At 66.0% G+C, this 54,432-nt stretch carries 56 protein-coding genes (2 of these 56 only partly in view); 31 read left to right on the top strand and 25 right to left on the bottom strand.

The annotated features are described in order from the left end of the window. A protein-coding gene (locus tag ACH13J_RS02495; protein ID WP_397541727.1) for an ATP-binding cassette domain-containing protein crosses the window boundary here: on the top strand, positions 1 to 513 show its 3' portion. Its footprint begins 312 nt before the window's first position; the window shows 513 of its 825 coding nt (coding positions 313-825); its start codon lies off the left edge, out of view; it ends in the stop codon at positions 511 to 513. 4 nt (positions 514 to 517) lie between these two features. Here ACH13J_RS02495 and ACH13J_RS02490 read toward each other — a convergent pair whose 3' ends face one another. Then, positions 518 to 1,369: a hypothetical protein gene (locus ACH13J_RS02490; RefSeq protein ID WP_397541726.1), complete on the bottom strand. Its 852-nt coding sequence runs from the start codon at positions 1,367 to 1,369 to the stop codon at positions 518 to 520. Between the two features lie 131 nt (positions 1,370 to 1,500). Here ACH13J_RS02490 and ACH13J_RS02485 point away from each other — a divergent pair, with 131 nt between their 5' ends. Beyond that, on the top strand, positions 1,501 to 2,721 hold the full coding sequence (locus tag ACH13J_RS02485) for a phenylacetate--CoA ligase family protein (protein ID WP_397541725.1): 1,221 nt from the start codon (positions 1,501 to 1,503) through the stop codon (positions 2,719 to 2,721). A gap of 24 nt (positions 2,722 to 2,745) precedes the next feature. On the opposite strand, the gene ACH13J_RS02480 is transcribed toward ACH13J_RS02485, so the two are convergent. The 4 genes from ACH13J_RS02480 to ACH13J_RS02465 form a co-directional block, all read right to left on the bottom strand. Then, positions 2,746 to 4,569 carry an alpha/beta fold hydrolase gene (locus ACH13J_RS02480; protein ID WP_397541724.1) on the bottom strand — a complete coding sequence of 608 codons (1,824 nt, stop codon included), beginning with the start codon at positions 4,567 to 4,569 and terminating at the stop codon, positions 2,746 to 2,748. A gap of 96 nt (positions 4,570 to 4,665) precedes the next feature. Continuing rightward, positions 4,666 to 5,922 carry an FAD-dependent oxidoreductase gene (locus ACH13J_RS02475; RefSeq protein WP_397541723.1) on the bottom strand — a complete coding sequence of 419 codons (1,257 nt, stop codon included), beginning with the start codon at positions 5,920 to 5,922 and terminating at the stop codon, positions 4,666 to 4,668. 79 nt (positions 5,923 to 6,001) lie between these two features. Next, a complete protein-coding gene (gene deoD / locus ACH13J_RS02470) occupies positions 6,002 to 6,709 on the bottom strand; it encodes a purine-nucleoside phosphorylase (RefSeq protein WP_397541722.1) in 708 nt (235 codons plus the stop codon). Between the two features lie 9 nt (positions 6,710 to 6,718). Continuing rightward, positions 6,719 to 7,168, bottom strand: coding sequence for a GNAT family N-acetyltransferase (locus ACH13J_RS02465; protein ID WP_397541721.1), 450 nt, complete (start codon positions 7,166 to 7,168; stop codon positions 6,719 to 6,721). A 191-nt stretch (positions 7,169 to 7,359) separates the two neighbouring features. Here ACH13J_RS02465 and ACH13J_RS02460 point away from each other — a divergent pair, with 191 nt between their 5' ends. Continuing rightward, entirely contained in the window at positions 7,360 to 7,797 is a 438-nt protein-coding gene (locus ACH13J_RS02460; protein WP_397541720.1) for a DUF4168 domain-containing protein, read from the top strand. 21 nt (positions 7,798 to 7,818) lie between these two features. Here the strand turns inward: ACH13J_RS02460 and ACH13J_RS02455 are convergent, their stop codons facing one another. After that, entirely contained in the window at positions 7,819 to 9,798 is a 1,980-nt protein-coding gene (locus tag ACH13J_RS02455; protein ID WP_397541719.1) for a protein meaA, read from the bottom strand. A gap of 107 nt (positions 9,799 to 9,905) precedes the next feature. Beyond that, positions 9,906 to 10,562: a GNAT family N-acetyltransferase gene (locus ACH13J_RS02450; RefSeq protein WP_397541718.1), complete on the bottom strand. Its 657-nt coding sequence runs from the start codon at positions 10,560 to 10,562 to the stop codon at positions 9,906 to 9,908. Here ACH13J_RS02450 and ACH13J_RS02445 point away from each other — a divergent pair. The 4 genes from ACH13J_RS02445 to ACH13J_RS02430 all read left to right on the top strand — a co-directional run bounded on the left by ACH13J_RS02445 (position 10,556) and on the right by ACH13J_RS02430 (position 15,643). Further along, a complete protein-coding gene (locus ACH13J_RS02445) occupies positions 10,556 to 11,920 on the top strand; it encodes a 1-acyl-sn-glycerol-3-phosphate acyltransferase (RefSeq protein ID WP_397541717.1) in 1,365 nt (454 codons plus the stop codon). The two genes, ACH13J_RS02450 and ACH13J_RS02445, sit on opposite strands and share 7 nt — an antisense overlap. A gap of 143 nt (positions 11,921 to 12,063) precedes the next feature. Beyond that, positions 12,064 to 13,350 (top strand): crotonyl-CoA carboxylase/reductase, encoded by a 1,287-nt coding sequence (gene ccrA / locus ACH13J_RS02440; RefSeq protein ID WP_397541716.1) that lies wholly within the window; start codon positions 12,064 to 12,066, stop codon positions 13,348 to 13,350. 56 nt (positions 13,351 to 13,406) lie between these two features. Then, positions 13,407 to 14,933 carry an AAA family ATPase gene (locus tag ACH13J_RS02435; RefSeq protein ID WP_397541715.1) on the top strand — a complete coding sequence of 509 codons (1,527 nt, stop codon included), beginning with the start codon at positions 13,407 to 13,409 and terminating at the stop codon, positions 14,931 to 14,933. Then, positions 14,930 to 15,643 (top strand): SDR family NAD(P)-dependent oxidoreductase, encoded by a 714-nt coding sequence (locus ACH13J_RS02430; RefSeq protein ID WP_397541714.1) that lies wholly within the window; start codon positions 14,930 to 14,932, stop codon positions 15,641 to 15,643. Before ACH13J_RS02435 ends, ACH13J_RS02430 begins: the two co-directional genes overlap by 4 nt. Positions 15,644 to 15,703: 60 nt before the next feature. Here the strand turns inward: ACH13J_RS02430 and ACH13J_RS02425 are convergent, their stop codons facing one another. Next, on the bottom strand, positions 15,704 to 16,630 hold the full coding sequence (locus tag ACH13J_RS02425; protein ID WP_397541713.1) for a histone deacetylase family protein: 927 nt from the start codon (positions 16,628 to 16,630) through the stop codon (positions 15,704 to 15,706). 242 nt (positions 16,631 to 16,872) lie between these two features. Between ACH13J_RS02425 and rsfS the strand changes: the two genes are divergently transcribed. From rsfS to ACH13J_RS02395, 6 genes are all read left to right on the top strand, one after another. Then, positions 16,873 to 17,265, top strand: coding sequence for a ribosome silencing factor (gene rsfS / locus ACH13J_RS02420; RefSeq protein ID WP_397541712.1), 393 nt, complete (start codon positions 16,873 to 16,875; stop codon positions 17,263 to 17,265). Further along, positions 17,266 to 17,736: a 23S rRNA (pseudouridine(1915)-N(3))-methyltransferase RlmH gene (rlmH, locus tag ACH13J_RS02415; RefSeq protein WP_397541711.1), complete on the top strand. Its 471-nt coding sequence runs from the start codon at positions 17,266 to 17,268 to the stop codon at positions 17,734 to 17,736. It abuts the gene before it with no gap. A 161-nt stretch (positions 17,737 to 17,897) separates the two neighbouring features. Then, positions 17,898 to 19,415, top strand: a complete 1,518-nt coding sequence (gene gpmI, locus ACH13J_RS02410; protein ID WP_397541710.1) for a 2,3-bisphosphoglycerate-independent phosphoglycerate mutase — start codon at positions 17,898 to 17,900, stop codon at positions 19,413 to 19,415. After that, positions 19,412 to 20,548: a peptidoglycan DD-metalloendopeptidase family protein gene (locus tag ACH13J_RS02405; protein WP_397541709.1), complete on the top strand. Its 1,137-nt coding sequence runs from the start codon at positions 19,412 to 19,414 to the stop codon at positions 20,546 to 20,548. The genes gpmI and ACH13J_RS02405 overlap by 4 nt, the downstream gene beginning before the upstream one ends. Positions 20,549 to 20,556: 8 nt before the next feature. Beyond that, positions 20,557 to 21,897 (top strand): S41 family peptidase, encoded by a 1,341-nt coding sequence (locus ACH13J_RS02400; RefSeq protein ID WP_397541708.1) that lies wholly within the window; start codon positions 20,557 to 20,559, stop codon positions 21,895 to 21,897. A 512-nt stretch (positions 21,898 to 22,409) separates the two neighbouring features. Continuing rightward, positions 22,410 to 22,769: a pentapeptide repeat-containing protein gene (locus ACH13J_RS02395; protein ID WP_397541707.1), complete on the top strand. Its 360-nt coding sequence runs from the start codon at positions 22,410 to 22,412 to the stop codon at positions 22,767 to 22,769. Positions 22,770 to 23,176: 407 nt separating this feature from the next. Here ACH13J_RS02395 and ACH13J_RS02390 read toward each other — a convergent pair whose 3' ends face one another. Further along, entirely contained in the window at positions 23,177 to 24,532 is a 1,356-nt protein-coding gene (locus ACH13J_RS02390; RefSeq protein ID WP_397541706.1) for a lytic murein transglycosylase, read from the bottom strand. Positions 24,533 to 24,734: 202 nt separating this feature from the next. Between ACH13J_RS02390 and ACH13J_RS02385 the strand changes: the two genes are divergently transcribed. After that, positions 24,735 to 25,442 carry a Tom37 metaxin N-terminal-like domain-containing protein gene (locus ACH13J_RS02385; RefSeq protein ID WP_397541705.1) on the top strand — a complete coding sequence of 236 codons (708 nt, stop codon included), beginning with the start codon at positions 24,735 to 24,737 and terminating at the stop codon, positions 25,440 to 25,442. 68 nt (positions 25,443 to 25,510) lie between these two features. Then, entirely contained in the window at positions 25,511 to 26,473 is a 963-nt protein-coding gene (locus ACH13J_RS02380) for a calcium/sodium antiporter (protein WP_397541704.1), read from the top strand. A 6-nt stretch (positions 26,474 to 26,479) separates the two neighbouring features. Here the strand turns inward: ACH13J_RS02380 and rnr are convergent, their stop codons facing one another. The 3 genes from rnr to ACH13J_RS02365 all read right to left on the bottom strand — a co-directional run bounded on the left by rnr (position 26,480) and on the right by ACH13J_RS02365 (position 30,567). Beyond that, the gene (rnr, locus tag ACH13J_RS02375) at positions 26,480 to 28,735 is read right to left on the bottom strand and encodes a ribonuclease R (protein WP_397541778.1); all 2,256 of its coding nucleotides are present in this window, start codon (positions 28,733 to 28,735) and stop codon (positions 26,480 to 26,482) included. A gap of 149 nt (positions 28,736 to 28,884) precedes the next feature. Next, positions 28,885 to 29,643 carry a TIGR02186 family protein gene (locus ACH13J_RS02370; protein ID WP_397541777.1) on the bottom strand — a complete coding sequence of 253 codons (759 nt, stop codon included), beginning with the start codon at positions 29,641 to 29,643 and terminating at the stop codon, positions 28,885 to 28,887. A 6-nt stretch (positions 29,644 to 29,649) separates the two neighbouring features. Continuing rightward, entirely contained in the window at positions 29,650 to 30,567 is a 918-nt protein-coding gene (locus ACH13J_RS02365) for a TSUP family transporter (RefSeq protein WP_397541703.1), read from the bottom strand. 200 nt (positions 30,568 to 30,767) lie between these two features. On the opposite strand from ACH13J_RS02365, the gene ACH13J_RS02360 reads away from it, so the two are divergent. After that, positions 30,768 to 30,938, top strand: a complete 171-nt coding sequence (locus ACH13J_RS02360; RefSeq protein WP_397541702.1) for a hypothetical protein — start codon at positions 30,768 to 30,770, stop codon at positions 30,936 to 30,938. A 97-nt stretch (positions 30,939 to 31,035) separates the two neighbouring features. Here the strand turns inward: ACH13J_RS02360 and ACH13J_RS02355 are convergent, their stop codons facing one another. Beyond that, positions 31,036 to 31,908, bottom strand: a complete 873-nt coding sequence (locus tag ACH13J_RS02355) for an S-methyl-5'-thioadenosine phosphorylase (protein ID WP_397541701.1) — start codon at positions 31,906 to 31,908, stop codon at positions 31,036 to 31,038. A gap of 181 nt (positions 31,909 to 32,089) precedes the next feature. Here ACH13J_RS02355 and ACH13J_RS02350 point away from each other — a divergent pair, with 181 nt between their 5' ends. After that, a complete protein-coding gene (locus ACH13J_RS02350) occupies positions 32,090 to 32,584 on the top strand; it encodes a YHS domain-containing (seleno)protein (RefSeq protein WP_397541700.1) in 495 nt (164 codons plus the stop codon). A gap of 40 nt (positions 32,585 to 32,624) precedes the next feature. Here ACH13J_RS02350 and ACH13J_RS02345 read toward each other — a convergent pair whose 3' ends face one another. The 5 genes from ACH13J_RS02345 to ACH13J_RS02325 form a co-directional block, all read right to left on the bottom strand. Continuing rightward, positions 32,625 to 32,816, bottom strand: coding sequence for a hypothetical protein (locus ACH13J_RS02345; RefSeq protein WP_397541699.1), 192 nt, complete (start codon positions 32,814 to 32,816; stop codon positions 32,625 to 32,627). Positions 32,817 to 32,935: 119 nt separating this feature from the next. Next, entirely contained in the window at positions 32,936 to 33,646 is a 711-nt protein-coding gene (locus tag ACH13J_RS02340; RefSeq protein ID WP_397541698.1) for a gamma-glutamyl-gamma-aminobutyrate hydrolase family protein, read from the bottom strand. Beyond that, positions 33,643 to 34,635: an amidoligase family protein gene (locus ACH13J_RS02335; protein WP_397541697.1), complete on the bottom strand. Its 993-nt coding sequence runs from the start codon at positions 34,633 to 34,635 to the stop codon at positions 33,643 to 33,645. Before ACH13J_RS02335 ends, ACH13J_RS02340 begins: the two co-directional genes overlap by 4 nt. Further along, the gene (gene rlmN / locus ACH13J_RS02330) at positions 34,632 to 35,810 is read right to left on the bottom strand and encodes a 23S rRNA (adenine(2503)-C(2))-methyltransferase RlmN (RefSeq protein ID WP_397541696.1); all 1,179 of its coding nucleotides are present in this window, start codon (positions 35,808 to 35,810) and stop codon (positions 34,632 to 34,634) included. Before rlmN ends, ACH13J_RS02335 begins: the two co-directional genes overlap by 4 nt. 134 nt (positions 35,811 to 35,944) lie before the next feature. After that, a complete protein-coding gene (locus ACH13J_RS02325; protein WP_397541695.1) occupies positions 35,945 to 36,514 on the bottom strand; it encodes a DNA-3-methyladenine glycosylase I in 570 nt (189 codons plus the stop codon). A gap of 112 nt (positions 36,515 to 36,626) precedes the next feature. Between ACH13J_RS02325 and ACH13J_RS02320 the strand changes: the two genes are divergently transcribed. From ACH13J_RS02320 to phbB, 3 genes are all read left to right on the top strand, one after another. After that, positions 36,627 to 37,466 (top strand): EAL domain-containing protein, encoded by an 840-nt coding sequence (locus ACH13J_RS02320; protein WP_397541694.1) that lies wholly within the window; start codon positions 36,627 to 36,629, stop codon positions 37,464 to 37,466. A gap of 129 nt (positions 37,467 to 37,595) precedes the next feature. Further along, complete coding sequence (locus tag ACH13J_RS02315) at positions 37,596 to 38,771, top strand: acetyl-CoA C-acyltransferase (RefSeq protein WP_397541693.1); 1,176 nt, start codon at positions 37,596 to 37,598, stop codon at positions 38,769 to 38,771. 170 nt (positions 38,772 to 38,941) lie between these two features. Next, positions 38,942 to 39,664, top strand: coding sequence for an acetoacetyl-CoA reductase (gene phbB / locus ACH13J_RS02310; RefSeq protein WP_397541692.1), 723 nt, complete (start codon positions 38,942 to 38,944; stop codon positions 39,662 to 39,664). A 213-nt stretch (positions 39,665 to 39,877) separates the two neighbouring features. Here the strand turns inward: phbB and ACH13J_RS02305 are convergent, their stop codons facing one another. The 3 genes from ACH13J_RS02305 to ACH13J_RS02295 form a co-directional block, all read right to left on the bottom strand. After that, positions 39,878 to 40,048, bottom strand: coding sequence for a YdcH family protein (locus ACH13J_RS02305; RefSeq protein WP_397541691.1), 171 nt, complete (start codon positions 40,046 to 40,048; stop codon positions 39,878 to 39,880). A 122-nt stretch (positions 40,049 to 40,170) separates the two neighbouring features. Further along, positions 40,171 to 40,944 (bottom strand): methyltransferase, encoded by a 774-nt coding sequence (locus ACH13J_RS02300; RefSeq protein WP_397541690.1) that lies wholly within the window; start codon positions 40,942 to 40,944, stop codon positions 40,171 to 40,173. Beyond that, positions 40,931 to 41,152 carry a putative signal transducing protein gene (locus tag ACH13J_RS02295; RefSeq protein ID WP_397541689.1) on the bottom strand — a complete coding sequence of 74 codons (222 nt, stop codon included), beginning with the start codon at positions 41,150 to 41,152 and terminating at the stop codon, positions 40,931 to 40,933. Before ACH13J_RS02295 ends, ACH13J_RS02300 begins: the two co-directional genes overlap by 14 nt. Before the next feature lie 55 nt (positions 41,153 to 41,207). On the opposite strand from ACH13J_RS02295, the gene ACH13J_RS02290 reads away from it, so the two are divergent. Next, positions 41,208 to 42,209 (top strand): polyprenyl synthetase family protein, encoded by a 1,002-nt coding sequence (locus ACH13J_RS02290; protein ID WP_397541688.1) that lies wholly within the window; start codon positions 41,208 to 41,210, stop codon positions 42,207 to 42,209. Here the strand turns inward: ACH13J_RS02290 and ACH13J_RS02285 are convergent. The 3 genes from ACH13J_RS02285 to ACH13J_RS02275 all read right to left on the bottom strand — a co-directional run bounded on the left by ACH13J_RS02285 (position 42,202) and on the right by ACH13J_RS02275 (position 46,513). Further along, positions 42,202 to 43,059, bottom strand: a complete 858-nt coding sequence (locus ACH13J_RS02285; protein WP_397541687.1) for a 4-(cytidine 5'-diphospho)-2-C-methyl-D-erythritol kinase — start codon at positions 43,057 to 43,059, stop codon at positions 42,202 to 42,204. The two genes, ACH13J_RS02290 and ACH13J_RS02285, sit on opposite strands and share 8 nt — an antisense overlap. Then, positions 43,046 to 44,761, bottom strand: a complete 1,716-nt coding sequence (locus ACH13J_RS02280; protein WP_397541686.1) for a tetratricopeptide repeat protein — start codon at positions 44,759 to 44,761, stop codon at positions 43,046 to 43,048. The genes ACH13J_RS02285 and ACH13J_RS02280 overlap by 14 nt, the downstream gene beginning before the upstream one ends. Before the next feature lie 105 nt (positions 44,762 to 44,866). Continuing rightward, positions 44,867 to 46,513: an electron transfer flavoprotein-ubiquinone oxidoreductase gene (locus ACH13J_RS02275; RefSeq protein ID WP_397541685.1), complete on the bottom strand. Its 1,647-nt coding sequence runs from the start codon at positions 46,511 to 46,513 to the stop codon at positions 44,867 to 44,869. Between the two features lie 280 nt (positions 46,514 to 46,793). On the opposite strand from ACH13J_RS02275, the gene greA reads away from it, so the two are divergent. From greA to ACH13J_RS02240, 7 genes are all read left to right on the top strand, one after another. Then, on the top strand, positions 46,794 to 47,264 hold the full coding sequence (gene greA, locus ACH13J_RS02270; RefSeq protein ID WP_397541684.1) for a transcription elongation factor GreA: 471 nt from the start codon (positions 46,794 to 46,796) through the stop codon (positions 47,262 to 47,264). A gap of 17 nt (positions 47,265 to 47,281) precedes the next feature. Then, on the top strand, positions 47,282 to 48,298 hold the full coding sequence (locus ACH13J_RS02265) for a hypothetical protein (RefSeq protein WP_397541683.1): 1,017 nt from the start codon (positions 47,282 to 47,284) through the stop codon (positions 48,296 to 48,298). 87 nt (positions 48,299 to 48,385) lie between these two features. Continuing rightward, positions 48,386 to 48,841: a universal stress protein gene (locus ACH13J_RS02260; protein ID WP_397541682.1), complete on the top strand. Its 456-nt coding sequence runs from the start codon at positions 48,386 to 48,388 to the stop codon at positions 48,839 to 48,841. Between the two features lie 55 nt (positions 48,842 to 48,896). Continuing rightward, on the top strand, positions 48,897 to 49,241 hold the full coding sequence (locus tag ACH13J_RS02255; RefSeq protein ID WP_397541681.1) for a DUF2794 domain-containing protein: 345 nt from the start codon (positions 48,897 to 48,899) through the stop codon (positions 49,239 to 49,241). A 99-nt stretch (positions 49,242 to 49,340) separates the two neighbouring features. Then, a complete protein-coding gene (locus tag ACH13J_RS02250; RefSeq protein ID WP_397541680.1) occupies positions 49,341 to 49,904 on the top strand; it encodes a NifU N-terminal domain-containing protein in 564 nt (187 codons plus the stop codon). Further along, positions 49,894 to 50,490, top strand: coding sequence for a tRNA (adenosine(37)-N6)-threonylcarbamoyltransferase complex dimerization subunit type 1 TsaB (tsaB, locus tag ACH13J_RS02245; protein WP_397541679.1), 597 nt, complete (start codon positions 49,894 to 49,896; stop codon positions 50,488 to 50,490). Before ACH13J_RS02250 ends, tsaB begins: the two co-directional genes overlap by 11 nt. Then, entirely contained in the window at positions 50,480 to 50,893 is a 414-nt protein-coding gene (locus ACH13J_RS02240) for a GNAT family N-acetyltransferase (protein ID WP_397541678.1), read from the top strand. Before tsaB ends, ACH13J_RS02240 begins: the two co-directional genes overlap by 11 nt. A 66-nt stretch (positions 50,894 to 50,959) precedes the next feature. Here the strand turns inward: ACH13J_RS02240 and ACH13J_RS02235 are convergent, their stop codons facing one another. After that, entirely contained in the window at positions 50,960 to 51,451 is a 492-nt protein-coding gene (locus tag ACH13J_RS02235; protein ID WP_397541677.1) for a fasciclin domain-containing protein, read from the bottom strand. Between the two features lie 322 nt (positions 51,452 to 51,773). On the opposite strand from ACH13J_RS02235, the gene ACH13J_RS02230 reads away from it, so the two are divergent. The 3 genes from ACH13J_RS02230 to ACH13J_RS02220 all read left to right on the top strand — a co-directional run. Beyond that, positions 51,774 to 53,255 carry a glutamate synthase-related protein gene (locus ACH13J_RS02230; RefSeq protein WP_397541776.1) on the top strand — a complete coding sequence of 494 codons (1,482 nt, stop codon included), beginning with the start codon at positions 51,774 to 51,776 and terminating at the stop codon, positions 53,253 to 53,255. Between the two features lie 75 nt (positions 53,256 to 53,330). After that, complete coding sequence (gene msrP / locus ACH13J_RS02225; protein WP_397541676.1) at positions 53,331 to 54,233, top strand: protein-methionine-sulfoxide reductase catalytic subunit MsrP; 903 nt, start codon at positions 53,331 to 53,333, stop codon at positions 54,231 to 54,233. After that, positions 54,233 to 54,432, top strand: the 5' portion of a protein-coding gene (locus ACH13J_RS02220; RefSeq protein ID WP_397541675.1) for a GDCCVxC domain-containing (seleno)protein. The gene runs 28 nt beyond the window's last position; 200 of the gene's 228 nt are visible here — the first part of the coding sequence; its start codon is at positions 54,233 to 54,235; the stop codon falls past the right edge of the window. Before msrP ends, ACH13J_RS02220 begins: the two co-directional genes overlap by 1 nt.

The raw sequence follows: 54,432 nt of genomic DNA, 5'->3' as shown, positions 1-54,432 counted from the left end.
GAACATCTCACGGTCGAGGAGAACCTGTTGACGGGCGCATACACGCGCGGCGCCTCCAAGGCGGACATCGATGCCGATCTCGACCTCGTCTATTCCTATTTTCCGCGCCTCAAGGAGCGGCGGCGCTCGCAGGCGGGTTACACCTCGGGCGGTGAGCAGCAGATGATCGCCATCGGCCGCGCGCTGATGAGCCGGCCCGAGACCATCCTGCTCGACGAGCCGTCCATGGGTCTCGCGCCGCAACTCGTCGAGGAAATCTTCAACATCGTGAAATCCCTCAACGAGAACGAGGGCGCCACGATCCTGCTGGCCGAGCAGAACACCAACGTGGCGCTGCGCTTCGCCCATTACGGCTATATTCTCGAAAACGGCCGCGTCGTCATGGACGGCCCCGCAAAGGAGCTGCGCGAGAACCCCGACGTCAAGGAATTCTACCTCGGCATGTCCGAGGAAGGGCGCAAGAGCTTTCGCGACGTGCGCAGCTATCGCCGCCGCAAGCGCTGGCTGAGCTGAAGGGTCAGGTGTCTTGCAGCAGCCTTGCGCGCATTTCCTCGATCAGCTCGAGCGCCTCTTCGCGGGTGTTGCGGATGTTGGGGCGAAAGCCCTGGCTTTCCGCGCGCAGGCGGATGTCCCGGGCGGTTTCGGAGCCGGCCGCGTACCGCGCGGAACCAAGCGATCCCGCGGCGTTGAGCCGTTTGCCCCGGTGCGCGTAACGCACCCACGCCGCCGGCAGGATCTGGCAGCCGTTGAGGTTGACCAGGAAGAACCAGCGCCTGTCGCTTTCGCGGATGCGCTCTTCGAGGTGGTCGTAGAAGTCGTCGACATCCCGGCTGTGATGAAAGGTGAAGTGGGAAAAATCGACGTCCATGATGACGCGTTCCTCGTCGAAGCTGACGCGGCGGACGAAATCGGACAGAACGTAGTTGGGGTCATGGGTGACCCTTGCGCGCCGTTTGCTGGGCAGGCCGGCCAGCCGCGCGACGGCGCTGTCGCGATCGGAAAAGAGATTGGGGTCGAACGCCTCGGTGTTGGCCGCACGCCGGATCTGGCGCTCCGTCTCCTCGGAGGCGTCGAACCTGACGCTGCCCATGGAATGGGTGAGGTTGAGCGCCCGGCCGCGCCTCGAATACGCGGTCCAGGCCTCGGGGTCGATCCGGGTGCCGTTGAGATTGACGAGAAAGAACCACAAATCCTCGCCCGTCTGCGCGATGCGCTCTTCGAGGCGGTCGTAGAACTGGTTCACCACCTTGCTGCTGTCGAAATGAAAGTCCGAGAAATCGACCTCCATGATCTGGTCGGCATGATGGAAGGTGATCCGGCGGTCCAGTTCTCCGGGGCGATCGGACCGGGACGTATCGGGTTCGGTCATGGGGCTGGTCTCTTGAAAGGAGGTTCGAAATGACTGCAGTATACTATTGTATGCAAATTTTCTGCGATGCAGCATGAATTGTCAAGCCCCTGAACGATTGCGCCCCCACGGGGGAAGCTGAGGATGCCGAAATGACCCGTTACTACGATGATCTTGAAACCCGGTCCGCCGACGCCCGCGCCGCCGCGCTGGCGCAGGACCTGCCCGCGCAGATTGCCCGGGCCGGGGCGCTGCCGGGATATGCCGGAACTCTTGCCCATGTGGACCCGCATGCCATCACGGAGGTGGCTGCGCTCGCGGCGCTGCCGGTGCTGCGCAAGTCCGATCTGGGGCAGGCACAATCGGACGCGCCCCCCCTGGGCGGCTTGGCACCACACGCGGCGAGCGGCTTTTCCCATATCTTCCAGTCGCCGGGGCCGATTTACGAGCCCGGCGGGACAAGCCACGACTGGTGGCGGATGGGCCGTTTCCTGCATGCTTGCGGCGTGGGGCGCGGCGATATCGTGCAGAATTGCTTTGGCTATCACCTGACCCCCGCGGGAATGATCTTCGAGAACGGCGCGCGGGCCGTCGGGGCGGCGGTTCTGCCGGCGGGGACGGGCCAGACCGAGTTGCAGGCGCGTGCCGCGAGCGACATCGGCGTGACCGCCTACGCCGGCACGCCCGACTATCTCAAGGTGATCCTCGACAAGGCGGACGAGATGGGACTCAGCCTGAACATCGCCAAGGCCGCGGTCGGGGGCGGGGCGTTATTTCCCTCGTTGCGGCAGGAATACGCGGATCGCGGCATCACCTGTCGCCAGTGCTATGCGACCGCCGACCTCGGCAACATCGCCTACGAGAGCGAGGCGGCAGAGGGTCTGATCATCGACGAGGGCGTGATCGTCGAGATCGTCCGCCCCGGCACCGGCGATCCCGTGGCGCCCGGCGAGGTGGGCGAGGTCGTGGTCACGACGCTGAACCCGGACTATCCCCTCATCCGCTTTGCCACCGGCGACCTGAGCGCCGTCATGGAGGGCACGAGCCCTTGCGGGCGCACCAACACGCGCATCAAGGGCTGGATGGGCCGTGCCGACCAGACCACCAAGATCAAGGGCATGTTCGTACGCCCCGAGCAGGTCGCGACGCTCGTGGCCAGACATGCCGAGATCGCCCGGGCGCGCGTCATCGCCAGCCGCGAGGGCGAGGCCGACGTGATGACCGTCCGGATCGAGGCCGATGGCGGCGCGCCGGAGACGTACGAGGCGTCCGTGGTGGAGGCGCTCAAGCTCAAGGGCCGTGTCGAAATCGTGGCCAAGGGCAGCCTGCCGAATGACGGCAAGGTGATCGAGGACCAGCGCAGCTACGAATGACGCGGGGCTGTCATGCCCCGACGCTCATTTCTGCAGCACGTAGGTGCCCGGCGCGGCGCAGAGAGGTGGGTAGCCCCGATCCGCCGCCCCAATGCCCGGCGGGGCGACGCGCCCGCCGGAATGGCGGGCAAGCCATTTGCCCCAGACGGGCCACCAAGAGCCCTCCTGCGGTGCGTGTTCGGCCAACCATGTGTCGGGGTCCATGTAGAGCGCGCCGGCACGGCGGTGCCCGACGCGGTAATGACGCCGTGGATGGCCCGGCTCCGACACGATCCCGCCGTTGTGGCCGCTGCTGGTCAGCAGGAAATCCAGTTCACAATCGGTGAAAAGCTTGGTCTTGTAGACAGACCGCCACGGCGCGATGTGATCGGTTTCGGTGCCCACCACGAACAGCGGCGCGTCGATGTCCTTCAGCGCGATGACCCGCCCCTCGACGGCGAAACGCCCCGCGGTCAGACGGTTTTCCAGGAACAGGCCGCGCAGGTACTCGCTGTGCATCCGCGCGGGCATGCGGGTGGAATCCGCGTTCCAGACGCCCATGTCCGTCTGTTTTTCCTCCAGCCCCAGCAGATAGCGGCGCACGGCACGGGTCCAGATCAGGTCCTCTGCCCGAAGGGCGCGGAAGGCGTTGGCCATCTGGTCGCGGTCGAGATAGCCCTGATCCCACATCATGTCCTCGAGAAACGCCACCTGGCTTTCGTCGAGGAACAGCAGCAGCTCGCCAGCCTCGACGAAGTCGGTCTGCGCGGCCAGCAGCGTGATGGACGCCAGCCGATCGTCCCCGTCCCGCGCCATCGTGGCCGCCGCGATAGACAGGATCGTGCCGCCGAGGCAGTAGCCGCAGGCATGGATCTTGCGGTCGGGCACGATGGCGCCGACCGCGTCGAGTGCCGCCATCACGCCTTTCAGCCGGTAATCCTCAAGCGACAGGTTGGCCTGTTCGGACGTGGGGTTGCGCCAGGACATCGCGAAAACGGTGTGACCTTGCCCGACCAGCCAGTTGATGAGCGAATTGTGGGGGCTGAGATCGAGGATATAGTATTTCATGATCCACGCCGGCACGATCAGTACCGGCTCGGGGTGCACCGTCTCGGTTTGCGGGGTGTACTGGATCAGCTCGAATATCTCGTTGCGATAGACGACCTCGCCGGGCGTGCAGGCAATGTTCTCTCCCACGACGAAGCCGTTTTGCGGCGCGGGCGGCATGTCCCGGGCATGTTCCAGCAGGTCGCGGGCAAAGAACTCGGCCCCGCGCAAAAGGTTGGCACCGCCGCACTCGCGCGTGGCTTCGACCACCTCGGGGTTCGTCAGGGGAAAATTGGACGGTGACACCGTGTCGAGCATCTGCCGCAGCATGAACCGGGCGCGTTCCGCGTTCTTGGGGTCCACGCCGCGCAGGTCCGTCGCGGCGAACTCCCACCACTGCTCGGCCGCAAGAAATCCCTGCTGAAACATGTTGAAGGGTGGCCGAGCCCAGCCGGGATGGGTGAAACGGTGGTCATTGGGCCCCGGCCGGAAGGGCGGCTCTGGTGCCTCGTCGCTCTGCCGGGCGGACGCAAGCGCGTAGCTCGCAAGCTTGTTCATCGTCTCGGTGCCGAGTTCCATCAGTTCGAGTTGCCGCCCCGGCGCGCGGGCAAGGTGTAGCGCCCAGTCGGCCCACGCATTGGCCACCGCAAAGGGCGATGCGCCGCTCGTGGCGCGCGCCAGGGTGGCACGCGTCACCCGGTCGACATTGTTATAGGGGTGCTCGGCGGGGGTGCCGGTGCCGGGGGAGGTATCCGTTTCCCGTCGCGCCTGCGTGTCCTCGCGCGTTTGCCGCGGATGCAGTGGAATGGGCTGGGCTGGCAATTTTCCGTCCTCCGTCTGCTTCGCCGGCGTCGTCTTCGCCATGCGTAACCGGATCACCGGCGTGTGACCGGCTTATGACATATGTGCCGGGTGGCGTCAGGAAAACCGGCCCGGCGCATAGGGCGAGAGGTCGAGGTTGGGCCGGTTCCCGCCGATCAGCTCGGCGACGATGCGCCCGGTCTTGGGGCCGGCGGTCAACCCGACATGCTGGTGACCGAACGCGGCATGCACCCCGGTCTCGCCGATCTCCCCGATCAGGGGCAGGCTGTCGGGGGTCGACGGGCGGAAACCCAGCCATTCCTCGGCACCCGCATGTTCCAGCCCCGGGAAAATCCGTTTCACGTGCCGCGAGATGAGCGCGAGCGGCGCGCGCGACGGTCCCTTGCGCGTATCGCCCAGCTCGACCGTCCCTGCGCAGCGCAGACCCGTCCGCATGGGGTTCACCGCGAACTTGCCGTCCGAGATCATCATCGGCGTCTTCGGCATCTGCGAGGGGGCGTTGAAATGCAGGTGATAGCCGCGCTCCGCCACAAGCGGCACCCTGAGCCCCAGACGGCGCATCAGCGGCCCGGACCAGATACCGGCCGCCATCACGGCGCGATCGCAGGCAAGCCGCCCCTGGTCGGTATCGACCGCCCGGACCCGGCCGCCCTCGATCACGAAATCGCGCGCCTCCGCGCGGATATGGCGGCCGCCCTCATCCTCGAGCACGCGGGCGAGATCGGCCATGTAGGCGCCGGGATCGAGAACATGACCGTGATCCTTGAGCACGGCGAGGCACCCGACGGCATCCGAAAGCATCGGTTCCGCCTCCTGCACCGCCGCGCCCTCTATGATTTCCGGAACGAACCCGGCCCGGCGCTTGATTTCCCAACCCGGCGCGTCCGCCTCGAGCGCCGCGCGGGAAGGATAGGCAAAGGCGACGGGGCTGTCGGCGATCCATCCCTCGGCACGGGTGCCCTGCGTCAGCGCGCGGTGCTGGTCAACACTGTCGGTGACGATGTGCGTAAGCGCCGTGACCGCGTGCTCGACCTTGGCGGGGCGCGCATTTGCCATGAACTGCCAGAGCCACGGCGCAAGGCGCGGCAGCGCCCCCCATTGCAGGAAGAGCGGGGAACGCGGGTTGGCGAGGTATTTCAGCGCGGTCTTGGGCAAGTCGGGCGTGTTGACGGGGGCGACAGCCCATTGGGCCAGAAGCCCCGCATTGCCGAACGACGCGCCGGCGCCGGGATGGTCGCGGTCGATCAGCGTCACCGCGTGTCCCGCGCGGCGCAACCAGATCGCCGCGCTCAACCCGCAGATGCCGGCGCCGACGACGATGACGTTCAAGTGCTGGGGCAAGCTGTCCTCCATTTCGGCCGGGCGCTACGTAAGCCCAAGCCCGCGCGCGGGGCAAGCCCCGTTGCGGTGCCGCGGTCCCGCGGCCGGCCGCTCAGTCCGGAAAGGCCGCCGCGAGCGCGATCTCGACCATCTCCGGAAACCCGCTTTCGCGATGCGCCGGTGGCAGGGCCTTTCCGCTCTCCAGATGGTCCGAGACGGTCAGCACGGCCAGCGCGCGGGCGCCGTGGCGCGCCGCGACGGTGTAGAGCTCGGCCGCTTCCATTTCCACCGCCAGCGTGCCGTGGCGCGTCAACTGCCCGGTCAGGTCCTCGCGTTCGTCATAGAAGGTGTCAGAAGAATAGATACCGCCCACATGATGGCGCACGCCCCGCCGTTCGGCCGCGCGGGCCGCCGCGCGCAGCAATCCGAAATCCGCGCAGGGGGCGAAACGGACCTCCCGCATCAGCGTTGCCGATGGGGTGGTCGTGCTGCTCGCCGTCATGGCCAGGATGATGTCCTGCAGCGCCACGTGCGGCTGCATCGCCCCGCACGAGCCGATGCGGATGAGCGTTGTCGCGCCGTGTTCGCGGATCAGTTCATTTGCGTAGATCGACAGGCTGGGCATGCCCATGCCCGATCCCTGCATTGTCACACGATGGCCACGCCACGTGCCGGTCAGGCCCAGCATCCCACGCGTTTGGTTCACGACCCGCGCGTTTTCCAGAAACGCCTCTGCCGCCCACTTCGCGCGCAGCGGGTCGCCCGGCATCAGGACAGTTTCGGCCACCTCGCCCGGTGCCGCGCCGATATGCAGGCTCATGCGGGCAACTCAGGGCCGCGCGTACTTGATGAACGGGGTGAGCACGCCGATCCGGTCATAGAGCTTGCGCGCCTCCGCGTTGAAATCCTGCGTCAGCCAGTAGACCGAGGGACAGCCATCGGCGTCCGCCGCGGCATAGACGGCCTCGATCAGCTTGCGGCCCACCCCGTGGCCCCGCATCGACGGATCGACATAGAGATCCTGAAGGTAACAGACCTTTTCCAGCCGCCAGTTGTGGGGGTGGTATATGTAATGCACCAGCCCGACGGGTTTGCCGCCGGACACGGCCAGCAGCCCGTTCTGGTCGGGATGATCCGGTGCGCACAGCCTTGAAAATGTCGCATCGTAGACCGCGTCGCGCACGCTGGTCTCGTAGAATTCAAGGTACGACGTCCACAATGCCGCCCATTCCGGGCGGTCGGCTGGGGTTACCGGGCGTATCGTCACGGGGGCGGTCATGATCCCTTTCGCGCATGGTCCTGTCAGACCTCTTTTAGAGAACCCGCGCGCGCGGTGGTAGCCCCGGACTTGCGCATTTTTTTGCCGACAGGGTTTGCAGGCCTTAAACGAACCTCCATGTCGGGGCGTACCGGCGTGGCGGGACGGCACGCGCGGGTGACAGTTTGCATGCTCAAGATGAGGTCCACACAATGATACCGAAGAAGTCCATCGCCGCCGTGCTGACCGCGGCTAGCCTCTCGTTCGCGCCGGTCGCCATGGCGCAGGAATCGCAGGAGATACCCCAGATCGCCGCCGAGGACGTCAGCAAGGGCCAGGTCGTGAGCTTCGTCAACGCCATGATCGCAATCGATGGCGTCCGCCGCGAGTACCTGCCCCAGATCGAGGCCGCGGAAACGCAGGAGGACCGCCAGGAACTGGCCGAGCAGGCCGACGTGGCCGCCCGGTCCGCCGTCGAGGACGTCGCCGGGATCTCGCCGGCGGAATACCTCGCCATCGGCCGCGCTGCGCAGGGCAGTGAGGATCTGGCGAAGCGGATCAACACCCGCATCACCGCGATGAAACAGAAACAGCAGAACGGTGGGAACCTGCAACAGCCTGCCCAAGACGGGACCGCGGCACAGGAATGAACCACTTGGCGGGCGGCGGGGCTACTCCGCCGCCACCGCCTGCGGATCCGCGAGCGTCACGATGTCCATCATGATCGTGTTCAGCTCGAAATCCTTGGGCGTGTAGACGCGGGCGACGCCCATCTCCTGCAGCCGGCATGCGTCCTCCTCCGGAATAATGCCGCCGACGATCACCGGCACATGGCCCAGCCCGGCTGCCTTCATGCGCTCGACCAGCTCTTCGACCAGCGGGATGTGTGACCCGGACAGGATCGACAGCCCCACCACGTGCGACTGCTGTTCGAGAGCGGCATCCACGATCTGCTCCGGCGTGAGGCGAATACCCGAATAGGAGATGTCCATCCCGCAGTCGCGGGCGCGGAACGCGATCTGTTCCGCGCCGTTGGAATGGCCGTCGAGCCCGGGCTTGCCGACCAGCAAGCTCAGCCGCCGCCCCAGCCTGTCGGAAACGGCGTTCACGGCATCCCGCAGATCGTCCAGCCCCTCGGTCTTGTTCGACGGGCTGCCGGACACGCCGGTGGGTCCGCGATACTCGCCATGGACGGTGCGCATCTGCGCGGCCCATTCCCCCGTCGTCACGCCCGCCCTTGCCGCCGCGATCGAGGCGGGCATGATGTTGTCGCCCCGCTCGGCCGCGGCGCGGAGTTCGGCCAGCGCCGCCTTTACCGCGGCGTCGTCCCGCTCGGCGCGCCATGCGTTCAGCCGCTCGATCTGGTCGGCCTCCACGCTCTCGTCGACGACGAGAATGCCGCCATCCTCGGACTGCAGCGGCGATGGCTCGGCCTCGGTCCACTTGTTGACGCCGACCACGACGGTCTCGTTGCGCTCGATGCGGTTGATCCGCTCGGCGTTGCTGTCAACGAGGCGGGCTTTCATGTACTCGATCGCACCGATCGCGCCGCCCATGCTGTCGATGTTGGCCAGCTCGTGGCGGGCCCCGTCCTTGAGGTCCGCGACCTTGGCATCGACCGCCGGGTTGCCGTCGAAAAGATCGTCGAATTCCAGCAGGTCCGTCTCGTATGCGAGAATCTGCTGCATCCGCATGGACCACTGCTGGTCCCAAGGGCGCGGCAGGCCGAGCGCCTCGTTCCAGGCGGGCAACTGAACGGCGCGGGCGCGGGCCTTCTTGGACAGGGTCACGGCCAGCATTTCCAGCAGGATACGGTAGACGTTGTTTTCCGGCTGCTGTTCGGTGAGGCCCAGCGAATTGACCTGAACACCGTAGCGGAACCGCCGGTACTTGGGGTTTTCCACGCCGTAGCGGTCAAGCAGGATCTCGTCCCACAGGTCGACGAAGGCACGCATCTTGCACATCTCGGTGACAAAGCGGATGCCGGCATTGACGAAAAAGGAGATACGGCCCGCCAGAACCGGGAAATCCTCTTGTGGAACGCGCGGCTTCAGTTCGTCCAGCACTGCCGTGGCGGTGGCCAGCGCAAAGGCCAGTTCTTGCTGTGGTGTCGCCCCGGCCTCCTGCAGGTGGTAGGAACACACGTTCATGGGGTTCCATTTCGGCACCGCCTTGTAACAGTACTCGGCCACGTCGCCGATCATCTTCAGGCTGGGCCTGGGCGGGCAGATATAGGTGCCGCGCGACAGGTATTCCTTGATCAGGTCATTCTGGACCGTCCCGGTGAGCTTCGAGACATCCGCGCCCTGTTCCTCGGCCACCGCGATGTAGAGCGCCAACAGCCACGGCGCGGTGGCGTTGATCGTCATCGAGGTGTTCATCTGCTCCAGCGGGATCTCGTCGAAAAGCGTGCGCATGTCGCCCAGATGGCTGATTGGCACGCCGACCTTGCCCACCTCGCCGCGGGCCAGCACGTGATCGCTGTCATAGCCCGTCTGGGTGGGCAGATCGAACGCCACGGACAGGCCGGTTTGCCCTTTCGCAAGGTTCGAGCGATAGAGCGCGTTGGACGCCTTTGCCGTGGAATGGCCGGCATAGGTGCGGATCAGCCAGGGGCGATCACGCTGCGGGTCTTGCTGCGTCTGCGACATGGGCGGGCCTCGTGAATCTTTGGGCGCAATTTTCTTACGTTGCGCGATTGATAGCTGGAATAATGTGACCATGTCAATTCGCTGCATCGCGGCGATGCACTGGGCGGTCACAGGTCGCAGAGCATCTCGATGCTGCGGCGGTACCCGATCAGGCACCGCGCCGGCCCTGCGCGGGTGGTCTTGAGCGCAACGAAACCGTGGCGTTCGTACAGCGCCCGTGCACGCGTGTTGCGCTCGGCCACCTCCAGCCGCACGGCTTTGCGGCCATCCTGCCGCGCCCTGTGCTTGATCTCTTCCACCAGGGCGCTGCCCACTCCCTGGCCGCGGGCCCTTTCGTCAACGAAGATGCCGTCTACCAGCGCCGTTCCGGGGGCGATCCGACGCTCCAGCAGCGACAACAAGGTGCCGCGCCACAACGCGCCGACCCACCCGTACACCTTCGCCAGATCATTCACGCCGCCGCCGACCAGCCCGCCGGCCCCCATCTTGTAGCCCGCTATTCCCAGCAACCTGCCATCGGCGGCCCGGGCCGAGATGGCATGCCGCGGGCAAAGCGCGCCGGCCAGAAACGCCACGGCCTTGTCTTCCGGGGCGAGCAAGGGGCCCAGCTTGGCCCCGAAGGCCTGCCAGAACAGGGCGGCCGCGCGGCCGCGCTCCTCGGGCGCGAAGCCCGTCGCCACGATCACGGGGTCGGTGTCTGGCCCGTCCGGCATGGTGCTGATATTGCTCGTCGGTGAGTAATGCGCAAGGATCCTGAATGACATCCACCGTAGAGCTGCCCCTCTGGCTGTTTGTCCTGATCCTGCTGTTTGCCGCGGTCACCTTCGCGTCGCATTTCCTGTTCCCGTCGGTGCGCTGGTTCTTCAGACGGCGCATGGAGCGGGCCGTGGCACGGCTGAACGAACGGCTGGCGCGGCCCATCGAGCCGTTCAAGCTGGCCCGTCGCCACGACATGATCCAGCGGCTGATCTATGATCCGCAGGTCAGCCAGGCCATCGCCGACCACGCCAGCCAGGAGGGCATCCCCGAGAGCGTCGCATTCGAGCAGGCGAAACGCTACGCCCGCGAGATCGTGCCGGGATTTTCCACAGGGATCTATTTCGGGGTCGCCATCCGCGCAGCCAAATGGCTGAGCAAGGCATTGTACCACGTCCGTCTGGGGCGTTTCGACGAGGACGCGTTCCGCGGCGTGGACCGCGATGCAACGGTGGTCTTTGTGATGAACCACCGGTCGAACATGGACTACGTACTCGTCACGTGGCTGGCCGCGGAACGCTCGGCACTGTCCTACGCGGTCGGAGAGTGGGCACGGGTCTGGCCCCTCTCGCGGCTGATCCGGGCCATGGGCGCCTATTTCATCCGCCGCCGGTCTCGCAACGAACTCTACCGCCGCGTGCTGGCGCGGTATGTGGGCATGGCCACCGACGGCGGCGTGACGCAGGCGGTTTTTCTAGAGGGCGGGCTTTCGCTGGACGGCGGTCTGACACCGCCACGGCTCGGGCTGCTGAAATACATCGTCGAGGGCCGTTCGGAGCCGGGCCGCGACGTGGTGTTCGTGCCCGTGGCGCTGAATTACGACCGGGTGTTCGAGGACCGTATCCTCGTCGCCGCCGCTGAGTCGGGCCGGCGGCGTTTCCGCGCGCGTATCAGCGTGGTTGCCCGCTTCATGCTCAAGCAATTGTGGCTTTGGCTGACGCGGCGCTATTACCGTCACGGATACGCCGCCGCCAGCTTCGGTGCCCCGGTGTCGCTCAAGGCGTTCAGGGCCGACCATCCGGGTTCGACGGTCGAGGATCTGGGCGGATGCCTGATGCAGAGGATCGGGGCCGAGGTGCCCGTCCTGCCGGTTCCCGTCGTGGCACATGTCCTGCTGGACGCAAGCGGCCCCGTCCCGCGCGCCGCGCTTGAGCGCGACGTTCAGACACTGCTCGCCCGCCTGCCGGCCGGCCACGTTCGATTGCCCCGCGACGGCGGGGTCGACAGCGTGCAATCCGGCCTCGCCAATCTGCTCGGGCGGGGCATAGTGATCGAAACGGGCAAGGGCATCGCGCCGGTCGAGCGGGAGCGGCCGGTGCTGGCCTATTATGCGCGATCGATCGCGCATCTGTTCGCAGGTCAATAGGCGCGCGAGGTTTCTGCGAGTGCGAAGTTATATAATTACAAAATGCACGTGGTAGGCATTGCATTGTTGCGCAATGGATTATATCCAACCGTCAAAGCCGCGATTCTGCATCGCGGCGTGTGCTTGACCCAAGGAGGCTGACAATGGCTCTGGACACCGAAACCGGCATCGCACCTTACGACGCGCCCGAAAAGGATCTCTACGAAGTGGGCGAAATGCCGCCTTTGGGATACGTGCCGAAGCAGATGTATGCATGGGCCATCCGCCGCGACCGCCACGGCGAACCCGAACAGTCCTTCAAGGTCGAGGTCGTCGACACCTGGGAGGTGGACAGCCACGAGGTGCTGGTGCTCGTGATGGCCGCGGGTGTCAATTACAACGGCGTATGGGCCGGCCTGGGAGAGCCGATCAGCCCGTTTGACGGTCACGGCGCCGATTACCACATCGCCGGATCCGACGCGGCGGGAATCGTCTGGAAGGTCGGATCGGCCGTGAAGAACTGGAAGGTCGGCGACGAGGTCGTGGTGCACTGCAACCAGGATGACGGCGACGACGAGGAATGCAACGGCGGCGACCCGATGCTGTCGCCCACGCAGCGTATCTGGGGATACGAGACACCCGACGGGGCATTCTCGCAGTTCACCAAGGTCCAGGCGCAGCAGCTCATGCCGCGGCCCAAGCACCTGACATGGGAGGAATCGGCCTGCTACACGCTGACGCTGGCCACAGCTTACCGGATGCTCTTCGGTCATCACCCGCATGAGCTCAAGCCCGGCCAGAACGTGCTGGTATGGGGCGCGTCGGGCGGTCTTGGCTCCTACGCGATCCAGCTGGCCAATACCGCCGGCGCCAACGCGATCGGCGTCATCTCCGGCGAGGACAAGCGCGATTTCGTGATGTCCATGGGCGCCAAGGGCGTCATAAACCGCAAGGACTTCGATTGCTGGGGCCAGCTGCCCAAGGTGAACAGCCCCGAATACGGCGCGTGGCTCAAAGAGGCGCGCAAGTTCGGCAAGGCGATCTGGGACATCACCGGAAAGGGCGTCAACGTCGACATGGTTTTCGAGCACCCGGGCGAGGCGACGTTCCCGGTCTCGACGCTGGTGTGCAAGAAAGGCGGCATGGTGGTGATCTGCGCCGGCACGACCGGGTTCAATTGCACTTTCGACGTGCGCTACATGTGGATGCACCAGAAGCGCCTTCAGGGCAGCCACTTCGCGCATCTCAAGCAGGCCGCCGCAGCGAACCGCCTGATGATCGAGCGGCGGCTCGATCCCTGCATGTCCGAGGTGTTCCCGTGGGACGAGATCCCGCAGGCGCATACCAAGATGCTGCGCAACGAGCACAAGCCGGGCAACATGGCCGTGCTGGTGCAGGCGCCCCGCACCGGGTTGCGCACCGTCGAGGACGTGCTGGAGGCGGGCCGCTAGACCCGCTGAAAACGCTTTCGCTGGTCCCTGCCGCGGCGGGCCTGTAGGGTCGCGCCATGACCGGGACCACGTTGACATATTCCGAGGATCAGGCCGAGGCGCATGACCGCATCGCGGCAATGATGCGCGAGGCGGGCGTCGATCTCGAAGAGGGGGTGCTGGCCCCGCCGCGGGCCGGCGGCCAGAGCGTCATGGCCGTCGTCGGCAAGGCCGGTTCGGGCAAGACGCTGTTGCTGGCCGCGCTGTTCCGCGCCCTCGAGGAGGCGGGGGTCGAAACCGTTTCGGGCGACTACGAGGGGCGCCGGCGGCGCGACAGGCGTACGCTGGCGATCCTCGCTCCCACCAACAAGGCGGCCAGCGTGCTGCGGATGCGCGGCGTTCCCGCGACGACCATACATCGCATCCTCTACACCCCGGTCTATGACCCCGAATACGAAAAGATCGCCGAATGGCTGGCCGGCAATGGCGAGCGCCCCGAGATAGAGGGGCTGTCCGAGCAGGCGCTGGACCGCGCCCTGGCATTTTACCAGTCCAACAAGTCGATCCCCGGGGCACTGGCCGCGGCCGGTTTGCGCGGGTCGGATTTCATCACCGGGTGGAAGCGGCGCGAGGAGCCGCTCGATATCGGGCTCATCGACGAGGCCTCGATGCTGGATGCCAAGCAGTTCGAGGATCTCAAGGAAATATTTCCAACGCTTTTGCTCTTCGGCGACCCCGCGCAGCTGCCGCCGGTCAAGGGGGAGGGCGGCATGGTGTTCGAGGCGCTGCCCGCTCCCTCGCGGCTTGAACTGCACCGCATTCACCGGCAGGACGCCGACAACCCGATCCTCGACCTCGCCCACGCCCTCGGCGATCCGGAGCTCGGCTTCGAGGATTTCGAGCGGATGGTGGAGGAGACCGCGCGCCGCGACGACCGGGTGACCTGGGCGCAGCGGGTCGAGGTGGACCTCATGGCGCGCAGCCCCGTCCTTGTCTGGCGCAACGCCACGCGCATCCGGCTGATCAACGCCTTCCGCGGGGTCCACGGCGCCCCGGAGACCGAGTTGTTGCCGGGCGAGCCGCTCATATGCGACGGGATCGAGCTGCCGCTCAAGCACCGCAAGAAGCGGCTGGACCTCGAGGCGCGTGGCCTGATCAAGGGCGCCCAGGTGATATATCTCGGCCCCGGCAAGAAGCCGGGCTTTTCCCGGCTGCACGTGATCGGGGCGGAAGACCCGCGCGTGAGCGCGGCCTCGATCGTCAAGATCGAGAAGCCCGACGAGGAAGAGCCGTTCATCCCTTATGCCGCCAACATGGGCGCGACCTTCCTGCACGGGGCCGCGGTCACGATCCACAAGGCGCAAGGCTCGCAATGGCGGGATGTGCAGGTCTTTGCCCCCGATATCTACGCCGCTGCGCGCATGGGGCGGACCGAGGCCGGTCAGCCGCTGTGGAAGCGGCTGGCCTATGTCGCGGTGACACGGGCCGAGGAACGGCTGCACTGGGTGGTGCGCAACCGCCTGTCGAAACCTACGGGTCCTTTGCGCGTGGACGATTTGCGCGCGGCGCCCGTGCCGCTGACGCTGGAGGCAGAAGAGACATGAAATCCATCTTGGTCACCGGCGCGAGCTCGGGAATTGGCAGGGCCACGGCCGAGGAATTCCTGCGCGCGGGGTGGCGGGTGGGGCTGTTCGCCCGGCGGGCCGACAGGCTGGCCCGGTTGGCGCAGGAGAACGCGAACGCCGTTGCGCTGCCTGCCGACGTGACCGACGCGGTGGCAATGGAGGCGGCGTTCGACCGGTTCATGGAAAGGACCGGGCGTCTTGACGTGCTGTTCAACAACGCGGGCATCTTCGGGCCGTCCGGCCCCGTCGACGAGATCCAGCCAGAGGCATTCGACGAGGTTCTGGCCGTGAACGTTCGCGGCATGTTCATTGCCGCCCGCCTGGCTTTCAGCCAGATGCGGCGGCAGACGCCGCAGGGCGGGCGGATCATCAACAACGGCTCGCTCTCGGCGCACAGCCCCAGGCCCTGTTCGGTGTGCTACACCACCTCGAAACACGCCATCACCGGCCTGACCCGCAGCCTGTCGCTGGACGGCCGGCCCTTCGGCATCGCCTGCGGGCAGATCGATATCGGCAACGCCGAAAGCGAACTCGTCCGGGAACTGAAGAAGTCCCAGCCCGATATGCCGACCATGGCGGTCGACGATGCGGCCCGCTCCGTCCTGCACATGGCGGACATGCCCAAAGAGGCGAACGTGCAGTTCATGACCGTCATGGCGACGAAGATGCCCTATGTCGGGCGGGGATGAGGGCGCCGCATCTCGCGATCGGGGGGCAGATCATGTCGCGATGAGCGCCCTCCGGTTCCGTCAACCCCCGGCGCGGATGAGTTCGTCGACATGCGCCGCCCCGCTGGAGGCCAGCGCGCCAAGGTCGTAGCCCCCCTCGAGGCAGGAAACGACGCGCCCGTCGCAGTGCCGCGCCGCCATGGTGCAGAGTTCCCGCGTCACCCATGAAAAATCGGCGTCCACCAGTTCCAGGTTGGCCAGCGGATCATCCCTGTGCGCGTCGAAGCCGGCAGAGATCAGCAGGAGTTCCGGCGCGAAGGCGTCCAGCGCGGGCATGACCTGCCGCTCATACGCCGCCCGGAACGCGGCGCCGTCGGTCCCGGGCGAAAGCGGGATGTTGAGCACGTTGTCATGCGCACCGGTTTCGTCGGGGGCGCCCGTGCCAGGCCAGAGCGGCATCTGGTGCGACGAGACGAATAGCGATCTTTGCTCGGACCAGAGAAGGTCCTGCGTGCCGTTGCCGTGATGCACGTCGAAATCGACAACCGCGACGCGCGTCAGCCCGTGCCGTTCCATCGCGTGCCTGGCCGCTATGGCCACCGTGCCGAACAGGCAGAACCCCATCGGCCGCGCGGTCTCGGCGTGGTGTCCCGGCGGGCGCGTGGCGACGAAGGCGTTGCGGGCCTCCCCAGCCATGACCATGTCAACGGCGTGGATTGCCCCGCCGACCCCGCGCCCTGCCGCCCGGAACGAGCCGGGCGACATGAACGTGTCGGCGTCGAGCTGCTTTATCCCCTCGTCGGGTTCCTCCGCCCGTATGTGGTCGATGTAGCTTTGCGGGTGGCCAAGACGTAGCGCCGTGTCCGTGGCCTCGGGCGCGGCGACACGCGTCAGCGCCTTGCCGTCAAGCGCCGGCAGCAGGTGTTCGAGACGCGCAACGCGTTCCGGATGCCCCGGCGGCGTCAAATGCAGCAGGCAATCGTCATGGGTGATCAGGGCAGTCGTCATCGCACTCTCCGCTTTGCGCGGCGAGCCTAAGCGACTGGCCGGCCGTGTCCAGAGGGGAGTTGCGGCGGCATGACTGCCGCGATGCCGCCCCGGTGGCGCAAAAGCGCCATCGCCTGGTTTGTGTTCCCCCCTTCATTGAAATGTCACCGGGGGCTTGCTACCTTCTGGCCATGCCCGCGATCCGGGCGGAGTGAAGTGCAATCAAGGAGGACAATGTCCTGTCTTTCACGGCTGACGCGGCAATGGCCGCCGAACAGGGGGCGCGCGACATGGCGCCCGTGATCGACGCGAACAGCGAGGCACAGCTCGCGCGCGTTCTTTCCTCACTCGAAGAAGACAAGGCCGAGGATGTCGTGCAGATCGACCTGCGCGGCAAGACCGCAATCGGGGATTACATGGTGATCTGCTCGGGGCGGTCGAACCGGCAGGTTTCTGCGATCTCGGAAAAACTGGTGGAGCGGTTGAAGTCCGAGATGGGCATCTTGCCCAAGATCGAGGGCAAGGAGGCAGGTGACTGGGTGCTCGTCGATACGGGCGATGTCATCGTGCATGTCTTTCGTCCCGAGGTGCGCGAATTCTACCAGCTGGAAAAGATGTGGCTGCCCAGCCAGCAGGCCGCCTCGATCCAAAGCTGAATGCGCGTTCATGTCTGTGCCGTGGGCCGGCTCCGTCCCGGCCCCGAGCGCGACCTTGTCGACGACTACGTTTCACGTTTCGGGCGGGTGGGCCGCCAGCTCGGGCTGGGCCCAGCCCAGATCAAGGAAATAGATGACCGGAAGGGTGGTGGAATTTCCGCCGAGGCGGCGTTGATAGACCGCGCCATACCGGACGGCGCCGCCACCGTGGCGCTCGACGAGCGCGGCAAGGTGATGACGTCGCCGGACTTCGCCGCAATGCTGGCGCGATGGCGCGACGAGGGGGTGGCCGACGCGGCCCTCGTGATCGGCGGGGCCGACGGGCTGGACCCGGAGCTGCGGCAGCGTGCGGATGTCAGGCTATCGCTTGGTCCGATGGTGTGGCCGCACATGCTGGTGCGGGTCATGCTGGCCGAACAGCTCTACCGCGCTGCAAGCATCCTCGCCAGCAGCCCCTATCACCGGGCATGACCGCGCCCGGTGAACGGCGGGCGTGACGTGACCGGCCCGCACCACCGCGGTATCCCGCCCGCGACGAAACGGGACCCGCGGAACTGCGCAACGGCGCGCGCAAAACGGTTCCATGCCGAAGGTCGAGGCGTTAGAACCGCGGCATCAATGCAGGAGAGATCATGCGCGCACCCAAACCCGTAGTTCTGTGTATCCTCGACGGCTGGGGGCTGTCGGACCTGACCGAGGCGAATGCCCCGATCCTCGCCGACACGCCGAATTTCGACCGGCTCATGGCCGAATGCCCGCACGCCACCCTGGTCACGCATGGCACGGATGTGGGCTTGCCCGACGGGCAGATGGGCAACTCCGAGGTCGGGCACATGAACATCGGTGCCGGCCGCGTGGTCGAGATGGACCTGCGCCGCATCGACAAGGCCATCGAAACCGGCGCCTTTGCAACCCTGCCGGGGGTGCTGCGGTTCGTCGAAAAGCTGAAGCAGACGGGCGGCACCGCGCATCTTCTCGGAGTGCTCTCGGATGGCGGGGTGCATTCGCATATCGCGCACATGATCGCCGCGGCCGAGGCGCTGACGGGGCACGGCATTCCCGTCGCGATCCATGCCTTTACCGATGGGCGCGACGTTGCGCCCGTATCGGCGCGATCCTACCTGGAGGCGCTGCGCCGCGCGCTGCCCGAGGGGGCCTTCATCGCCACGGTTTCGGGACGTTACTACGCGATGGACCGCGACAACCGTTGGGAACGTGTGGAGCTGGCCTACAGGGCGCTGGCCCTTGGCGAGGGGTATGCCGCCGAAAACGCCGCGCAGGCCATTTCCGACGCCTACGGCAAGGGCCGCACGGACGAGTTCATCAAGCCGCGCGTGCTGGGGGAATATACCGGCATGCAGGACGGCGACGGTATTCTGTGCCTGAATTTCCGGGCAGACCGCGCCCGCGAAATCCTCGCGGCCTTCGCCGATCCAGATTTCGACAAGTTCGACGCCGGGCGGCGGCCCCGCTTTGCCATCGTGAGCGGGTTCACCGAGTACTCGCGCCGCCACGCGACCTACATGGACTGCATCTTTCCCGATGAACGCCCCGTCAACACGCTGAGCGAATGGGTGGCCCGGCAGGGGCGAACCCAGTTCCATAGCGCCGAGACCGAGAAGTATCCGCATGTCACCTTTTTCCTGAACGGCGGCAAGGAGGCCCCCGAGGACGGCGAGGAGCGGTACATGGCCGCCTCGCCCGACGTGGCGACCTACGACCTCAAGCCCGAGATGTCTGCCGACGAGGTGACGGACCATTTCGTGCAGGCCATCCAGCATGGCTACGACCTGATCGTGGTGAACTACGCCAACCCCGACATGGTGGGTCACACCGGTGATCTGGCCGCCGCCATCGCCGCCTGCGAGGCGGTGGACCGCGGGTTGGGCCGCGTCGTGGCGGCGCTCGAGGCGGCCGGCGGCGCGATGATCGTCACGGCGGACCACGGCAATTGCGAAACCATGATCGACCCCGGCACGGGCAAGCCCCACACCGCGCACACCACGAACCCCGTGCCGGTGATCCTCTACGGCGGGCCGGAAAACGCGGCCTTGCGGTCCGGCCGGCTGGCCGATCTGGCGCCGACCGTGCTGGCGCTCATGGGGCTGCCCAAGCCGGACGAGATGACAGGGAGCAGCCTTCTGGCATGAGGCGCCTGGCGGCGGTCATATCGCTGTTGCTGGCCGTCGGTGCCGCGCCGGCGCAGGAGGCGCCCGATCCCGGCGAGGCCGCGCGCGCTGCGGCACAGCGTTTGTCCAAGGCCGGCGCCCTGCTCGAGGCCGCCGAGGATGCGCGCAACCGCGTGCGCGCGCTGACAGAGGCGATCCGGGCCTACGAGGACGGGCTGGAGGCCATGCGAGAGGGGCTGCGCCGCGCCGCCATACGCGAAGAGGTGCTCACGCGCGAACTGGCCTCCCGCGAGGAAGAGATATCCCGGCTGCTTGGCGTTCTTCAGGGCATCGGCACCGCGCCCGCGCCGGTGCGGCTGCTGCATCCCGGCGGCCCGCTGGGCACGGCGCGTTCCGGGATGGTGCTGGCCGAGGTCGCGCCCGCGCTCGATGCCCGCGCCGAGGAATTGCGCGGGCAGCTCGAGGAGGTCAGCGTCGTGCGCGCCCTTCAGGACAGCGCGGCGGGCAAGCTGCGCGAGGGGCTGGAAAAGACCCAGCAGGCCCGTGCAGCGCTCAGCCAGGCGATCGCGGACCGTGAGGACTTGCCGCGGCGCTTCATCGAGGACCCGGTGCAGACCGCTCTGCTCGTGGCGTCCACCGACACGCTAGAGGGATTCGCCAGCGGGCTGACCGACATTGCGGTCGACGAGGCACCGGGAAGCCTGCCCGGGATCAGCGAGCGCAAGGGCGAGCTGCCCATGCCCGTGAAGGGCACGATCCTGCGCCGCGCGGGAGAGGCCGACGCGGCCGGCATTTCGCGGCCCGGTATCGTGGTGGCCACCCGGCCGCACGCACTCGTCACCACGCCAGCCCCCGCGACGGTGCGCTACCGCGGCCCCTTGCTCGACTACGGAAACGTGATCATTCTGGAGCCTCAGGCGGGCATTCTGCTTGTGATGGCGGGGCTTGATGTGGTCTATGGTCAGACAGGAGAGGTGCTGCCGGGCGGCAGTCCGGTCGGGCTTATGGGCGGCCCCGAGACCGGGGAGGACGGCCTTTTGACCACGACGGGCAGCGGCGCGGGTGCCCGGCAGACGGAAACGCTCTATATCGAACTGCGGCAGGACAACACCCCGGTTGATCCAGAAGCGTGGTTCAAGACAGACGAAGGATGATTATGCGCATGAAGAGATTTCTGATGGCCGCAGCCGCCGGTGTCCTGGCCGGTGCGGTGGTGACGACGCAGATCGCCGCGCCCCTGCTTGCCCAGGAAGCCGAAAAGACGACGAACGTCTATGAACAGCTCGACCTGTTCGGCGACATCTTCGAGCGGATCCGCTCGCAATACGTCGAGGAGGTGGACGAAGCCGAGCTGATCGAGGCTGCCATCAACGGCATGCTGACATCGCTCGATCCGCATTCCAGCTATCTTTCGCCCGATGACGCCGCCGACATGCGCGTGCAGACGCGCGGAGAGTTCGGCGGTCTGGGTATCGAGGTCACGCAGGAAGAGGGGTTCGTCAAGGTCGTCTCGCCCATCGATGGCACGCCGGCGGACAACGCCGGGGTCGAGGCCGGTGATTTCATAACCCATGTCGACGGCGAAAGCGTTCTGGGCCTGACGCTTGATGAGGCGGTGGATCTGATGCGCGGGCCGGTCGGCTCGGAGATCGTGATCACCGTGGTGCGCGAGAGCGAGCCCGAGCCCTTCGACGTGTCGATCATCCGCGACACCATCCAGATCAAGGCCGTGCGCGCCCGCACGGAGCGCGAGGCGGTGGTCCTTCGGGTCACGACCTTCAACGACCAGACTTACAAGAACCTCGAGGAGGGGCTGAAGGAGCAGGTCGAGGCAGCCGGCGGCGCCGACAAGGTGTCGGGCATCGTTCTGGATCTTCGCAACAACCCCGGCGGGCTTCTCACGCAGGCGATCAAGGTTTCCGACGCCTTCCTGAACCAGGGCGAAATCGTCAGCACCCGCGGCCGCAACCCCGAGGATGGCGAGAGGTTCAACGCCACCGAGGGCGACCTGACCGACGGTATGCCGATGGTCGTGCTGATCAACGGAGGTTCGGCCAGCGCCTCGGAAATCGTCGCGGGCGCGCTGCAGGACCACCGCCGTGCCATCGTGGTGGGCACCAAGAGCTTCGGCAAGGGGTCGGTGCAGACGGTCATGCCGCTGCGCGGCGACGGTGCCATGCGCCTGACGACGTCGCGCTATTACACGCCGTCCGGCCGGTCCATCCAGGCGCTCGGGATCTCGCCGGACATCGTCGTGCCGCAGCCGCGCCGCACCGCCGCCGACGAAGAGGCAGAGGACGAGACGACCCGCCCGCGCGCGCGGTCCGAGGCCGACCTGCGGGGACGGTTGGACAACGACAGCCTGACCGAGGACGAGATCCGCCAGATCGAGGAGGACCGCAAGCGCGCCGAGGAGGCCGCCAAGCTGCGCGAAGACGATTACCAGCTGGCCTATGCCATCGACGTGCTCAAGGGGCTGGCGGCGCTCGGCGCGGCGCGCTAGCCAAGGGCGCAGCGACAATGAAAAGGGCCGCGGGCACAATCCCCGCGGCCCTTTGCTTGTGCGGTGCGCCGGGGATACGATGCGTGTTCCGGGGTGCGCCCATGCGGTTCCACCGGCTGAAAGCGCGGGAGAGCGGGCGTTTGCTGCACATCATACCAATTGCAGCTCCGCGAAAGTCAGGCGAATTTGCAAGCCTCTTCCTAGTGTCTTGACAGCGCGCGCCAGAGCGGCGTGCGCCTAGCGGCACGCCTTCCCGGCGACCGCTGGAGAAGGATCGGGCAAAGGTCTTGTGGCGAACGGGTGCGTCTGCGTCTACCTTTCAAGGGACGCCCCCCCGCCCCCCCACACAAACCCTATGGGTTCGCCTGATTTCATGCTATCGTGGGGTCTCACACTAGAGGAAATTTTTAAGAAAAACATTTTTTGAGAACTAGAAAAGTACCATGACAATCCGACCCACCTTGGCCTATATCCCGCGGCTTGCCGCTGTTTCCCTAGCCCTCCTGATGACCATGGCACCAGACGCTATGGCCGCCTGCTCGGACCAAGCAGCCCCGAACATTGACTGGAGCGACTGTGACAAGTCTGGCGAGGGTCTGAGAGGCGCGGATCTGACCAACGCGGACCTGAGCGGGGCGGTCCTGCTCTATGCGAGGATTAGCGATGCGGACCTGTCGGGCGCGGACCTGACCAACGCGGATCTGAGAGGCGCGCAGGTGAGAGGCTCGAACCTGACCGGAGCGAAACTGTCGGGCGCAGACCTAACCAGTGCAGACATGACCAACGTGGACCTGATCGATGCGGACCTGAGCGGAGCGACTTGGACCGACGGCAGGACATGCGCCGACGGATCCCGCGGCTCCTGCGATTAATTCCAGCCGGGACCTGACTCGTGGTTGCGGCGTCGGCATTAGTCTTGCCATGCGTCGCCCAGACGACTCTTGGCGAATATCGGGCAGAGGTCGTGCTGAGTGGGACGGTGGAGTATCGGTTCAAGGCACGAGCCACGAGGCGATTGAGGGCGACAGTCCAGAACATCGGTCACCTGACTGGCTTTCCTCCAATGTACGCTTTGACCAACCAGTCTGTTTCGTACCGCGCTCGTTTTGGGCTGGGAGCGGTCGCTGGGAGTTAACTGAAAGAACGGCTGCTCCGGGCTGGGCACGTGGAGCCGTGGCCTTCGGCGCCAAAGCCGATGCAGGGGCAAGGGGTTGCTCCGGGATGCCGTCGGAGCGAGGCCGGGCATCGTCCGCGCGCCGCCGGGAGCGGACCCGCCCGGTCAGCCGCCGCGCAGGCGCGCCAGGACGGCCTTCGAGGGGTAGCCGTCGGCCTCCAGCCCCTCTGACCGCTGAAAGGACCGGATCGCCGCCACTGTGTTGGGGCCGATCAGCCCGTCGATCTTCTTCAGGTCGTATCCCTTGCGCCGCAGCCGCCGCTGCATTTCCTTCTTCTCGTCGAAGGTCAGCGGCTCGTACCCGCGCGGCCACGCCGTGCGGATCGGCGGCCCGCCCTTGATGCGGTCGGACAGGTGCCCCACCCCGATCACGTAGGCGTCCGCGTTGTTGTAGCGTTCCAGCACGGCAAAGTTGTCGAAGATCATGAAGGCCGCGCCGTCCCGCCCCGCGGGCAGCAGGATCGAGGCACGCCCGTGATCCGGCACCGGCCGCCCGTCCATGTCCGTCACGCCCATCCGCGCCCACTGCGACGGCATCCGCTTGATGCCCCGGCTTGCCTGGTTCGTGCTGAACCCGCGCGGCAAGCGCACCTCCACGCCCCATGGCTGGCCCTTGCGCCAGCCGAAACGGTCCAGATAGGCCGCGGTCGATGCCAGCGCGTCCGAGGGATCGTCAGACCAGATGTCGCGCTTGCCGTCACCGGTGAAATCCACCGCATAGGCAAGGTAGGAGGTCGGGATGAACTGGGTATGGCCCATGGCCCCCGCCCACGATCCCTTGAAGTCGCGCACCGACACGTCGCCCGATTGCAGGATCTTCAGCGCCGCGACGAGTTGCTTCTCGAAGAAACGGCCGCGCCGCCCGTCATGCGCCAGCGTGGCCAGCGCATCGATCATGCCGTGTTCGCCCATGCGGGTGCCATAGCGGCTCTCCAATCCCCAGACGGCGACCACCACCTCCTTGTCCACGCCGTAGGTCCGTTCGATCCGGTCGAGCGTGCGCCGGTACTTGCGCAGGACGCGCTTGCCCTCGGCCACCCGAGGCGGCGAGGCGGCGTTGTCGAGATAATCCCAGATCGCGCTCTTGAATTCCGCCTGGTTCCGGTCGCGCGAGATTGCCTCGCGGTCGTAGCGGACGTCGCGAAAGGCCGCATCGAAGACCTGCGCGCTGATGCCCCGGGAGAGTGCGCGATTGCGGAACCCCTGGATCCACCGGCGAAAGGCCGGCGGCGCGGCCGATGCGACCGCCGTGGCCTGCGTGTCCAGATCGCCCGGTCGCGCGATCGGGCGCAGGCTGCGGAAAACGGCATTGCGGGTCGTCACGTCGGCCGCGGCCGTCTTTGCCGCATCCATCGCTCCCGGCCGCACCTTCGGCCGGAGGGAGGTGTCAACGGGGGACGCCGTTGCCGGGCCTGCCACCGCGATCGATACAATCGCCGCCACGAAGAATGTCCTGCTCATCGCCTGTGTCCCATCTTTGCGGGGTTTGCGCCATCCTATCGCCAAAGCACGCCCCGTGGAAGCGTATCCTGCCCACCCAGCCATGGTCGGCCCCAACCCGCCGGGCAGGGAAAGGGGGGTGTCCGGCTTGACGCGGCGGCTTGGTGGCGCATTTACCTCCCGGGTCGGGGCGCGTTTGCCCGCCGGCCCGTGGAGACGCGTCATGCTGACACTGTTGACCTTCCCCGGCCACGGCCGGTTTCCCAGTCTCAGCCCCTTCTGCCTCAAGGCGATGTGCCTGCTGGAGATGTCCGGGCAGGTCTGGGTGCCCTCCTACGTCTCGGATCCTTCGAAGATGCCGTGTGGCAGGCTGCCGGTTCTTCGGACGAGCGAGGCCCTGATTCCCGATAGCGACGCGATCCAGGCCTGGCTGCAGACCCGCGGCGCCGGGTTCGACGCCGGACTCGATCGCGCCGAGACGGCGCACGCCCATGCCCTTGTCACGATGGCGGAGGAAGGCTTGCGCCATGGGCTCGCGCATGACCGCTGGTTGCGGGCGGATTGCTGGCCCGCGACACGCAAGGCGTTCTTCGGCGCGTTGCCGGCGCCGGTCCGCGGGCCGGTCGCGGCGCATGCGCGCAGGCAAATCCGCCGCATGCTGGAGCTGCAGGGCACTGCCTTGTTCAGCGAGTCCGCCAGGCTCGGACGGATGGGCCGAGACCTCGATGCCGTGCGCGCGACGCTGGGGGAAAAGCCGTATCTTTTCGGCGACGGGCCGGGCACCGCGGATGCGGCGATCGTGCCGGTCCTCGACATGATCCGCGATCTGCCATGCGAGACGGGCCTGCGCGAGATGGTGCGCGGCGATGCCAATTTGGTGGCGTGGATCGACCGCACGGCCGCGGCCGTCTACCCGTCTTTCCCGTCTTGATCGGTGGGTGCGGGCGACACATTTACCGGGCGTGACGAGACGCTGTGCAAACCCGCGGGGCCGGGAACATGTATCTGGATTATCTCTTCGTTGTGGCCGGACTGGCCGGGCTGATCGCCGGGGGCGAGATGCTGGTGCGCGGCGCGGTGGCGCTGGCGCGGGGGATGGGCGTGTCGCCGGTCGTCATCGGGCTGACACTGGTGGGCTTCGGCACCTCGTCGCCCGAACTGCTGACCAGCGTGCAGGCCGCCTTCGCCGGGTCTGCGGGTATCGCGCTGGGCAACGTCGTGGGCAGCAACATCGGCAATATCCTCCTGATCGTCGGGGCCGCCGCGTTACTGACGCCGGTCGCGGTTGCGCCCGGCATGCTGCGCCGCGACGGGGTCGTGATGGCGGGGGCGACGCTGGCCTGTCTTGTCGCCGTGCTTGGCGGCGGGATCGAGCGGCCGGTCGGTGCGGCGCTCTTGGCGGCCCTCGCGGTTTACCTGGCCGCGACGATCGCGGCGGAGCGGCGCCGGGGAACGCCGGCCGCCGAGATGTATACGCACGGGGCCGAGACGGTTGCGGTGCGGGCCGCTCCCGCCGGGCGGTCGGCCTTCGTTCTCCTCGCCGGGCTCGGCCTGATCCTACTGGGGGCGCGGTTCCTCGTGAACGGCGCCATCTCGATGGCCGGACACCTTGGGCTCAGCGAATCCGTCATCGGGCTGACCATCGTCGCCATTGGCACCTCGATGCCCGAGCTGGCCACCTCGGTGATCGCTGCGCGAAGGGGACATGGCGACGTGGCCTTCGGCAACGTGGTGGGCAGCAACATATTCAACATACTCGGGATCCTCGGCGTGACCGCCCTGCTGCATCCGCTGGAGGTGCCCGCGCGGATCGCCGGGGCAGACATCTGGGTCATGCTGGCGGCGACGGCGGTGCTGCTGCTCTTCGCGTGGACGGGCCGGCGCATCGGCCGGCGCGAGGGGGCCGCGCTGCTGGTTGTCTATGCCGGCTATCTCGCATGGCTGCTGTTGGCCGCCGCATGAGGTGGGTCAGCGGCGGCTGCGCTTGACCTTGCGCGCCTTGGCGTCGGCCTTTTTCCGCCCGCGGGATTCCTTGCGCCGCGGGGGTTTCCCACGGGCCTTGGCCGGCCCCTTGGGCGGGTTCTTGCCCTCGATGCTGACCAGTTCGAGCGCGAGCCCCCCCGTCACCGGCGCGGCCTCGGCCAGCCGCACTGTGACACGCTGGCCCAGCCCGATGGTCAGCCCCGTGTCGGCGCCCATCAGTGTCCCGTTCTCCCGGTCGAAGTGGAAGAACTCGCGCCCCAGGGCGCGCACGGGGATCAGCCCGTCGGCGCCCGTCTCGTCCAGCCGCACGAAGACACCGAAACGCGCCACGCCACTGACCCGACCTGTGAATTCCTCGCCGACCCGTTCCGACAGGTAGGCGGCAAGGTAACGGTCGTTCGTATCCCGCTCGGCCACCATCGAGCGGCGCTCGGTCTCGCTGATGTGCTCGGCAGTGCCTTGCAGCCGGTCGATGTCGCCCTGGCTTAGCCCGTCCCCGTCCCAGCCATGGGCGGAGATCAGCGCGCGGTGCACCACGAGGTCCGCGTAACGCCGGATGGGCGACGTGAAATGCGCATAGGCCTGCAGTGCCAGCCCGAAATGCCCGTAATTCGACGGCGCGTAATAGGCCTGCGTCATCGCCCTGAGCGTCGACATGTTGATGATGTCGGCGTGGTCGGTCTGCTCTGCGGCCTTGAGAAGCTGGTTGAGATGCGACGTTTTCAGCACCTGCCCCTTGGCCAGCACCAGCCCCGCGGCCTCGGCCACGTCGCGGAGGGTATCCAGCTTCTCGGGCGGAGGCTCCTCGTGCACGCGGAAGAGCAGGGGCGATTTCTTCGCCGTCAGCGTCTCCGCGGCTGCCACGTTGGCGAGGATCATGAACTCTTCGATCAGCTTGTGCGCCTCCAGCCTGTCGGCGAAGTTGACAGACAGCACCTTGCCCTCTTCCGACAGCTCCACCTTGCGCTCCGGCAGGTCGAGGTCGAGCGGCTGGCGCCGCTCTCGTGCCGCCTGGAGCGCCCCGTGCGCGGCATAGAGCGGCCGGATGACGTCCTCCATCAGCGGGCCGCAGGTCTCGTTGGGCGCGCCGTCCATCGCCGCCTGAACCTCGCGGTAGGTCAGCGAGGCGGCCGAGCGCATCAGCCCGCGGGTAAAGCGGTGGCCGATCTTCTGCCCGTGCGCATCGATCTGCATGCGCACGGCGATGCAGGCCCGCGGCACGCCCTCGTGCAGGCTGCACAGGTCGCCTGACAGGCGGTCGGGCAGCATCGGCACGACGCGGTCGGGGAAATAGCTGGAATTGCCGCGCCTGCGCGCCTCGCCGTCCAGCGCCGAGCCGGGGGTGACGTAATGCGCGACATCCGCGATCGCGACCCACAGCACGTGCCCGCCCTCGTTGCGGGAGTCGTCGTCGGCGTGCGCCCATACAGCGTCGTCATGGTCGCGCGCATCGGCCGGGTCGATGGTCACCAGCGGCAGGTCGCGCAGATCCTCGCGCCCGCTCAGGCCCGCCGGCTTCATCCGGTCGGCCTCCTCGATCACATCGTCGGGAAAATCATCCGGAATTCCATGCTGATGTATCGCGATGAGCGAGACGGCCTTTGGCGCACTCGGGTCGCCCAGCCGGTCCACCACCCGGGCGCGCGGCAGGCCCATCCGGCCCTTGGGGCCTGACTGCTCGGCCTCGACGAGTTCGCCGTCGCGGGCGCCGCCCGTGGCGTCGTCGGGGACGCTCCACTCCTTGCCGTCACCCTTGTCGATGGGCACGATGCGCCCGCCTTCCGCGCGCTTGCGGTAAATGCCGAGGATCTTGCGGGGATTGGCGCCGATCCGGCGGATCAGGCGGGCCTCGTAATGGTGATCCTCGCCCTTGACCTCCTGCAGTCGTGCAAGGATGCGGTCGCCTTCGCCGAGCGCGGGGTCCGAGGCACGTTCATTTACCAGCACGACGGGTTCCACGCCCTCACCGTGCCATTCCAGCGGTCGTGCCAGCAGGTCGCCGTCGCGCGTCTGGCCGGAGACCTGCAAGACCGTCACCGGCGGGAGCTTGTCGGGATCGCGATAGGTTTTCTTGCGCTTCTCAAGGTGTCCCTCCTCCTCCAGCTCCTTGAGGATGCGCTTGAGATCGATCCGCGCCGCGCCCTTTATGCCGAAGGCCTTGGCGATGTCGCGCTTGGAAGTGAGGGTCGGGTTGTCCGAGATCCATTTGAGGATCTCGTCCTTCGAGGGCATGTGGCTCATGGGGGTCAGGTAGCACGTCTTGTTCGGGGCGTCATCCGGGAAAGGCGGCACGCCTGGCGCCTGCCGCGCGGAAAGGCCGGTGCACGGATATGCGTGACGAGGTGGGGACAGCCCAGGCGAAAATCAAGCCACCGCCCCGGCCGGTCCCCTCACGCCTGCCGCAGCGCCCGAAAGGCAGCCGAGGCGCCCCAGCCCGCGGCGATGGCGATGGCCAGAGACATCAGACCGTAAAGCAGTGGCTGTTCACGCGACAGTGTATAGAGCCAGCGCTCCAGCCCAACCTTGCGAACGTCGATACTGGTCTCGTAGACCGAGATCACCTGCCCGGCGCGCGTCAGGAATATCCGCGTCGAGTACTCGCCCTCGGTCAGGTTGGCCGGCATGTCGATGGCCGTGCGGAAAAGAGTCTGTTCGTCCACCGCGACCGCATTTTCCAGCGTCTTGTAAAGACCCGATCGCTCGCGGATGCGCACGACCGCGTCCGCGAAATCCTGCGCCCCGCCGATATCCATCGCCGCACCGACCGACCGGATCGCCCGCTCGATCGATACCCGGTGGCGGAGATCCTCGACATTTGTCAGCACCTCGCCGAACGGGCCGCTCGTCGCCACGGCGTAGAAGCTCGGCGCCGCGTCCACCATCACGCTGTCGGTGTTCACCCAGATTCCGAACACCTGTTCCTTGCGGCGCACGGTGACGGGTTTGGACGGGCCGGATACCGCGACAACCACCTCCAGGGGCGGGCCCTCAGGTATCGGTTTGTCGCGTTTGACGGCGCCGAAGATGAGTATGTGCGAGCCGTCGAAGGTCGCGGTGATCGCCACCTCGTCCTGGCTGAGACCCAGCACCACTTCCTCCGCCCGGGCGGGCAGGGCGATGAGCAACAGGGCCAGGCACAACCGCAGCATCATCGCCTAGTGCCCCCCCGCCGGCCCGAGGGAATAGAGCTCGGCCGGTTTCAGCAGCAGGTCGAGCGCCAGCTTGCCGCAGACGACCAGGACCATCATCGCCAGCAGGATACGCAGCTGTTCGGCCTTCATCCGCGTGCCGATGGTGGTGCCGATCTGCGCGCCGATCACGCCGCCCACCAGCAGCAGGACCGCCAGTGCCACGTCGACGGTGTAGTTCGTCGTCGCATGCAGCAGCGTGGTGAAAGCGGTGACGAAGATGATCTGGAAAAGAGATGTACCCACGACGACCTTGGTCGGCATGCCGAGGATATAGATCATCGCCGGAACCATGATGAAACCGCCGCCCACCCCCATGATCGCGGCCAGAACGCCGACCGCCACGCCCACGAGCAGGGGGGGAATCACGCTGATGTAGAGGCCGGAGGTCCGAAAGCGCATCTTCATCGGCAGCTTCTGCACCCATGTGTGCCGCTTGCGCACGGGCGCGCCGCCGCCGCTGCGCGACTTTCGGATGGCGCGCAGGCTCTCGAAGAACATCATCCCGCCGATCACGCCGAGGAACACGACGTAGCAGAGCCGCACCAGCAGATCGACCTGGCCGAGCGATTTCAGGTAGTTGAACAACAGCACGCCGAGGGCGGCGCCGACCAGCCCGCCCACCAACAGGACTGTGCCCATTCGGAGATCCACGGTCTTTCGCCGCAGATGGGCCAGAACCCCGGAAAAGGATGATGCGACGATCTGGTTGGCCTCGGTCGCCACGGCCACGGCGGGGGGAATGCCGATGAAGAACAGAAGCGGCGTCATGAGGAAGCCACCGCCAACCCCGAACATTCCCGAAAGGATGCCCACCAACCCGCCTAGCCCCAGCAGAAGGAAGGCGTTGACCGACACCTCGGCGATAGGAAGGTAGATCTGCATGCCGATCCTTATGCGCATGTGACCTTTCAATGCAAGATGAATGCCTTTGATCCGCCTTGCAATCCGCCGGAGCGGCCGGCTGCGCGTTGCATGGCCGCCGCGGTATGCCGTGGCGGATCGGTTGACCCGGGCAATGCATGGAATGTATATACATCCAGCATCGAGACGGGGTGCAATCAGGACCGGCGGCCGGGGGTGAAGTGGCAAAGAAGGACGACAAGAAGAAGCCCGGCAAGAAGGACAGCCAGCTCATCCTGCGGCTCGACAAGGGCGAGCGGGATGAATTCATCTCCCTTTGCAAGGAGATGGACACCACGGCGGCGCGCGAAATCCGCCGTTTCATCCGGGACTTCGTCAAGACGCACGGCTGAGGGCGTGTGCACCGCGAAGACGCGGCAGCAATGGCATTGTCGCCGGGGCGCCGGCGGATACGCCATGGCCCGCGCAGCCCGTGGCACGGGCGAATCGCTAGAGAACCCGGCCCGCCACCGTGCGCAGCTTTTCCACCAGCTCCGGATCGCGGGCCTCCGGCGCGGTGAGCAGGGCGAACTCCAGCGCCCGGTCACAGCCGTGCGGACAGGGCGCGCGCCGTTGCTCCAGCCGCGACGCGAGGCCCTGCACCGTCGCGCGGCCTTTGTCCGCGTTTCCCTTCAGCGTGGCGACGATCTGGGCGATGTCGACCTCGCCGTGATGGGGGTGCCAGCTGTCGTAGTCCGTGACCATCGCGACGGATGCATAGCACAGCTCCGCCTCGCGGGCGAGCTTGGCCTCTGGCATGTTGGTCATGCCGATCACGTCGGCGCCCCAGGACTCGCGGTACAGTCGCGACTCCGCCAGCGTCGAGAATTGCGGCCCCTCCATGGCAAGGTAGGTACCGCCGCGATGCACCGTGATTCCCGCCGCGCGTGCCGCCGTGCCGCAGGCATCGCCGAGCCGGGGGCAGACCGGATGCGCGAGGCTGACATGCCCCACGCAGCCCTGGCCGAAAAAGCTCTTGTCGCGGGCGAAGGTGCGGTCGATGAACTGGTCAACGATCACGAAGTCGCCGGGGCGGAGCTCCTCCCGGAACGATCCGCAGGCCGAGAGTGAAACCACGTCCGTCACTCCCAGCTGTTTCAGGGCATCGATGTTGGCGCGATAGGGGATGGAGGATGGTGAATGGGCATGCCCCCGCCCGTGCCGCGGCAGGAACGCCATGGCCACATCGCCGAAGCTGCCGGTCAGAACCGAGTCCGAGGGCGCGCCCCACGGCGTGTCCACCACCGTCCAGCGCGCATCCTCCAGACCGTCGATATCGTAAACCCCCGATCCCCCGATCACGCCGATCATCGTGCTGGTCATTCCCGCCTCCTGTTGCCTGACGTCAATCTGTAGGGGCCCGCCACGGAATATCAAACGGGTTTCGCGGCCCCGTCACGCGGCGGTCAGGCCGTCGTGATGCGGGGCGAGCCGTTGTGATTTGCGAAACGTGCCGCCCGGCGCGACGCTTTCCGCAGTCTCAAAGCAGAAAAGGATGCGACCCATGACAGAGTTCACCAGACGTGGCGCACTGACGCTTGCCGCCGCCGGCCTGCTGGCCGCGGCCCCGCTGCCGACGCTGGCGGAGTCGGACAAGGTGCGGCTGAACACCGACGCCGACGGCGTGATGCTGCACGGCTATGACCCGGTGGCCTACTTCACGCAGGATACGGCCATCGAGGGCGACAGGACGATCACCACCGTGCATGACGGCGCGACGTACCGGTTCAACTCGGCAGAGCACCGCGAGATGTTCGAGTCCAACCCGTCGCAATACGTGCCGGCCTATGGCGGCCACTGCGCCATGGGCACGGCGATGGGGCTGAAGCTCGACGTGAACCCGGAATTGTTCCGGGTGGTCGATGGCACGCTCTATCTCAACATCCACGAAGACGCGCAGGGCCGCTGGCTGAGCGACGTGTCCGGCCATATCGATATGGCGGATTCGAAGTGGAAGAAAATCCGCGACGTGCCCGCCGCTCAGCTGGAGGCGAACTGACCCGCGCCGCGCGCTGCGCTGCCCCGACGGGCGGCGCGGGTCATGCGGCCGAGCTGCCGAGCGTGCAGATGTCGCCGCCCCTGACGAGGGAGGTCACGACACGGCCTTCGCTGGTGTCGCGGATTGTATAGCCGTAGCCCCGCAGCCGGTGCTTCCATTCCCGGTCGGAGACGGCCATTGCGCGTTCGCGCATCACGAGATCACGGACTTGGCTGATATTGGTGTGTTGCATCGTTTCCTGCCTCAATACAGTTATCCAATAAGATCGTGCATACCCCGCAGTTGTGGCGACAATCGTGCCGGAATCGGGCAGGGTGGGGGAAACATCGCGTCACGGCATCGCGCGCGGCGCTACATCGCGTCGTCCACGTGGGAAAGTTGTGGCGCATGCTCGTGCCCGGCGGTCGCGGCCACCACGAGGGCCGCGAACAGCCGCCGCTGGCGGCGGGCGTAGAACAGGTGCTCGGGGTGCCACTGCACGCCGATGGCAAAGGGGTCGCGGACCCGCTCGATCGCCTGGATCATGCCGCCCGGATCGTATGCCGCCACCCGCAGCCCGCGCCCCAGAGTATCGACCGACTGGGAATGCAGCGCGTTGACGCGCATGGGGTCCTCTCCGGTGATGGCCGCCAACCGGGTGCCCGGTTGCACCCGCACGTCCTTGCGCGGCAGGATCGTGCGGTGGCGGCGGCTTTCGCGATATACTTCGTAGGCGTCCTGATGCAGCGTGCCGCCGAGCGCGACGTTCAGCATCTGGCTGCCCCGGCATATGCCCAGAACGGGCTTGCCCGCCTCGAAGGCCGCCTCGACGATGTGGCGTTCCATCGCGTCACGCTCCGGGTCAAGCCGGGCGGAGGCGACGATATGGCCACCGTAAAGGTCGGGCGAGATGTCATCGCCGCCCCCGATGATGACACCGTCGACCGCGCCGATGTCGACATCCCGACCCCAGGTCCAGCGCACGGCCCGCCCGCCCGCAAGGCAAACGTTGAATGCCACGAGGGGGAAAATCCGCCAGCCCGAACGCCGCGAGACCGTGACCGCGATGACGGGCCGGGTCATGCCGGGCCGTCCCCCGCGTCCCAAAGGCCACGCCGCCGCAGCAGTGCCCCGCACTGCTCGGCCCAGAACGCGCGCGACAGCGTCAGGCCCGCATGCGCACCTTCCCAGCCCTGCGCCAGCGCGGTCAGCGTGTCGGGGTCCGCGGCCACGCGCTCGACCGTCCGCCATCGCCGCCATTCATGGTCCAGCGACCAGCCCGGATCCTCGATGCGGCAGTCCGGCAGCCGGAAGTGGAAGGCGGGGCGTGGTGACGTGCTCTCGGTGATCGCGGGGCCGATGCGCTCGGGCTCGAGATGCGCAAAGACCGGCAGCATGTCGAGGCCGAAATTGCGTGATGGCGCTTCCTCCAGATAGGCGTCCATCACGTGGCGCAGGTCCGCCGTGACGCCCAGCCCGATGAGCCGATGCACCAGGCGGGTCGGGTAGGGCGCGGTAAACGGCAGAACCCGCCGCGTTTGGTCGATCGGGTTGGCGTCGCGCAGCCAGTCCTCGGTCAGGGCATACGCCAGCAGTGGCGGCACGACGCCGGCCGCGTCCTCTGACGCCACCTGTATGTTGAGATGCACGCCGAAGCCGAAGAACAGCCCCCCGCCGCTGCCGACCGCCCCCGCTTCGCGCAATTCCGCGCGCAGACGGTCCAGCCGCAGCAGCCCCTCGCGGTCCAGCGGTTCCGTCACGATCTCGACGGGAATGACCTCGCGTCCCAGCGTGAGGGCGGCATCGCGCAGCGCCGATTTTTCCGCATGGCGCAGCGCGGTGTCCAGGTACACTTTCAGCGTGCCCAGAGGCGTATCATCCACCTGCCAATTCGCGTCGTCCACCTGCCGGGCCGTGCCGCCCAGATGCTGCGCGCACAGCCGGGCGCAAGCTGCCTCGTCCAGTCCGCCCAGTTCGATTTCCACGCCGGTGCGCCGCGGCTTGCCGTCCGCCGCGAGCGGCAGGGGCAGCGGCGCGAAGGCATCCTCAGGCGCCGCGGCGCCGCCGGTCACGTCCGGGCCTCGGCCTCGATCTCTCGCCGCGACTTGCGGCCGCGCTCCGTCTCGGACTTCAGCTGCCCGCAGGCGGCCATGATGTCCTCGCCGCGCGGCGTGCGGATGGGGCTGGCATAGCCCGCCTTGTGGACGATGTCGGCAAACCGCTCGATCCGTTCCCAGTCGGACCGCTGGTGCGGGGCGCCGGGCCATTCGTTGAACGGGATGAGATTGATCTTGGCCGGAATGCCCTTGATCAGCTGGATCAGCCGTTTGGCATCCTCGTCGCTGTCGTTCACGTCCTTGAGCATCACGTATTCGAAGGTGATGCGCTCGGAGTTGCTCAGGCGCGGATACTCGCGCAGGGCGTCCAGCAACGTGGCGATGTTCCACTTCCTGTTGATCGGCACCAGCTTGTCGCGCACCTCGTCGGTGGTGGCGTGAAAGCTGACGGCCAGCATGCAACCGATTTCCTCGGCGGTCTTGGCGATCTCGGGCACCACGCCACTGGTCGACAGCGTGATCCGGCGGCGCGACAGCGAAATTCCCTCACCGTCCATGGCGATCTTCATCGCGTCGCGGACATTGTCGAAATTGTAGAGCGGCTCTCCCATGCCCATCAGCACGATGTTGGACAGAAGCCGTGGCCGCTCGCCCGTGCCCTCGCCGCGTCGCGGCCATTCGTCCAGGTCGTCGCGCGCCATCATCACCTGGCCGATGATCTCGCCGGCGGTCAGGTTGCGCACCAGCTTCTGCGTGCCGGTATGGCAGAACGAACAGGTCAGCGTGCAGCCCACCTGGCTCGAGATGCACAGTGTTCCCCGGTCGGCCTCGGGGATGTAGACCACTTCGACCTCGTGCCCCCCGGCGATGCGCGCGAGGTACTTGCGCGTGCCGTCGGCGCTGACCTGCCGGCTGACCATTTGGGGGATCTCGATGACGAAATTCTCTGCCAGCATGGCGCGATAGGCCTTGGACAGGTTCGTCATCGCGGCGAAGTCGCGCACGCCCCACCAGTAGACCCATTGCCAGATCTGGCTGACGCGCATCTTGGCCTGCTTCTCGGGGGTGCCGGCCGCGACCAGCGCCGCGCGCAGCCCCTCGCGCGTCAGCCCCACGATGTTGACGGGCCCCTCCGGCCGTTTCCGGGGTATCGTCCTCACGTCATGGGTGATCGGGGCGGTGTCGGTCATGGTTCGCACGGTCCTGTTGTCGGATGCGCCTCCATATAGGACATGCCGGCCGATTCCAAAACGTTTCGTTGGCGGCGCCGCGCCCTGCGCGCGATGCCCGGGGTGGGCCATGTCGCGCGTAAGGGGCGCGGGTCTTAGCCCAGACGGCGGACGGCCTCGTGGCAAGGGCAGGTGACAAGGTGGTCGTTGACCATCCCCACGGCCTGCATGAAGGCATAGACGATTGTCGGGCCGCAGAATTTGAAGCCTCTTTTCTTCAAATCCTTTGAAATTGTGCGGGAAATTTCCGTCTCCGTGGGCACCTCTGCCAGGTTCTTCCAGCGGTTCTGGATCGGTCGGCCGCCGACATACCCCCACAGGTACCTGTCGAACCCCTGCTCCGCCTCGATCGCCTGCCACGCCCGCGCGTTGCCGATCGTCGCCTCGATCTTGCCGCGATGCCGGATGATGCCGGGATCGGCCATCAGGCGCTCGATTTCGCAGGTGCCCCACGAGGCGATTGCGTCCGGGTCGAACCCTTGGAACGCGGACCGGAAGTTCTCGCGCTTTTTCAGTATGGTAAGCCAGCTCAGCCCGGCCTGGAAGCCATCGAGGACCAGCTTTTCCCACAGCGCGCGGCTGTCATGTTCCGGCACGCCCCATTCCGTGTCATGATAGGCCTGATAAATCGGATCGGTCCCGACCCAGCCGCATCTTTCGCCCATCCGTCCCCCGGGGTTCGCAGCGCCGCGCAAGGTTTTCGTCGAATTTTATCCTTAAACCTTCATTAGCGGCTTCGCCCCAGCCTGTGAACCGGTCTGGACATGGAGAATGCAGATGGGGCGCGACCTCAGGAAATGGGCCGATGTGCCGCCGGGGCATGACAGCCCGCTGAATTTCGCCGTCCATCAGCGCGACAAGGCGGCGCTGCAGATGGTGGACGAGGCCGTGCGCCAGCACCGGGTGCTGCTCGCCTATCAGGCGGTCGTGCCAGCCGGAAACCCGGGGCGCCCCGCCTTTTACGAGGGGCTGGTCAGGGTGATGGACGACACGCGGCGCGTGATCCCGGCACGGGATTTCATCCACCAGATCGAAGCCACCGAGACCGGACGGATGATCGATTGCATAGCGCTTCAACAAGGGCTGAAAGCGATGCGCGACTATCCCGATCTGCGGCTTGCCCTGAACATGTCGGCCCGCTCGATCGGATATTCCAAATGGAACCGCATACTGCACCGCGGCCTGCAGCAGGACCCCACGTTGGCCGAACGGCTGATTCTCGAGATAACGGAGGGCTCGGCGATACTGGTGCCCGAACTCGTGACCGACTTCATGGGGGCGCTCCAGAAACAGGGGATCAGCTTCGCCCTCGATGATTTCGGATCCGGCTACACCTCGTTCCGGTACCTCAAGCAGTTCTATTTCGATATCCTCAAGATCGACGGGCAGTTCATCCGCGGGGTGGCCCGCGATCCCGACAACCAGGTTCTGACGAACGCGATGATCTCCATCGCCGAGCAGTTCGACATGGTCTGCGTGGCCGAGAATGTCGAAACGGCCGAGGACGCCCGTTTTCTTCAGCAGGTCGGCGTGGATTGCCTCCAGGGGTATTTCTTCGGAGCGCCGACCGTTTACCCGCCATGGGACGCCGATGCGTGCAGCCGTGCAAGTGCCTGAACGACACGCCGACCGTTGCCGCAGCGCGGCAACTGCGGTAAGACGGCGGCAACGGCGGGGGAACCTGGGGCCCGCATCTGGTGTGACAACCGGGCGCTCCTCGGCCATGGTAACCTGGTGGAGGAACAAATGACCAATGTTGTAATCGCATCCGCAGCGCGGACGCCCGTAGGCGCGTTCAACGGCGCGTTCGCCAATACGCCGGCCCACGACCTCGGCAAGACTGTGCTTGAGGCAGTGGTCGAGCGGGCGGGAATCGACAAGGCGGAAGTGTCCGAAACGATCCTGGGACAGGTGCTGACGGCGGCGCAGGGCCAGAACCCGGCGCGTCAGGCGCACGTGAACGCCGGCCTCCCGATCGAGAGCGCCGCCTGGGGCATCAATCAGGTGTGCGGCTCGGGGCTGCGCGCGGTCGCGCTCGGGGCCCAGCACATCCAGCTTGGCGATGCGGAGATCGTGGCGGCCGGCGGGCAGGAAAACATGTCCCTCGCGCCGCACGCCGCGCATTTGCGCGCGGGCCACAAGATGGGCGACATGAAGTACATCGACACGATGATCCGTGACGGTCTTTGGGATGCCTTCAACGGCTACCACATGGGTCAGACTGCGGAAAACGTCGCGCAGAAGTGGCAGATCAGCCGCGATCAGCAGGACGAGTTCGCCGTGGCCAGCCAGAACAAGGCCGAGGCCGCGCAGAAGGCCGGAAAGTTCGACGACGAGGTGGTGCCGTTCACCGTCAAGACGCGCAAGGGGGATATCGTTGTCGACAAGGACGAATACATTCGCCACGGCGCCACCATAGAGGGCATGCAGAAACTGCGTCCGGCCTTTACCCAGGATGGCTCTGTGACCGCGGCGAACGCGTCGGGAATCAATGACGGGGCGGCCGGCGTGCTGTTGATGAGCGCGGACGAAGCCGAGAAGCGGGGGATCGAGCCCATGGCGCGGATCGCCTCTTATGCCACGGCCGGGCTGGACCCGTCGATCATGGGCGTCGGGCCGATCAACGCCAGCCGCAAGGCGCTTCAAAAGGCAGGCTGGAGCGTCGAGGATCTCGACCTCGTCGAGGCGAACGAAGCGTTCGCCGCGCAGGCCTGCGCGGTGAACAAGGACATGGGCTGGAACCCCGATATCGTGAACGTCAACGGGGGCGCCATCGCCATCGGCCATCCGATCGGGGCCTCCGGCGCACGGGTGCTCAATACCCTTTTGTTCGAGATGAAGCGGCGCGGCGCCAAGAAGGGGCTCGCCACGCTTTGCATCGGGGGCGGCATGGGCGTGGCCATGTGCGTCGAGCGCGGCTGACCGCGCCACGGATGGAAAGGGCGCCGGCCGGCGCCCTTTTTCTTTGCCCGTATTCCACGGTCTCAGAAACCCCTTGTGCCCGGACGAAAGGTTTGGGCAAGAATATTGCGCGCGCCGCGCCAAATATATAACAGAGTTATCAGCTAATTCGATCAAACTGGAGGAAGATCATGGCACGAACAGCACTTGTCACCGGCGGCACACGCGGCATTGGTGAAGCGATTTCCAAGGCGCTGAAAGCCGAAGGTTACAACGTTGCCGCAACCTATGCCGGAAACGACGAGAAAGCCGCGAAATTCACCGAGGAAACCGGTATCAAGACCTACAAGTGGAACGTTGGCGATTACGACGAGTCCAAGGCAGGTATCGAGCGGGTCGAGGAAGAGCTCGGGCCGATCGACGTGGTCGTTGCCAATGCGGGCATCACGCGCGATGCGCCATTCCACAAGATGACGCCCGACCAGTGGAACGAAGTGATCGAAACCAACCTGACCGGTGTTTTCAACACCATTCACCCGGTCTGGCCGGGCATGCGCGAACGGGGGTTCGGACGGGTCATCGTGATCTCGTCGATCAATGGACAAAAGGGGCAGTTCGCTCAGGTGAACTATGCCGCAACCAAGGCGGGCGATCTCGGCATCATCAAGAGCCTCGCGCAGGAAGGTGCATCGAAGGGAATCACCGCGAACGCGGTTTGCCCGGGTTACATCGCCACCGAAATGGTGATGGCCGTGCCCGAAAAGGTGCGCGAGGCAATCATCAGCATGATCCCGGCGGGCCGTCTGGGGGAACCAGAGGAAATCGCCCGCTGCGTGACCTTCCTCGCCTCGGATGATTCCCAATTTATAAATGGCTCGACGATCTCGGCCAATGGCGGTCAATTCTTCGTTTGATCACGGGCACGGCCCGGGAGCGCGCCTGCAACGGCGCGTTCCCGCTACGCCGCCGCGACAATCGACGCCCGGCTACATCCTTTCGGCGGTGCCACGCCATTTCCCGGTCGCGGCAAGGGCATGACGCCCCGTCTCTTGGCGGGGCCAGTCGCAAGGGCGCCCTGGCCCCCTCTCATCGGGCTGCCCTGTGCCGGGTCAGCCCGTCAAAGGCATTCAGCCATTGACCGACAGCCGCTCGATCTCTTCCTTGATGCGCAGTTTCTGCTTTTTGAGGTCAGCAATCTCGAAATCCGAGGCGCCAGGTGAGCGCTGTGCCTCCTCAACTCGATCAGAGAGGGTCTGATGTTTCTTTTTCAGTTCCTCGAGATGCGCGCTCAAGCTCATGGGCCGTCTCCTCTCTATCGCTGTTTGCTCAATCCCACCTATGAAGTGCACCACAGTTTTACAATTCTGTCACGCCGCGAACGCGGCATGCGCGGAATAATGCATTTAAAATTCATCACCTCTCAGCCGGGAAACGGCAGGGCACCACCGTGACGCAGGATGCAAGCCGTTGACGGCGTGTAGGATTCCCGGTCGCCATCATGCGCCTGGCCCGCGTGGAGTATCCAGCCGGGATGCAGGCGAAAGGCGGCGCGCCCCCCCTTGCGTGCGCGCAGGATCACCATGCGCGCCGCGCGGCCCGCCCTGGGAATCAACGGCAGCACTTCAAGGCTGCCGAGATGCAGGTTCGCCGCCGACAAGAGCTCCGGCAGTCGTTCAGAGCGCTGGATCATCGTGACAAAGCCGCCCGGGCGGCAGCGCCGCGCCGCTTGCTCAACCCACAGCGAGAGCGGCGTCGCCTCTCCCATGGCGGTCTCGCGGCCTGGGTCGGCGGCACGGCTGCCCGCGTTGCGGTCGAAGTAGGGCGGGTTCGCGATGACATGGTCGAACCGACGCGCGCGCAGCGATGCGGGCATTTGCGCGAGGTCACCGGTCACCACCTCAAGCGCGATTTCGTTCTCGGCCGCGTTTCGCCGCGCGAGGTCAGCATAGATCGGTTGGAGTTCCAGCCCAGTGAGCGACACGCCGGCGACCCGGCACCCAAGGCACAGCGCCGCCACCCCGACCCCGCATCCCAGCTCCAGCACCGTCTGGCCGGGTTTCGCCGGCACGCCTGCCGCCAGCAATACCGGGTCCATCCCCGCGCGGTACCCCCGTTCGGGTTGAAGGATCTGCAAGCGCCCGCCGAGAAACGCGTTCCGCGTCAGGCCCGTACCTTGCGCATCACGAGGAGTCATACACCTCGATCCCGTTGTCGGTCAGCGTTCTCACCGCCCTGTCGTAGTCATGGTCGGCCACCATGATACGGCGCGGCAGAATGCCGATGGAGCCTTCGAGGACGCTCATATTTACGTCCATTTCAAAGCAGTCTATACCCTCGCCCTGAAGCAGCGCCTTGGCAAAGGCGATCGAGGCCGGGTCGTTGGTGCGCATCAGCTGTTTCATGGTCTAGACTTGGATGACGGGGCGCGATTTGTCGAGGCCGCCCGTTGGGGGTGTGATGGGATTGGATCAGGCAGCGACCAAGCCGCACGAGGAACTCGCCCGGATACTGTCCGGGCGGATGGAGGCGGTCAACGCTCTGATCCGCGATCGCATGGCATCGCGCCACGCGCCCCGCATTCCCGAGGTCACAGCGCATCTGGTCGAGGCGGGCGGCAAGCGCGTTCGCCCGATGCTCACGCTCGCGACGGCGGAACTTTGCGGGTACGATGGCGGCTATGACGTGCATCTCGCGGCGACGGTCGAATTCATCCACACCGCCACGCTGCTGCATGATGACGTGGTCGATGAAAGCCGGCAGCGGCGCGGGCGGCCCACCGCGAACCTGCTGTGGGACAACAAGTCCAGCGTTCTGGTTGGCGATTACCTGTTCGCCCGGGCCTTCCAGCTCATGGTCGAGACGGGGTCGCTGCGCGTGCTGGACATCCTTTCGAACGCCGCGGCGACCATCGCCGAGGGAGAGGTGCTGCAACTCAGCGCCGCCCGGGACCTGCGCACGGATGAAAGTGTCTATCTGCAGGTCGTTCGTGGAAAGACGGCGGCGCTTTTTTCCGCGGCGACGGAGGTGGGCGGCGTTCTGGCCGGTGTGGACGAAGCGCGGGTTCAGGCCCTGCACGATTACGGCGATGCGCTTGGAATAGCCTTCCAGATCGCGGATGATCTGCTGGATTACCAGGGCGCGGCCGAGGCGACCGGAAAGAATACCGGGGACGATTTCCGAGAGCGCAAGCTGACCCTGCCGGTCATCAAGGCCGTGGCGGATGCCGACGTGGACGAACGCGCATTCTGGGTGCGCACCATCGAAAAGGGCGACCAGCGCGAGGGTGACCTGGAGCGGGCGCTGGAACTTCTGGACCGGCACGATGCCCTCAAGCGCACGCGCGAGGACGCGATCGCGTGGAGTGCGCGGGCGAAAGACGCCATGGCCACATTGCCCGAGCACGACCTGCGGCGGGTCCTGATCGAGCTGGCCGATTACGTCGTCGCCCGGCTCAACTGAGCTTGGCCCCGAAACGCGCGGGCGGATTAAGCAGCGTGCTCTTCACCCACCAGCCGGGGAATCCCTCGCTCAGGCGTCCCGCCGCGGCGCCCGCGGTCTCGGCGTCCTTGTAGAGACCAAAGCAGGTACCACCCGATCCGGACATCCGTGCCAGCAGGCAGCCCGGCGTCTTTTCCAGTGTCTCGAAAACCTGCCGGATCACGGGTTCGGCGGCAATGGCCGCCTCTTGCAGGTCGTTGCGCATGGCGCGAAGCCATTCAACCAGTTCCGATGAATCCGCGAACGGGGGAATCTTGTCGGGCATCGGGCGGTTGGTCTTGTGTTCCAGCCGCTTGAACACCTCCGCCGTCATGACCGGCAGTTTCGGGTTGACCAGAACCGCGTTAAGCGACGGCAGGCCCGGCAGCGGCGTTACCTTGTCCCCGATACCGGTCACGCGGGCCGCCTCGGATTGCAGGCAGAGCGGCACGTCGGCCCCCAACTCGATCCCGTCTCCGGGGGCCGGCTTGCCCGAATAGCCGGAAAGAACGCGCAACGTTGCCGCCGCGTCGCCCGATCCGCCGCCGAGACCGGCGGCCACCGGCAGATGTTTTTCCAACCGGATATCGGCCCTGATCCGCATCATCCGGGCGGCGCGCAGGACGAGATTCGTGTCATCCTGCGGCACACCTTCGGCCATCGGGCCATCGATGCTGAGCTTGTAGCTGCCGGGCAGGGATATGGTCATGCGGTCGCCGATATCGGCAAAGACCGCGAGCGAATCGATGGTGTGATAGCCGTCGTCCCGCTGGCCGGTGACATGCAGCGTCAGGTTCACCTTGGCGGGAACGAAAGCCTCAATCACCGTCATCGACAACCTCCAGCGGCGGTGCGCCTTCCTCCTTGAGAACCTCGTTCAACCCGACCTCCAGCTTGCGGCGAATGCGATCGGGATCGATATCGGGCGAGGGATTGTCCTTGTCCACGAAGGACAGGGCGCGTTTCCACTGGAATTCCGCCTCGTTGCGCCGCCCGACGGCCCACAACACGTCGCCCAGGTGATCGTTCACGACCGGGTCCACCGGCAGCAGTTCCGTTGCGCGCTCCATGTGCTCGACGGCCTCTTCGTAGCGGCCAAGGCGGTAGAGCGCCCAACCGAGGCTATCGACGATATAGCCGCTGTCAGGCCGGGCGGCGACGGCGCGCTCGATCATGTCGAGCGCCTCGTCCAGCTTGGTCTGTTTCTCGACGAGCGAATAGCCAAGATAGTTCAGGACTTGTGGCTGGTCGGGATTGAGTTCCAGCGCCCTGCGGAAGTCTGCCTCGGCCTGCTCCCAGTCGCCGATCCGCTCGTGGCTTATGCCTCGCGCGTAGTGGACGAACCACTGGTCGCTTTCACGCTCGGCATAAAGGTCTAGCGCCTTGTCATAGGCTGCCGCCGCATCCTCGAAGCGTTCGAGCTGGCGGTAGAGGTCGCCTGCCGACACGTGGATGATCGGCAGGTCGGGATGCGTGCGCGCGAGCTGATCCAGAACCTCTATCGCCGCGTCGGTCTTGTCCGCGCGGCGCAGCGCCTCGGCCCGGCCGAGCTCTGCCGTGGTGTGACTGGGATGCCCGCGCGGGACGGTCTTGTAGGCGGCGATCGCAAGCTCATAACGATCCATCGATTCCAGAAGTTCGGCCGACATCATCGCGGCATCGACATGATTCCGTCCCACGTATTCGGCCAGGCGCGAATACAGCAGCGTGTAGTCGGTGCTGGTGTCGGACATGAGAGCCCGGCCGAGGGAGTAGAACACTTCGGCCACGCCGTCCGCAGCCCCCGAGACGAGGCTGAAGGGCAGCCGCTCTCCGGCCTCCAGCCGGGCACGCAGCTGCTCGGTCTCGGGGTCGAGGTCGGCGCCGAAGGCATCATCGATCAGCGCGACGGCCTCTTCGTTGCGCTCCAGCTGACTGAGGATTTCCGCCCACGCGATCGTGCCGCGCCGCGTGCGCTGCATGGGGCCGTCGGACTTGCCGGCAAAGATCTCCTCGGCGGCTTCGAAATCGCCGACAGAGGCAAGGGCGAGTGCCTTGTGATAGATCGCGAAGCCGCGCAAGCCGCGCTCCGCGGCGACGTCGTCGAACGCCTTGAGCGCCGCGCTCATGTCCCCCTTGCCGAGATGGACCCAGGCCGAGATCAGCCCGTCGGCGAGCGAGCCTATCCCGCGACCCGCCTCGAACCGTTCAAGAACGGCGTCGTAGGCCCCGCGTTTCGCCTCTTCGGCGGTCAGGGTCATGAACGCGATCTGGCTTTTCAACCCGTCGCTTTCGATTTTCCGTGCGATCGGGATCGCCTTGTCTATACGGCCGAGCGATACATGCGCGACCACCGCGCTTTCCAGGATCGCGGGATTCGACGGATCCTCGGCCAACGCTTGCGTGAAGTAGCTGGCCGCCGCTTCGTAATTCTTGTCCATGCTCGCTTGGCGCGCAGCAAGGTAGGCGCCGACGGCTTCATCCGCCGCGACGGGCGCCGAAACCCCCTGCAGCAGGCCGGCAAGAACGAGAACGGTAAGGGAATTGCGTGACACGGGTTGCCTTTCGTTGCTGCGCCCCGCGCAAGGTAGACCGGCCTTGCCGTCAAGGCAATCCGGGGCGGTCGCGCAACCGCCCCGGCGCCCCTTGTCCCGCGTGGTTCACATGTTCGGGTAGTTCGGGCCGTCGCCGCCCTGCGGCGTGACCCAGTTGATGTTCTGGCTGGGGTCCTTGATGTCGCAGGTCTTGCAGTGGACGCAGTTCTGGAAATTGATGACGAATTCCGGCCCGTTGTCCTTGTCCACCACCTCGTACACGCCGGCGGGGCAGTATCTTTGCGCCGGTTCCGCGTATTTCGGCAGGTTCACCCCGATGGGCACGCTTTCGTCCTTGAGCGTCAGGTGGCAGGGCTGGTTTTCCTCGTGGTTGGTCATCGAGTAGCTGACATTGGTCAGCCGGTCGAAACTGATCCTGCCGTCGGGTTTGGGGTATTCGATCGGCGTGTGCTTGTCTGCCGGTTCCGTCGCCGCGGCGTCCGACTTGCCGTGTCCCAGCGTCCCGAAGAGCGAAAAGCCCATCGTATTCGTCCACATGTCGAGCCCGCCAAGGGTCAGCGATGGCATGAGCCCCCATTTCGACCACATCGGCTTGACGTTGCGCACCTTGTAAAGGTCGCGTCCGATCGCGCCCTCGCGCACCTCGGCCTCGTACTCCGACAGCTCGTCGCTCGCCCGGCCGGCCTCGATCGCGGCATGGGCGGCCTCGGCGGCGGCTTTGCCCGAGAGCATGGCGTTGTGGTTGCCCTTGATGCGGGGCACGTTGACCATCCCCACCGAGCAGCCAAGAAGCGCCACGCCCGGCGCCACCATCTTGGGCATCGACTGGTAGCCGCCCTCGGAGATGGCACGCGCGCCGTAGGCAACGCGCTTGCCGCCGTCCAGCAGCTCCTTGACCATGGGGTGATGCTTGAATCGCTGGAATTCCATGTATGGATAGAGGTGGGGGTTGCGATAGTTCAGGTGCACCACGAAGCCCACATAGACCTGGTTGTTTTCCAGGTGGTAGATGAACGAGCCCCCGCCGGCGGTCTTGCCCAGTGGCCAGCCCATCGTGTGCGTGACAGAGCCTTCGCGGTGTTTATCGGGATCGATTTCCCAGATCTCCTTCATCCCGAGGCCGTATTTCTGGGGTTCCTTGCCCGCGTCGAGGGAGAATTTGGATATCACTTCCTTGGACAGGCTGCCGCGCACCCCCTCGCCGAGGAAGACGTATTTCCCGTGAAGCTCCATGCCCGGCTCGTAGGACGGGCCCGGCGTGCCATCGGGGTTGCGGCCGAATTCCCCGGCGACCACGCCCTTGACCTCTCCGTTCTCGCCATAGACCACCTCCGAACAGGCCATGCCGGGAAAGACCTCCACGCCCAGCTCCTCCGCCTGCTCGGCCATCCAGCGGCAGACATTGCCCATCGAGACGATGTAGTTGCCGTGGTTGTTCATCAGCGGGGGCATCGGCCAGTTGGGCACCCGCAGCTTGCCGCCCTCGCCCAGCATGTAGAAATTGTCGTCACGGACCGGCGTGTTGAGCGGTGCGCCCTTTTCCTTCCAGTCGGGGATGAGCGCGTCCAGCCCGCACGGATCCAGAACAGCCCCTGACAGGATGTGCGCACCGACCTCGCTGCCCTTTTCCAGCACGACCACCTCCCGGCTCGGGTCGAGCTGTTTCAGGCGGATCGCGGCAGACAGGCCGGCAGGCCCGGCCCCCACGATCACGACGTCATATTCCATGGCTTCGCGTTCTATCTCGGACATGCCCTGTTCCCTTTGCAACGGCGCGGTGGCGGCCGTTGTAACGGCCGCAGAACTGCATTCCGACCGTGGTTATCGCGCGGGTAACTGCCCCGTCAATTGGAACGCGACGAGATATCCGCCCAAAAGCGGCAAGACGCCGCGATTCAGGTCGCGATGTGTTCTGCTTTCCGCATCGCCTATTGCAAACGCCGCGGGCATCGGGGCAATCTGGCCGGACGTCAGACTGAACAGAAGGCCGGGGCCGTCATCTGCGGCCCCGCTATCATGAAAGGGCATCCGGATGGAAAAGATCCCGATGACACGCAAGGGATACGCCAATGTCGAGGCGGAGCTGAAGCAGCTCAAGTCGGAAGAGCGCCCTGCGATCATCAAGGCGATTTCCGAAGCGCGCGAACATGGCGACCTGTCGGAGAACGCGGAATATCATTCGGCCAAGGAAAAGCAGTCCTTCATCGAGGGACGCATCAAGGAGCTGGAAGGCGTGATCAGCCTGGCGGAAGTGATCGATCCGGCCAAGCTTTCGGGGCCGATCAAGTTCGGCGCGACCGTGACCCTCGTCGACGAGGACACGGACGAGGAGAAGACGTGGCAGATCGTCGGCGAATACGAGGCCGACATCGACAAGGGGCTTCTGAACATCAAGTCGCCGATCGCGAAGGCGCTCATCGGCAAGGAAGAGGGTGACAGCGTCGAGGTGCGCACGCCCGGTGGCGAGAAATCCTACGAAGTGCTAAAGATCGCCTACGTCTAGCGTAGCGGGTCCGGGACATGGCTGATCGTCAGGACACTCCGCCCACGCCCTTGGGCATCTACGACAAGTCGAAGGGTGAACGGGTCACCTCCATCGAGATCGTGGCACTCGTCCTGGCGCTTCTGTGGCTGACGGTCTCGGGGGCTGTGTTCCTGACACTGGAGCCATCCGAAATCGCCGGTGACGGCGGTCCGTTATGGTTCATCATCGTGATGCTGGCCGTTTTCCTGCCCGTGGGGATGATCTGGGTCGCGGCCATCGCCGCGCGCGCATCGCGCGTGATGCGCGAAGAGAGCCAGCGCCTGCAGGTGGCGATAGACGCGATTCGCAATGCCTACGTGACCCAGAACCAGAACCGAAACGCCGCCAGCGAGCCGTCCGTGACCCGCAAGCTGGACGAGATTGCAGCCGCACAGCGCAAGACCGAGACGGCGCTGGCCACCTTTTACTCCACGCGCAGCGCCCCGGCGCCGGCCCCCGCGCCGAAACCGGCCGAGCCACCGGCCGAGGGCGGCGATCAGGTGGCGCTGCCGCTCGGGACGCCGGCAGAGGAGATGGCGCCGCCGCTTGAGAACGCCGATTTCATCCGCGCGTTGAATTTCCCCGAGACGGCGGAGGACAAGGACGGCTTCGCGGCCCTGCGCCGCGCGCTCAAGGACCGGCCGACAGCGCAGCTGATACAGGCGTCGCAGGACGTGCTGACCCTCATGTCGCATGACGGCATCTACATGGACGACCTGCGCCCCGACCTTGCCCGGCCGGAGATCTGGCGCCGCTTTGCCGAGGGCGAGCGGGGGCGGGCCGTCGCGATGCTGGGCGGGATACGGGACCGCTCGACGCTGGCGCTGACGGCATCGCGGATGAAGAACGATCCGATCTTCCGCGACGCGGCGCACCATTTCCTGCGGCTGTTTGACCGAATGATCTCGGACTTCGCCCACAATGCCAGCGACGCTGACCTGACCGAACTTTCGAACACCCGCACCTCTCGCGCGTTCATGATACTGGGGCGGGTGACGGGCACCTTCGACTGACGCCGGCGTTCCGACCGGCGCCAACCACGCATTGCCAGCCTGCCATGTTCGGGGCATGATGCCGGACGGCGAGGCGAGGAGAGAGCCATGCGCAAGTTTCTGGTGGTGCTCGACGACAGCAAGGAGTGCCTGAACGCCATGCGGTTCGCCGCCATGCGCGCCGCGCACACCAATGCGGGGGTCGAGGTGCTGGCCGTGATCCCGCCCGAGGAATTCAATCACTGGATCGGGGTGGGCGACATCATGCGCGAGGAGGCGCGCGAGCGCATCCATGCCCACTTCGAGGTGTTCGCCAAGTGGATGCGCGACAAGCAGGGGGTGGACCCCGAGTTGGTGATACGCGAGGGCGAACCGGTCAACGAGATCATGGCACAGGTGCAGGATGATCCCGAAATCGGGGTTCTCGTGCTTGGCGCGGGCACCGACAAGAAGGGGCCGGGGCCGCTCGTGACGCAGCTCTCCAAGAACTCGGGGACGCTGACCATTCCCGTCACCATCGTTCCGGGCAATCTTTCCAAGGAGCGGCTGGAGGAGATCACGTGAGCGCGTCTTGCGCATTTTCCTTGATTTTTGGCCCACTTGGGTCAAAGTTGAGCCCATGAATTTTCAGCCGCCCAACCCGGACCCGTCGCAGCAAGGCGCGCCGCAGGTGGTGTTCCACAGAACCGAGCTCAACGTCATCCTGTCTCTTTACGGCCGCATGGTCGCGGCCGGGGAATGGCGCGACTACGGAATATCGCACCTGCGGGACGTGGCGGTTTTCTCGGTTTTCCGGCGCACTGCGGAAAGCCCGCTCTACCGGATAGAAAAACGCCCCAGGCTGCGTTCCCGGCAGGGGCAGTATGCGGTTATCGGCATGGACGGGCGCGTTCTGAAGCGGGGGGGCGACCTTCGGACAGTGCTACGGGTGCTTGAACGAAAGCTCATACGCGCGGTCGACTAGGTTCCGCACGGAGATGGCGCCAATCTTGGAATCGTTCCAAACCTTGACAGGGGCGGAGGCGGCGCGCATATCCCGAATGACCCACGAAAGGCGTATTCCATGTTCATCCAGACAGAATCCACACCCAACCCTGCGACTCTGAAATTCCTGCCCGGCCAGACGGTGCTGGAGGCCGGAACAGCCGATTTCCCGTCGGCCGAGGTGGCGGGAAAGTCGCCCCTTGCCGAGCGGCTCTTCGGGATCGGGGGCGTGACGGGCGTTTTCTTTGGCAATGATTTCGTGACCGTCACGAAAGACGAGGAAACCGAGTGGGATCACGTCAAACCCGCGATCCTCGGCGCGATCATGGAGCATTTCCAGTCCGGCCAGCCTGTGATGCTCGGCGAGGCGGAGGCGATCTCGGGCCATGCCGAGCATGACGGCGAGGATGGCGAGATCGTCGGCCAGATCAAGGAGCTGCTGGACACGCGCGTGCGGCCGGCCGTGGCGCAGGACGGTGGCGATATCACTTTTCACGGGTTCGAGCGCGGTGTCGTCTACCTTCACATGCAGGGCGCCTGCGCGGGCTGCCCGTCCTCGACCATCACCCTGAAGATGGGCATCGAGAACCTGCTGCGGCACTACATCCCGGAAGTGACCGAGGTGCGGCCCGTTGGGATCTGACGGCCCCGTTCTCGGGTTCGACACGTCGGCCGCGCATTGCGCGGCCGCCTTGCTTTCGGATGGCCAGATTCTGGCAGCCCGATCCGAAGAAATGCGCCGCGGGCAGGCCGAACGCCTGATACCCCTGCTGGAGGAAGTTCTTGCCGAGGGCGGCGCCGGATGGCGTGATCTCCGGCGGATCGGCGTTGGTGTGGGCCCCGGCAATTTCACCGGGATCCGCATCGCTGTATCGGCGGCACGGGGTCTTGCGCTCGCCCTTGGTGTGCCGGGGGTGGGCGTTTCCACCTTTGCGGCGACAAGCCACGGACGCGCGGACCCCCACCTGCCGGTCGTGCCGGGGCCGCGAGGCCAGCTCTACGTCTGCGCAGCGGACGCGGAGCCGAGCCTGATGTCCGAAGACCGGGCGCGGTCACTTGGTCTCGTGCTGGCCTTTCCGCCCCCTCCGCGCGAGATCGCGATCAGGATAGCGCGGCATGCCTCGGATGGGGAGGCTGGCACGGATGCACCGGCGCCCGTCTACGTCCGCGCCGCGGATGCCGCGCCGCCACGCGAAGCGCCGCCGGTGATTCTCGAAGATGACAACTGAGGAAATGGCGGATCTGCACGCCCGCGCCTTCGCCGGCTTGGGGCGGGGCTGGACGGCTGGCGAATTCCGCACGTTTCTCGACAACCCGTTGGTGATTGCCGTCACCAAGCCGCAGGGCATCGCCCTTGCGCGGGTCGTGGCGGAAGAAGCGGAGCTGCTGACCATTGCATGCGATCCGCTGCACCGCCGGCGGGGCATCGGGGCGGCCATGTTGCGCGAAGTCGAGGGGAAAGCACGCGCACGCGGCGCCACGCGCATGTTCCTGGAGGTGGCACAAACCAATGGCGCGGCGCGCTGCCTGTACGCCCGGGTAGGCTACGGCGAAACTGCATTCCGCGCCGGCTATTACGCGCTGCCCGGTGGCGGGTACGTGGACGCGGTGATCATGGAAAAACCGCTTTGATATCCGTTCCGGAAAATCACGGGGCGACCTGGGGCCGCCCCGTGCCAGGGGTATTCAGGCCCCGTCTTACATGTCAGGCATGATCACGCCGTCGATGACGTGGATCACGCCGTTCGAGGCCTCGATATCGGCCTGGACCACGTTGGCGCCGTCAACGCTCACGCCGCCCTCGGTCATGATGGTCACCTCGCCGCCCTGAACGGTTTCTGCCATCATGTTGTTGGACAGATCGGATGACATCACCTTGCCCGGCACCACGTGGTAGGTGAGGATCGCGGTCAGCTTGTCCTTGTTCTCGGGCATCAGCAGGCTTTCCAGCGTGCCATCGGGAAGCTCGGCAAAAGCCTCGTCGGTCGGGGCAAAGACGGTGAACGGCCCGTCGCCCTTGAGCGTGTCCACCAGGTCGGCCGCCTTCACCGCGGCAACCAGCGTGTCGAAGTTGTCGGCGTTGATCGCGGTATCGACAATGTCCATCGAGTGGTCATCCGCCAGCGCGGGGCCGGTGGCAGCTGTCAGGATCGTCGCGGCCGTCATTGCCAGGTATGTTCTGCGAAGCATCGTGATTTCCTCCTTTGCAAGCATCACGGTCGTGAATGCTGGATGCGCATTCACCGTCCATTACGCGAGGTTGCGACAACCGGTTCACCGGGGAAAACCGCCGATGCCGCTGGACATCGAGGGATCGGCGCCTAAGCTGCGCCGTTCCGCATTTTCAATTCAACATGTCGTTATCCCGTGTCAGCCCGTCGTGATCGGGCGCCGTCCTGGCGAGCGGTTGCTTTTCGAAGGGCGGGCGCCGAGAGTGTCGGCGGGTGCCCGTCACCCCGCAGGACCATCTGAGAGAAAGGGGACGACGTTGGATCTGGACTTTGTGTTCGCGATGCAGGCGCTGGCCCTGCTTGCCGTCATCTTTATCGCCGTCGTGGGGCTGTTGGCGTTGGCAGGTATCGTTCTGTTCGTGATGGATCGCACGCAGACTGGGGACGCGATCCGGCGGAACTACCCGGTCATCGGGCGATTCCGGCACATCTTTTCCCAGCTCGGGGAGTTTTTCCGCCAGTATTTTTTCGCGATGGATCGCGAGGAGCTGCCGTTCAACCGTGCACAGCGTGAATGGGTCGGCCGCGCATCCCGGGGCGAGGGGAACACGGTGGCCTTCGGATCGACCCGCAACGTCAGCGTGCCGGGCACGCCCATCTTCGCGAACGATGCCTTCCCCCCGCTGGACGACATGTATGCCAAGACGGACCCGCTGACGATCGGTCCCAAGGCGCGGCACCCTTTTGCCGCGCCGTCGCTGTTCAACATTTCGGGCATGAGCTATGGTGCCATTTCAAAGCCGGCCGTTCAGGCGCTGAGCCGGGGCGCCGGGCAGGCGGGGATCTGGATGAACACCGGCGAAGGCGGGCTGAGCCCCTATCACCTGGAGGGCGGCTGCGATCTCGTGTTCCAGATCGGCACGGCAAAATACGGCGTGCGCCATGATGACGGGCGCATGAGCGACGCGAGGCTGCGCGAAATCGCCGGGCATGACGCGGTGCGGATGTTCGAGCTCAAGCTCAGCCAAGGCGCCAAGCCCGGCAAGGGCGGTATCCTGCCCGCGGCCAAGATCACGCCCGAAATCGCGCGGATCCGCGGTGTGCCCGTCGGTCAGGACAGCATTTCGCCGAACCGCCACCGCGAGGCAGCGACCTTTCAGGAGTTGCTCGGCCTGATCGGCCATATCCGGGAGGTGACGGGCAAACCCACCGGCCTCAAGACGGCGGTCGGCTCGGAGGAGGGAATGGAAGCGCTGTTCGAGGCAATCGTCGAGCAGGGCGCCGACCATGCGCCCGACTTCATCACCATCGACGGGGGCGAGGGTGGCACGGGTGCGGCGCCGATGCCGTTGATCGACCTTGTCGGCATGCCCATGCGAGAGGCGCTGCCGCGGGTGGTCGATATCCGCGATCGGCACGGGCTGAAGGAGCGGATCCGGATCATTGCCAGCGGCAAGCTCATCAATCCGGGCGACGTGGCCTGGGCAATCTGCGCGGGTGCGGATTTCGTCACGTCCGCGCGGGGATTCATGTTCAGTCTCGGCTGCATCCAGGCACTGAAGTGCAATCGCAATACCTGCCCCACCGGGGTCACCACCCACGACCCGCGGTTCCAGAAGGGGCTCGTGGTGGAGGACAAATGCGTGAAGGTGGCGCGTTATGCGCGGTCCATCACGCGCGAGGTCGAAACCATCGCCCATTCCGTCGGCGTGTCAGAGCCGCGGCAGATGCGGCGCAGGCACGTGCGCATCGTCCAGTCCGACGGAAGCTCGGTACCGTTCAACCAACTGCTGCCCAGTTACAGGCCTCCCACGTCATCGTGAGCGAGAGTGTTTTTGCCCGGGCCCCCGCGCGCGATATGTAAAGCCGCGTGCTGAACCCGAACCGGAGACCCCGTCATGGCCAATCGCTGGAAGAACGAGCTGGGTGAGAACGACGTCACGCCGGAACATCTCTATTTCAGCCGCCGCCAGGCGATAGGGGCGGCGGCCGCCGGCTTGGCACTGGCCGGCACGGGACAGGCGGCGCGGGCATCGGGGCTGGAGCCCAACGACTGGGAAGACATCACCAGCTACAACAATTATTACGAGTTCGGCACGGGCAAGTCCGATCCGGCGAGGTATGCGCACAGCCTGACGACCGAGCCTTGGTCCGTCACGATAGACGGCATGGTGGACCGGCCCGGCGCCTACGCCTTCGAGGACATCCTGAAAGACATGGTAATCGAAGAGCGGATATACCGGTTTCGCTGCGTCGAGGCGTGGTCGATGGTCGTGCCGTGGAACGGGTTCGAGCTTGCCGACCTTCTGAGCCGCGCCGGCGTGCAGTCGCAAGCCAGGTACGTGGCGTTCGAAACCGTTCTGCGGCCCGACGAGATGCCGGGCGTGAACAGACCCGTCATCGATTGGCCGTATGTCGAGGGGTTGAGGCTGGACGAGGCCATGCATCCCCTTACCCTCATCGCCACGGGTATCTATGGCCGGGACATCCCCAACCAGAATGGTGCTCCGCTGCGGCTGGTGGTGCCGTGGAAGTACGGGTTCAAATCCATCAAGTCGATCGTGCGTATCACGCTCACGGACAGGCAGCCGCCCACGGCGTGGAACAAGGCGAACCCGCGCGAATACGGATTCTACAGCAACGTGAACCCGAACGTGGATCACCCCCGCTGGAGCCAGGCCTTTGAAAAGCGGATCGGGCAGGGGCTGTTTGCCAGCAAGACGCCTACGCTGATGTTCAACGGCTACGAGAAAGAGGTTGCCGGGCTTTATGCCGGCATGGATCTCGAAAAGTATTTCTGATGGCCATTGAGCGCCGCGCCACGATCACCTGCCCGCGCTGCGGCCACGAAGCCGAAGAATCCATGCCCGAGAACGCGTGCCAGTTCTTCTATACCTGTCGCGGATGCGGGGGCATCCTGCGCCCGGCCACCGGGGATTGTTGCGTGTTCTGTTCCCATGCCAACGTGCCTTGCCCCCCGGTTCAGGTCGCGGGGACATG

Origin of the sequence: Roseovarius salis (genome assembly GCF_044472985.1) — a bacterium.
Lineage (GTDB): Bacteria > Pseudomonadota > Alphaproteobacteria > Rhodobacterales > Rhodobacteraceae > Roseovarius > Roseovarius salis.
The sequence above is the reverse complement of the archived record's forward strand: the minus strand, read 5'-3'. Positions and strand labels throughout refer to the sequence as shown.

What these genes read in the sequence shown, in the direction of transcription:
- ACH13J_RS02490 (WP_397541726.1), bottom strand. Translation starts at nt 1,369, where the DNA reads ATGACCGAACCCGATACGTCCCGGTCCGATCGCCCCGGAGAACTGGAC.
- ACH13J_RS02485 (WP_397541725.1), top strand. Translation starts at nt 1,501, where the DNA reads ATGACCCGTTACTACGATGATCTTGAAACCCGGTCCGCCGACGCCCGC.
- ACH13J_RS02475 (WP_397541723.1), bottom strand. Translation starts at nt 5,922, where the DNA reads ATGGAGGACAGCTTGCCCCAGCACTTGAACGTCATCGTCGTCGGCGCC.
- deoD (WP_397541722.1), bottom strand. Translation starts at nt 6,709, where the DNA reads ATGAGCCTGCATATCGGCGCGGCACCGGGCGAGGTGGCCGAAACTGTC.
- ACH13J_RS02465 (WP_397541721.1), bottom strand. Translation starts at nt 7,168, where the DNA reads ATGACCGCCCCCGTGACGATACGCCCGGTAACCCCAGCCGACCGCCCG.
- ACH13J_RS02460 (WP_397541720.1), top strand. Translation starts at nt 7,360, where the DNA reads ATGATACCGAAGAAGTCCATCGCCGCCGTGCTGACCGCGGCTAGCCTC.
- ACH13J_RS02455 (WP_397541719.1), bottom strand. Translation starts at nt 9,798, where the DNA reads ATGTCGCAGACGCAGCAAGACCCGCAGCGTGATCGCCCCTGGCTGATC.
- ACH13J_RS02445 (WP_397541717.1), top strand. Translation starts at nt 10,556, where the DNA reads ATGACATCCACCGTAGAGCTGCCCCTCTGGCTGTTTGTCCTGATCCTG.
- ACH13J_RS02450 (WP_397541718.1), bottom strand. Translation starts at nt 10,562, where the DNA reads ATGTCATTCAGGATCCTTGCGCATTACTCACCGACGAGCAATATCAGC.
- ccrA (WP_397541716.1), top strand. Translation starts at nt 12,064, where the DNA reads ATGGCTCTGGACACCGAAACCGGCATCGCACCTTACGACGCGCCCGAA.
- ACH13J_RS02435 (WP_397541715.1), top strand. Translation starts at nt 13,407, where the DNA reads ATGACCGGGACCACGTTGACATATTCCGAGGATCAGGCCGAGGCGCAT.
- ACH13J_RS02430 (WP_397541714.1), top strand. Translation starts at nt 14,930, where the DNA reads ATGAAATCCATCTTGGTCACCGGCGCGAGCTCGGGAATTGGCAGGGCC.
- ACH13J_RS02425 (WP_397541713.1), bottom strand. Translation starts at nt 16,630, where the DNA reads ATGACGACTGCCCTGATCACCCATGACGATTGCCTGCTGCATTTGACG.
- rsfS (WP_397541712.1), top strand. Translation starts at nt 16,873, where the DNA reads ATGGCCGCCGAACAGGGGGCGCGCGACATGGCGCCCGTGATCGACGCG.
- rlmH (WP_397541711.1), top strand. Translation starts at nt 17,266, where the DNA reads ATGCGCGTTCATGTCTGTGCCGTGGGCCGGCTCCGTCCCGGCCCCGAG.
- gpmI (WP_397541710.1), top strand. Translation starts at nt 17,898, where the DNA reads ATGCGCGCACCCAAACCCGTAGTTCTGTGTATCCTCGACGGCTGGGGG.
- ACH13J_RS02405 (WP_397541709.1), top strand. Translation starts at nt 19,412, where the DNA reads ATGAGGCGCCTGGCGGCGGTCATATCGCTGTTGCTGGCCGTCGGTGCC.
- ACH13J_RS02400 (WP_397541708.1), top strand. Translation starts at nt 20,557, where the DNA reads ATGAAGAGATTTCTGATGGCCGCAGCCGCCGGTGTCCTGGCCGGTGCG.
- ACH13J_RS02395 (WP_397541707.1), top strand. Translation starts at nt 22,410, where the DNA reads ATGGCACCAGACGCTATGGCCGCCTGCTCGGACCAAGCAGCCCCGAAC.
- ACH13J_RS02390 (WP_397541706.1), bottom strand. Translation starts at nt 24,532, where the DNA reads ATGAGCAGGACATTCTTCGTGGCGGCGATTGTATCGATCGCGGTGGCA.
- ACH13J_RS02385 (WP_397541705.1), top strand. Translation starts at nt 24,735, where the DNA reads ATGCTGACACTGTTGACCTTCCCCGGCCACGGCCGGTTTCCCAGTCTC.
- ACH13J_RS02380 (WP_397541704.1), top strand. Translation starts at nt 25,511, where the DNA reads ATGTATCTGGATTATCTCTTCGTTGTGGCCGGACTGGCCGGGCTGATC.
- rnr (WP_397541778.1), bottom strand. Translation starts at nt 28,735, where the DNA reads ATGAGCCACATGCCCTCGAAGGACGAGATCCTCAAATGGATCTCGGAC.
- ACH13J_RS02370 (WP_397541777.1), bottom strand. Translation starts at nt 29,643, where the DNA reads ATGCTGCGGTTGTGCCTGGCCCTGTTGCTCATCGCCCTGCCCGCCCGG.
- ACH13J_RS02365 (WP_397541703.1), bottom strand. Translation starts at nt 30,567, where the DNA reads ATGCAGATCTACCTTCCTATCGCCGAGGTGTCGGTCAACGCCTTCCTT.
- ACH13J_RS02355 (WP_397541701.1), bottom strand. Translation starts at nt 31,908, where the DNA reads ATGACCAGCACGATGATCGGCGTGATCGGGGGATCGGGGGTTTACGAT.
- ACH13J_RS02350 (WP_397541700.1), top strand. Translation starts at nt 32,090, where the DNA reads ATGACAGAGTTCACCAGACGTGGCGCACTGACGCTTGCCGCCGCCGGC.
- ACH13J_RS02345 (WP_397541699.1), bottom strand. Translation starts at nt 32,816, where the DNA reads ATGCAACACACCAATATCAGCCAAGTCCGTGATCTCGTGATGCGCGAA.
- ACH13J_RS02340 (WP_397541698.1), bottom strand. Translation starts at nt 33,646, where the DNA reads ATGACCCGGCCCGTCATCGCGGTCACGGTCTCGCGGCGTTCGGGCTGG.
- rlmN (WP_397541696.1), bottom strand. Translation starts at nt 35,810, where the DNA reads ATGACCGACACCGCCCCGATCACCCATGACGTGAGGACGATACCCCGG.
- ACH13J_RS02325 (WP_397541695.1), bottom strand. Translation starts at nt 36,514, where the DNA reads ATGGGCGAAAGATGCGGCTGGGTCGGGACCGATCCGATTTATCAGGCC.
- ACH13J_RS02320 (WP_397541694.1), top strand. Translation starts at nt 36,627, where the DNA reads ATGGGGCGCGACCTCAGGAAATGGGCCGATGTGCCGCCGGGGCATGAC.
- ACH13J_RS02315 (WP_397541693.1), top strand. Translation starts at nt 37,596, where the DNA reads ATGACCAATGTTGTAATCGCATCCGCAGCGCGGACGCCCGTAGGCGCG.
- phbB (WP_397541692.1), top strand. Translation starts at nt 38,942, where the DNA reads ATGGCACGAACAGCACTTGTCACCGGCGGCACACGCGGCATTGGTGAA.
- ACH13J_RS02305 (WP_397541691.1), bottom strand. Translation starts at nt 40,048, where the DNA reads ATGAGCTTGAGCGCGCATCTCGAGGAACTGAAAAAGAAACATCAGACC.
- ACH13J_RS02300 (WP_397541690.1), bottom strand. Translation starts at nt 40,944, where the DNA reads ATGACTCCTCGTGATGCGCAAGGTACGGGCCTGACGCGGAACGCGTTT.
- ACH13J_RS02295 (WP_397541689.1), bottom strand. Translation starts at nt 41,152, where the DNA reads ATGAAACAGCTGATGCGCACCAACGACCCGGCCTCGATCGCCTTTGCC.
- ACH13J_RS02290 (WP_397541688.1), top strand. Translation starts at nt 41,208, where the DNA reads ATGGGATTGGATCAGGCAGCGACCAAGCCGCACGAGGAACTCGCCCGG.
- ACH13J_RS02285 (WP_397541687.1), bottom strand. Translation starts at nt 43,059, where the DNA reads ATGACGGTGATTGAGGCTTTCGTTCCCGCCAAGGTGAACCTGACGCTG.
- ACH13J_RS02275 (WP_397541685.1), bottom strand. Translation starts at nt 46,513, where the DNA reads ATGTCCGAGATAGAACGCGAAGCCATGGAATATGACGTCGTGATCGTG.
- greA (WP_397541684.1), top strand. Translation starts at nt 46,794, where the DNA reads ATGGAAAAGATCCCGATGACACGCAAGGGATACGCCAATGTCGAGGCG.
- ACH13J_RS02265 (WP_397541683.1), top strand. Translation starts at nt 47,282, where the DNA reads ATGGCTGATCGTCAGGACACTCCGCCCACGCCCTTGGGCATCTACGAC.
- ACH13J_RS02260 (WP_397541682.1), top strand. Translation starts at nt 48,386, where the DNA reads ATGCGCAAGTTTCTGGTGGTGCTCGACGACAGCAAGGAGTGCCTGAAC.
- ACH13J_RS02255 (WP_397541681.1), top strand. Translation starts at nt 48,897, where the DNA reads ATGAATTTTCAGCCGCCCAACCCGGACCCGTCGCAGCAAGGCGCGCCG.
- ACH13J_RS02250 (WP_397541680.1), top strand. Translation starts at nt 49,341, where the DNA reads ATGTTCATCCAGACAGAATCCACACCCAACCCTGCGACTCTGAAATTC.
- ACH13J_RS02240 (WP_397541678.1), top strand. Translation starts at nt 50,480, where the DNA reads ATGACAACTGAGGAAATGGCGGATCTGCACGCCCGCGCCTTCGCCGGC.
- ACH13J_RS02235 (WP_397541677.1), bottom strand. Translation starts at nt 51,451, where the DNA reads ATGCTTCGCAGAACATACCTGGCAATGACGGCCGCGACGATCCTGACA.
- ACH13J_RS02230 (WP_397541776.1), top strand. Translation starts at nt 51,774, where the DNA reads ATGCAGGCGCTGGCCCTGCTTGCCGTCATCTTTATCGCCGTCGTGGGG.
- msrP (WP_397541676.1), top strand. Translation starts at nt 53,331, where the DNA reads ATGGCCAATCGCTGGAAGAACGAGCTGGGTGAGAACGACGTCACGCCG.